At 66.0% G+C, this 56,129-nt stretch carries 54 protein-coding genes (2 of these 54 cut by a window edge); 23 read left to right on the plus strand and 31 right to left on the minus strand.

Annotated elements, in window-relative coordinates; translation table 11 throughout:
- On the plus strand, positions 1-7 hold the 3' end of the coding sequence (locus tag Q2T94_RS03255; protein WP_302262859.1) for an MDR family MFS transporter. 1,454 nt of this gene lie to the left of the window's left edge; the window shows 7 of its 1,461 coding nt (coding positions 1,455-1,461); its start codon lies off the left edge, out of view; the stop codon is at positions 5-7.
- Positions 8-790: 783 nt separating this feature from the next.
- Here Q2T94_RS03255 and purH read toward each other — a convergent pair.
- Together purH and Q2T94_RS03265 are read right to left on the minus strand one after the other, a co-directional pair.
- The gene (gene purH, locus Q2T94_RS03260; RefSeq protein WP_264268344.1) at positions 791-2,458 is read right to left on the minus strand and encodes a bifunctional phosphoribosylaminoimidazolecarboxamide formyltransferase/IMP cyclohydrolase; all 1,668 of its coding nucleotides are present in this window, start codon (positions 2,456-2,458) and stop codon (positions 791-793) included.
- 88 nt (positions 2,459-2,546) lie between these two features.
- A complete protein-coding gene (locus Q2T94_RS03265; protein ID WP_302262860.1) occupies positions 2,547-3,071 on the minus strand; it encodes a COG4315 family predicted lipoprotein in 525 nt (174 codons plus the stop codon).
- Between the two features lie 244 nt (positions 3,072-3,315).
- On the opposite strand from Q2T94_RS03265, the gene Q2T94_RS03270 reads away from it, so the two are divergent.
- Positions 3,316-3,819, plus strand: coding sequence for a sigma-70 family RNA polymerase sigma factor (locus Q2T94_RS03270; RefSeq protein ID WP_302262861.1), 504 nt, complete (start codon positions 3,316-3,318; stop codon positions 3,817-3,819).
- A complete protein-coding gene (locus Q2T94_RS03275) occupies positions 3,816-4,484 on the plus strand; it encodes a zf-HC2 domain-containing protein (RefSeq protein WP_302262862.1) in 669 nt (222 codons plus the stop codon). Before Q2T94_RS03270 ends, Q2T94_RS03275 begins: the two co-directional genes overlap by 4 nt.
- On the opposite strand, the gene Q2T94_RS03280 is transcribed toward Q2T94_RS03275, so the two are convergent.
- Entirely contained in the window at positions 4,481-5,242 is a 762-nt protein-coding gene (locus Q2T94_RS03280; RefSeq protein ID WP_302262863.1) for a DUF4303 domain-containing protein, read from the minus strand. The two genes, Q2T94_RS03275 and Q2T94_RS03280, sit on opposite strands and share 4 nt — an antisense overlap.
- A 263-nt stretch (positions 5,243-5,505) precedes the next feature.
- Between Q2T94_RS03280 and Q2T94_RS03285 the strand changes: the two genes are divergently transcribed.
- Positions 5,506-6,855, plus strand: a complete 1,350-nt coding sequence (locus tag Q2T94_RS03285) for an MFS transporter (protein ID WP_302262864.1) — start codon at positions 5,506-5,508, stop codon at positions 6,853-6,855.
- A 270-nt stretch (positions 6,856-7,125) separates the two neighbouring features.
- Positions 7,126-10,158, plus strand: a complete 3,033-nt coding sequence (locus Q2T94_RS03290) for an alpha-mannosidase (RefSeq protein WP_302262865.1) — start codon at positions 7,126-7,128, stop codon at positions 10,156-10,158.
- 16 nt (positions 10,159-10,174) lie between these two features.
- On the opposite strand, the gene purN is transcribed toward Q2T94_RS03290, so the two are convergent.
- From purN to Q2T94_RS03315, 5 genes are read right to left on the minus strand one after another with little or no spacing between them, the layout of a single operon-like run.
- Positions 10,175-10,744 (minus strand): phosphoribosylglycinamide formyltransferase, encoded by a 570-nt coding sequence (gene purN, locus Q2T94_RS03295; RefSeq protein WP_302262866.1) that lies wholly within the window; start codon positions 10,742-10,744, stop codon positions 10,175-10,177.
- Positions 10,745-10,754: 10 nt separating this feature from the next.
- Positions 10,755-12,494, minus strand: a complete 1,740-nt coding sequence (locus Q2T94_RS03300) for a dipeptide ABC transporter ATP-binding protein (RefSeq protein WP_302262867.1) — start codon at positions 12,492-12,494, stop codon at positions 10,755-10,757.
- A complete protein-coding gene (locus Q2T94_RS03305; RefSeq protein WP_436836812.1) occupies positions 12,491-13,360 on the minus strand; it encodes an ABC transporter permease in 870 nt (289 codons plus the stop codon). Before Q2T94_RS03305 ends, Q2T94_RS03300 begins: the two co-directional genes overlap by 4 nt.
- 20 nt (positions 13,361-13,380) lie before the next feature.
- Complete coding sequence (locus Q2T94_RS03310; protein WP_302262868.1) at positions 13,381-14,331, minus strand: ABC transporter permease; 951 nt, start codon at positions 14,329-14,331, stop codon at positions 13,381-13,383.
- Between the two features lie 17 nt (positions 14,332-14,348).
- Positions 14,349-15,875, minus strand: coding sequence for an ABC transporter substrate-binding protein (locus Q2T94_RS03315; RefSeq protein ID WP_302262869.1), 1,527 nt, complete (start codon positions 15,873-15,875; stop codon positions 14,349-14,351).
- Between the two features lie 144 nt (positions 15,876-16,019).
- On the opposite strand from Q2T94_RS03315, the gene Q2T94_RS03320 reads away from it, so the two are divergent.
- Together Q2T94_RS03320 and Q2T94_RS03325 are read left to right on the plus strand one after the other, a co-directional pair.
- Complete coding sequence (locus Q2T94_RS03320; protein ID WP_302262870.1) at positions 16,020-16,412, plus strand: hypothetical protein; 393 nt, start codon at positions 16,020-16,022, stop codon at positions 16,410-16,412.
- An 11-nt stretch (positions 16,413-16,423) separates the two neighbouring features.
- A complete protein-coding gene (locus Q2T94_RS03325; protein WP_302262871.1) occupies positions 16,424-16,963 on the plus strand; it encodes a DinB family protein in 540 nt (179 codons plus the stop codon).
- On the opposite strand, the gene Q2T94_RS03330 is transcribed toward Q2T94_RS03325, so the two are convergent.
- The 5 genes from Q2T94_RS03330 to Q2T94_RS03350 all read right to left on the minus strand — a co-directional run bounded on the left by Q2T94_RS03330 (position 16,960) and on the right by Q2T94_RS03350 (position 21,569).
- Entirely contained in the window at positions 16,960-18,288 is a 1,329-nt protein-coding gene (locus Q2T94_RS03330) for a cell division protein PerM (RefSeq protein WP_302262872.1), read from the minus strand. The genes Q2T94_RS03325 and Q2T94_RS03330 overlap by 4 nt on opposite strands.
- Positions 18,289-18,352: 64 nt before the next feature.
- Positions 18,353-19,099: a sulfite exporter TauE/SafE family protein gene (locus tag Q2T94_RS03335; RefSeq protein ID WP_302262873.1), complete on the minus strand. Its 747-nt coding sequence runs from the start codon at positions 19,097-19,099 to the stop codon at positions 18,353-18,355.
- 179 nt (positions 19,100-19,278) lie between these two features.
- Entirely contained in the window at positions 19,279-20,094 is an 816-nt protein-coding gene (locus Q2T94_RS03340) for an aldolase/citrate lyase family protein (RefSeq protein WP_302262874.1), read from the minus strand.
- A complete protein-coding gene (hpaH, locus tag Q2T94_RS03345; protein WP_302262875.1) occupies positions 20,079-20,864 on the minus strand; it encodes a 2-oxo-hept-4-ene-1,7-dioate hydratase in 786 nt (261 codons plus the stop codon). The genes Q2T94_RS03340 and hpaH overlap by 16 nt, the downstream gene beginning before the upstream one ends.
- A gap of 204 nt (positions 20,865-21,068) precedes the next feature.
- Positions 21,069-21,569, minus strand: a complete 501-nt coding sequence (locus Q2T94_RS03350) for a DUF6328 family protein (protein ID WP_264268360.1) — start codon at positions 21,567-21,569, stop codon at positions 21,069-21,071.
- A 176-nt stretch (positions 21,570-21,745) separates the two neighbouring features.
- On the opposite strand from Q2T94_RS03350, the gene Q2T94_RS03355 reads away from it, so the two are divergent.
- Positions 21,746-22,951, plus strand: coding sequence for a MalY/PatB family protein (locus tag Q2T94_RS03355; protein ID WP_302262876.1), 1,206 nt, complete (start codon positions 21,746-21,748; stop codon positions 22,949-22,951).
- Positions 22,952-22,967: 16 nt separating this feature from the next.
- On the opposite strand, the gene Q2T94_RS03360 is transcribed toward Q2T94_RS03355, so the two are convergent.
- The 9 genes from Q2T94_RS03360 to Q2T94_RS03400 form a co-directional block, all read right to left on the minus strand.
- The gene (locus Q2T94_RS03360; protein ID WP_264268362.1) at positions 22,968-23,648 is read right to left on the minus strand and encodes a CE1759 family FMN reductase; all 681 of its coding nucleotides are present in this window, start codon (positions 23,646-23,648) and stop codon (positions 22,968-22,970) included.
- A gap of 64 nt (positions 23,649-23,712) precedes the next feature.
- Positions 23,713-23,931: a hypothetical protein gene (locus tag Q2T94_RS03365; protein ID WP_302262877.1), complete on the minus strand. Its 219-nt coding sequence runs from the start codon at positions 23,929-23,931 to the stop codon at positions 23,713-23,715.
- A 224-nt stretch (positions 23,932-24,155) separates the two neighbouring features.
- Complete coding sequence (locus Q2T94_RS03370; protein WP_264268364.1) at positions 24,156-24,443, minus strand: hypothetical protein; 288 nt, start codon at positions 24,441-24,443, stop codon at positions 24,156-24,158.
- 117 nt (positions 24,444-24,560) lie between these two features.
- On the minus strand, positions 24,561-24,734 hold the full coding sequence (locus Q2T94_RS03375; RefSeq protein ID WP_302262878.1) for a hypothetical protein: 174 nt from the start codon (positions 24,732-24,734) through the stop codon (positions 24,561-24,563).
- A gap of 452 nt (positions 24,735-25,186) precedes the next feature.
- Positions 25,187-26,746 (minus strand): molybdopterin-dependent oxidoreductase, encoded by a 1,560-nt coding sequence (locus Q2T94_RS03380; protein ID WP_302262879.1) that lies wholly within the window; start codon positions 26,744-26,746, stop codon positions 25,187-25,189.
- Between the two features lie 122 nt (positions 26,747-26,868).
- On the minus strand, positions 26,869-27,711 hold the full coding sequence (locus Q2T94_RS03385; RefSeq protein ID WP_302262880.1) for an anti-sigma factor: 843 nt from the start codon (positions 27,709-27,711) through the stop codon (positions 26,869-26,871).
- Positions 27,711-28,292 (minus strand): ECF RNA polymerase sigma factor SigK, encoded by a 582-nt coding sequence (gene sigK / locus Q2T94_RS03390; RefSeq protein WP_264268368.1) that lies wholly within the window; start codon positions 28,290-28,292, stop codon positions 27,711-27,713. Before sigK ends, Q2T94_RS03385 begins: the two co-directional genes overlap by 1 nt.
- A 181-nt stretch (positions 28,293-28,473) precedes the next feature.
- A complete protein-coding gene (locus tag Q2T94_RS03395; RefSeq protein ID WP_302262881.1) occupies positions 28,474-29,160 on the minus strand; it encodes a fasciclin domain-containing protein in 687 nt (228 codons plus the stop codon).
- A 241-nt stretch (positions 29,161-29,401) separates the two neighbouring features.
- The gene (locus Q2T94_RS03400; RefSeq protein WP_264268370.1) at positions 29,402-29,539 is read right to left on the minus strand and encodes a hypothetical protein; all 138 of its coding nucleotides are present in this window, start codon (positions 29,537-29,539) and stop codon (positions 29,402-29,404) included.
- 191 nt (positions 29,540-29,730) lie between these two features.
- Here Q2T94_RS03400 and Q2T94_RS03405 point away from each other — a divergent pair, with 191 nt between their 5' ends.
- From Q2T94_RS03405 to Q2T94_RS03415, 3 genes are read left to right on the plus strand one after another with little or no spacing between them, the layout of a single operon-like run.
- The gene (locus tag Q2T94_RS03405) at positions 29,731-30,870 is read left to right on the plus strand and encodes a type III polyketide synthase (RefSeq protein WP_302262882.1); all 1,140 of its coding nucleotides are present in this window, start codon (positions 29,731-29,733) and stop codon (positions 30,868-30,870) included.
- A gap of 11 nt (positions 30,871-30,881) precedes the next feature.
- Positions 30,882-31,592 (plus strand): methyltransferase domain-containing protein, encoded by a 711-nt coding sequence (locus Q2T94_RS03410; RefSeq protein ID WP_302262883.1) that lies wholly within the window; start codon positions 30,882-30,884, stop codon positions 31,590-31,592.
- Positions 31,589-32,734: an FAD-dependent oxidoreductase gene (locus Q2T94_RS03415; protein WP_302262884.1), complete on the plus strand. Its 1,146-nt coding sequence runs from the start codon at positions 31,589-31,591 to the stop codon at positions 32,732-32,734. The genes Q2T94_RS03410 and Q2T94_RS03415 overlap by 4 nt, the downstream gene beginning before the upstream one ends.
- A gap of 69 nt (positions 32,735-32,803) precedes the next feature.
- Here the strand turns inward: Q2T94_RS03415 and Q2T94_RS03420 are convergent, their stop codons facing one another.
- Positions 32,804-34,261: an MFS transporter gene (locus Q2T94_RS03420; RefSeq protein WP_302262885.1), complete on the minus strand. Its 1,458-nt coding sequence runs from the start codon at positions 34,259-34,261 to the stop codon at positions 32,804-32,806.
- Positions 34,258-35,325 (minus strand): MBL fold metallo-hydrolase, encoded by a 1,068-nt coding sequence (locus Q2T94_RS03425; protein ID WP_302262886.1) that lies wholly within the window; start codon positions 35,323-35,325, stop codon positions 34,258-34,260. The genes Q2T94_RS03420 and Q2T94_RS03425 overlap by 4 nt, the downstream gene beginning before the upstream one ends.
- Before the next feature lie 216 nt (positions 35,326-35,541).
- On the opposite strand from Q2T94_RS03425, the gene Q2T94_RS03430 reads away from it, so the two are divergent.
- Positions 35,542-36,027, plus strand: coding sequence for a cupin domain-containing protein (locus tag Q2T94_RS03430; protein ID WP_264268376.1), 486 nt, complete (start codon positions 35,542-35,544; stop codon positions 36,025-36,027).
- A gap of 72 nt (positions 36,028-36,099) precedes the next feature.
- The gene (locus tag Q2T94_RS03435) at positions 36,100-36,867 is read left to right on the plus strand and encodes an alpha/beta hydrolase family protein (protein ID WP_302262887.1); all 768 of its coding nucleotides are present in this window, start codon (positions 36,100-36,102) and stop codon (positions 36,865-36,867) included.
- Here the strand turns inward: Q2T94_RS03435 and Q2T94_RS03440 are convergent.
- Entirely contained in the window at positions 36,789-37,691 is a 903-nt protein-coding gene (locus Q2T94_RS03440; RefSeq protein WP_302262888.1) for a PaaX family transcriptional regulator, read from the minus strand. The genes Q2T94_RS03435 and Q2T94_RS03440 overlap by 79 nt on opposite strands.
- A gap of 230 nt (positions 37,692-37,921) precedes the next feature.
- On the opposite strand from Q2T94_RS03440, the gene Q2T94_RS03445 reads away from it, so the two are divergent.
- The 6 genes from Q2T94_RS03445 to purU all read left to right on the plus strand — a co-directional run bounded on the left by Q2T94_RS03445 (position 37,922) and on the right by purU (position 45,306).
- The gene (locus tag Q2T94_RS03445) at positions 37,922-38,881 is read left to right on the plus strand and encodes a ribonuclease HI (RefSeq protein WP_302262889.1); all 960 of its coding nucleotides are present in this window, start codon (positions 37,922-37,924) and stop codon (positions 38,879-38,881) included.
- A gap of 271 nt (positions 38,882-39,152) precedes the next feature.
- Complete coding sequence (locus tag Q2T94_RS03450) at positions 39,153-40,370, plus strand: sarcosine oxidase subunit beta family protein (protein ID WP_149619475.1); 1,218 nt, start codon at positions 39,153-39,155, stop codon at positions 40,368-40,370.
- Positions 40,371-40,386: 16 nt separating this feature from the next.
- Positions 40,387-40,710 (plus strand): sarcosine oxidase subunit delta, encoded by a 324-nt coding sequence (locus Q2T94_RS03455; protein WP_302262890.1) that lies wholly within the window; start codon positions 40,387-40,389, stop codon positions 40,708-40,710.
- Entirely contained in the window at positions 40,707-43,619 is a 2,913-nt protein-coding gene (locus Q2T94_RS03460) for a sarcosine oxidase subunit alpha family protein (RefSeq protein WP_302262891.1), read from the plus strand. The genes Q2T94_RS03455 and Q2T94_RS03460 overlap by 4 nt, the downstream gene beginning before the upstream one ends.
- Complete coding sequence (locus Q2T94_RS03465; RefSeq protein ID WP_302262892.1) at positions 43,612-44,229, plus strand: sarcosine oxidase subunit gamma; 618 nt, start codon at positions 43,612-43,614, stop codon at positions 44,227-44,229. Before Q2T94_RS03460 ends, Q2T94_RS03465 begins: the two co-directional genes overlap by 8 nt.
- Before the next feature lie 210 nt (positions 44,230-44,439).
- Complete coding sequence (gene purU / locus Q2T94_RS03470; RefSeq protein WP_302262893.1) at positions 44,440-45,306, plus strand: formyltetrahydrofolate deformylase; 867 nt, start codon at positions 44,440-44,442, stop codon at positions 45,304-45,306.
- Positions 45,307-45,466: 160 nt separating this feature from the next.
- Here purU and Q2T94_RS03475 read toward each other — a convergent pair whose 3' ends face one another.
- The gene (locus tag Q2T94_RS03475) at positions 45,467-46,132 is read right to left on the minus strand and encodes a histidine phosphatase family protein (RefSeq protein WP_302262894.1); all 666 of its coding nucleotides are present in this window, start codon (positions 46,130-46,132) and stop codon (positions 45,467-45,469) included.
- A 176-nt stretch (positions 46,133-46,308) separates the two neighbouring features.
- Between Q2T94_RS03475 and Q2T94_RS03480 the strand changes: the two genes are divergently transcribed.
- Together Q2T94_RS03480 and Q2T94_RS03485 are read left to right on the plus strand one after the other, a co-directional pair.
- Entirely contained in the window at positions 46,309-48,450 is a 2,142-nt protein-coding gene (locus Q2T94_RS03480; protein ID WP_436836813.1) for a heavy metal translocating P-type ATPase, read from the plus strand.
- Between the two features lie 80 nt (positions 48,451-48,530).
- Complete coding sequence (locus Q2T94_RS03485) at positions 48,531-49,292, plus strand: MerR family transcriptional regulator (RefSeq protein ID WP_302262895.1); 762 nt, start codon at positions 48,531-48,533, stop codon at positions 49,290-49,292.
- Between the two features lie 29 nt (positions 49,293-49,321).
- Here the strand turns inward: Q2T94_RS03485 and Q2T94_RS03490 are convergent, their stop codons facing one another.
- From Q2T94_RS03490 to Q2T94_RS03505, 4 genes are all read right to left on the minus strand, one after another.
- Positions 49,322-51,004, minus strand: coding sequence for a thiamine pyrophosphate-binding protein (locus Q2T94_RS03490; RefSeq protein ID WP_302262896.1), 1,683 nt, complete (start codon positions 51,002-51,004; stop codon positions 49,322-49,324).
- Positions 51,001-51,993 (minus strand): agmatinase, encoded by a 993-nt coding sequence (speB, locus tag Q2T94_RS03495; protein ID WP_264268486.1) that lies wholly within the window; start codon positions 51,991-51,993, stop codon positions 51,001-51,003. Before speB ends, Q2T94_RS03490 begins: the two co-directional genes overlap by 4 nt.
- A gap of 352 nt (positions 51,994-52,345) precedes the next feature.
- Positions 52,346-52,471, minus strand: coding sequence for a hypothetical protein (locus Q2T94_RS03500; protein ID WP_302262897.1), 126 nt, complete (start codon positions 52,469-52,471; stop codon positions 52,346-52,348).
- Positions 52,472-52,605: 134 nt separating this feature from the next.
- Positions 52,606-53,043, minus strand: a complete 438-nt coding sequence (locus Q2T94_RS03505) for a hypothetical protein (RefSeq protein ID WP_302262898.1) — start codon at positions 53,041-53,043, stop codon at positions 52,606-52,608.
- Positions 53,044-53,378: 335 nt separating this feature from the next.
- Between Q2T94_RS03505 and Q2T94_RS03510 the strand changes: the two genes are divergently transcribed.
- On the plus strand, positions 53,379-55,190 hold the full coding sequence (locus Q2T94_RS03510; RefSeq protein ID WP_302262899.1) for an APC family permease: 1,812 nt from the start codon (positions 53,379-53,381) through the stop codon (positions 55,188-55,190).
- A 79-nt stretch (positions 55,191-55,269) separates the two neighbouring features.
- The gene (locus tag Q2T94_RS03515) at positions 55,270-55,887 is read left to right on the plus strand and encodes a VanZ family protein (protein ID WP_302262900.1); all 618 of its coding nucleotides are present in this window, start codon (positions 55,270-55,272) and stop codon (positions 55,885-55,887) included.
- An 80-nt stretch (positions 55,888-55,967) separates the two neighbouring features.
- Here Q2T94_RS03515 and Q2T94_RS03520 read toward each other — a convergent pair whose 3' ends face one another.
- Positions 55,968-56,129, minus strand: partial view of a cupin domain-containing protein gene (locus Q2T94_RS03520; protein ID WP_264268490.1) — the end only. The gene runs 414 nt beyond the window's last position; 162 of the gene's 576 nt are visible here — the last part of the coding sequence; its start codon lies beyond the right edge, outside the window; it ends in the stop codon at positions 55,968-55,970.

The following is a 56,129-nucleotide window of genomic DNA, read 5'->3' on the forward strand; positions in this document are numbered from 1 at the left end:
GCGATAGCGGCAGCATCGACCAAAGAGGCTGAACTCAGGCCCCGGGCGAACCAATCGTCCGGGGCCTCGGCACACCCTGAATCTTCGTGTCCTCTTTCCCTATCGGCACGGGACGCCGACCGGGGATCTTGAACGGATTACCATGGTGGGCGCATTGGGCCGGGGCATGCCCGGGTGACGGAGTCATGTCCCACAAGGCTTCAGGCTTCCTGGGACCCTAAAGGCGTCCTACAATGCTGAAACGATCCAGATCACCAAGGCAATGGCCACCAGAACTCCCACGATTGTCCATACAAGGCCGCTTCCACGCATGTCCTTCACTTCCATTCTCTTGGTTGGTACCTCTCATCATCGGCTTACGAAACCCGCATATCAAGGTTTTGCACTGTGGTGCGCATGGCGCTCAACCTGATTTCACCGACACAGTGGATCGCTCGTTTTCCTCACCATCGCATGACGCGATCTGCTCTCTTGGCGCGATGCTGCGGGCTGTGCGGATCGGGATAACCTCGACCAGTGACCGAATCCGCCGCGCGGGTTCGGTGATGCATGGCAAGTTCCTGATCGACTGCCAGAACCGATGTGCTCGGACAAGTGAACGTTGAGACCAAGTACCTCCCGGCAAACCAGGCAAACGGTGTGGAGACCAGCTCGGGAAATTGAAGAAGGCATTTGTTCGGGACCATATGTCTTCCGGTTTCCCCGCATCCAAACGACGGCTTAAACGGAAAGCTGCCGCCGGCGTTTGCCCCTGAAGGCGAAACGCCGGCGGCAGCCGGATCACTTGTTCCTAGTGGAAGAAGTGGCGTGCTCCGGTGAAGTACATGGTGATGCCCGCTGCGTTTGCTGCAGCAATGACCTCTTCATCACGGACCGAACCGCCGGGCTGCACCACTGCGCGCACACCGGCGTCCAGCAGGATCTGCAGGCCGTCGGCGAACGGGAAGAACGCATCCGAGGCTGCAACGGCGCCCTTGGCACGCTGTGCCGAGACGCCCTCGGCGCCCGAGGCCCCGCCCGCGGCATCCACGGTGGACTCGACGGTGACGCCCAGGGTGTTGGCGCGCTCGACCGCAAGCTTGCAGGAATCCACGCGGTTGACCTGGCCCATGCCGATGCCCACGGCGGCGCCGTTGTTGGCCAGCAGGATGGCGTTGGACTTCGCGGCACGCACAGCGGTCCAGGCGAAGGCCAAATCGGCCAGGGTGGCCTCGTCGGCAGCCTCGCCGGCCGCAAGGGTCCAGTTCGCCGGGTCGTCGCCGTCGGCGTCGACCTTGTCGGACACCTGGACCAGCACGCCGCCGGAAACCTGGCGGATTTCGGCCGGGTAACGGCCGTAGCCCTCGGGCAGTGCCAGCAAGCGGATGTTCTTCTTCTTGGAGAGGATCTCCACGGCTTCGGGTTCGAAGGCCGGAGCGATGACGACCTCGGTGAAGATGTCCTTGACCGTGTTGGCCATGCCCGCGGTCACGGTGCGGTTTGCGGCAATGACGCCGCCGAAGGCCGAAAGCGGATCGGTGGCGTGCGCCTTGGCGTGCGCGTCGGCGATCGGGTCCGCGGCATCGGCGGAGGCCACTGCGACGCCGCAGGGGTTGGCGTGCTTGATGACCGCAACTGCCGGTGCATCGAAGTCGAAGGCGGCGCGCAGCGCTGCATCGGCGTCGACGTAGTTGTTGTAGCTCATGGCCTTGCCGTGCAGCTGGTCGGCCTGGGCGATGCCCGCCGGGGCGGCCTTGTCCACGTAGAGGGCTGCCTGCTGGTGCGGGTTTTCGCCGTAGCGCAGGACCTCTGAGCGTTCCAGGGCCAGGCCCGAGTACGCGGGCCAGTCGATGACTCCGTCGCCGTCCTCGTCGAGGAACTGTGCCGCGGTCCACGAGGCGACAGCGGTGTCATAGGCGGCGGTGTGTGCAAAGGCCTTGGCGGCCAAGCGCTGGCGGGACTTCAGGTCGAAGCCGCCGGCCGCGGCCGCCGCAATGACGGCGCCGTAGGCGGCGGGGTCCACGACGATGGACACGGCGGCGTGGTTCTTGGCCGCCGAGCGCACCATGGCAGGGCCCCCAATGTCGATCTGCTCCACGACGTCGTCCATGGCGGCGCCGGAGCGCACGGTGTCGACGAATGGGTAGAGGTTCACCACTACCAAGTCGAAGGCCTCGATCTGCATGTCTTCGAGGGTCTTCATGTGCTCCGGGACGCGGCGGTCGGCCAGGATGCCGCCGTGCACGCGCGGGTGCAGGGTCTTGACGCGGCCGTCAAGCATCTCCGGCGAGCCGGTGACTTCCTCGACCTCGGAGACCGGGATCCCCGCGGCCGCAATGCGCTTGGCGGTGGAGCCGGTGGAAACCAGTGCGACGCCTGCCGCATGCAGGCCCGCTGCCAGCTCCTCCAATCCGCTCTTGTCGTAGACGGAAATCAGTGCCCGGCGAATCGGGACGCGATCAAGGACGGTCTGGCTCACAAAAGTCTCCCAGGGTGCGGTTTGAGGGGGGTGCTATGCCCCATCTTATCCCGCACCCAGTTGGGGGACTTCTTGTGTGGCGCGGTGGTTACTTGATCATCTCCCCCGCGGGAGTGACTACGTACCAGACGTCGTTCAGGCCCTGGCCCAATACATCGCCCGGCTTGGTGTCCTTGGCGAAGTAGTACAGCGGCATGCCGTTGAGCGTGAGGTGCTTCTCACCCTCGGGGCTGTCGATGGTCCCGACTTCGCCGGTGACGCCCTCCACCACGGGGGTGTCTCCGCTGGCCACCGCGATCGGCCATGCGACCAGGCAGTCGCCGGTGCACGCGCTGGTGGTGGTGTCCTTCTTGTCCTTGGTGAAGTAGTAGAGGCTCATCCCTTCACCGTCCACGACAATGGTGCCCAGGCTGGATTCGCCGGTCATCAGGTCGGGCGTTGAAGCCGCAGGGCTCGAAGCCGCGGCACTGGTCTCGGCCGGCGCCGTCGTTGCCGCCGTGCCCGGGGCTGCCGGAGAGTCGTCGTCGCCGGAAGCACAGCCGGAAAGCAGCAATGCGGCACCCAGCAGGACCGCAGCTGAAGACGCGAACGCCTTGTGATGAATACGGTTCATGATGCAATTCCTTACACTCGAAGGGCGAAACGGCACCCCGATTCCACGGGGCCAGAGCGCCCCGGGGAACATTCGGGCAGAACCGAGAGGGAACTCTTACCAGCTAAGACGCATCGACCGGGGACAAGGTTCATGCTTTTCAGAACTTTTTTTGCGCATACTTGAATCATGGTTGAACCGTTTGCAGTCCCGATGCGTCTCAGTTGGTGACCCGATGTTTCCGAAACGACTCACTGGAGCCCATGTGCCACTCGATGCGCAAGTGGTGTCGGACATCTACCGCGACCACGGAGACGCCCTGCGACGCTTCGTCCTGCGTGTAGCCAACGACCGGGACGAGGCCGACGACGTCGTGCAGGAAACCGTGCTCAAGGTGTGGAAGACCGCACCGGAGCTGACCGGTTCGCTGCGCAGCTACCTGTTTGCCACCGCCCGCAACGTGATCATCGACAGACACCGCCGGGCCGCGGCGCGGATTTCCGCAACCGCGCTCGGCGCGCAGGATCCGGAAGGCCCGGGCGTGCCTGTGGGCATGGAAGCTGTTTTGGACAGAATTCTCATGGAGGAGGCTTTGCTGCGTTTGACCCTCGAACACCGGCAGGTGGTGATCCACATGCATTATCTGGGCTCCACCGTGGCCCAAACGGCATCGAGCCTGGGGATCCCCCAGGGCACGGTGAAATCACGGGCGTACTACGCCATGCGGGCCCTGCGCGGGATCCTGGCGGAAATGGGAGTGGAACAGTGAACGAGCACATGAACCTGGGTGCCTACGTGCTGGGCGGACTCGACGCCGACGAGACACGGGCCTTCGAGGCGCATCTTGCCGGCTGTGGGCAGTGCCGCCAGGAACTCTCCCTCTTCGCCCCGGTGTCGACGAGGCTTGGCGCTTTGGACGCGCAAGACGCCCGCGCCTTGCTGTTCGGGGACCACGCCATCCCGGAGGAAGGCCCCGGAGCCAGTCTCCTGGACCGGTTGCGGGAGAGGCGGCGAACCCGGCGGATCCTGTTGGGGTCGGCGGCAGCGGCGGCTGTCGCTGCATCAGTTGCCGGAGGCGTCTTCCTGGCACCCGTGCTGCGACCGGCACCGGCCCCGGATGCCACCTACGAGGTGGTCTCGGCAGCGGGACCGCGCGTGGACCTGGGACTCAATGCCAAGGCCTGGGGCACCGAGCTCCAATTCAGGGGAACCGAGTTGCCCACCAGCGGGACGCTGTCCTTGTGGGTGGTGGACGAATCGGGGGAAGTCGACCGTGCCAGCTCCTGGAACGCCACCAAGACGGGCACTGCCCGCGTGAGCGGCGCGGTGCCCACCGAAATGGGGAGAATTTCTGCGATCCAGCTGCGCGACGTGGACTCCAGGATCCTCGCGGAGCTCAAGCTTCCCGGGGATCCTTCGAGCCTGTCGAGCTAATGCGCGAGTTCCGGGAAGTGCTTGGCCAGCTGGGATTCAGTGAGGCACCTGCGCAGGAGCGCATCGCCGTGCTCCTCGTCGGAGAGGTAGACCACCACATCCGAGTTTCGACCCACGGCCAGGGCGGAGCGCAGTGACTCGGTGACGCGGATGAGCATTTCGTAGTACAGGCGGTTGGTCCGTTCCCATCCGTGGTCCTTGGCCACGTCGGTCAACGCCTGGCTCCACAGCGCCGTGGCCGATTCGTCAAAGAGCTCGATGGGGCTCCACTGCCAATCCGAGGGGTTCCACTTTGAGGAATAGTAGCCCTGTTCGGCATCGGAGGTCAGGGCGTCGAATTCCTTGAGCACCGCGTCAATGTCTTCGTCGTCGTCATCCTCGTCCACGTAAACGTCGTCATCCTCGTCGTCATCGTCCGAGTCATCGTCATTGGTGTCGTCGTTGTCATGCAGATGGACGTCCCGGTCGGACCCGTCATCGTCGGCATCGGGGCGTTCTTCGAAGTCTTCGGCTTCGTCCTCGTCCTCGAAGTCCTCGGCATCCGGTTCCTCGACGTTGACGCTGAGGGCACGGGTCAGGGCTTCTTCGGAGTTCAGTGCGAGCACGGGCAAATCGATGTGGTCGGTTTCGTCGGCGCTCACCCCGTCGAGGGCAATGGCATAGAACACTTCGTCCGGGTGACGGTCAATTATTTCCTCCGCCTGGCGAAGAGCCGACACCCGTATCGCCTCTTCGAGAGCGGTCCAATCTACTCCCATATCCAGAGCCTACCCCGGGTTGCCCCGCACCGGAACAGCCCCGGCACAAGGGGCTTCGCCGAATTTTCCCGGGCCGAAAAGATGCCGATCCACGAAACGCCAAGCCACAAAATGTCAAGGGCTATTCTGTGGTTTGCCGATTCAGCGCGTAGCGTTGTTGCTGGCGCCGGAGCACGTTTTCCGCCGGTGCCGCAATTGCCACATTGTTGCCGCGGTTGGACCCGTCCCGCGCCAGACCGCTCCTGTCCGAAAGCCAAGCCCAGATGAACAATTACTTGAAGCTACCCACCGGCGAGTCGGTCGTCCAGAACCTCCCGTGGAAGTGGGGCGTGCAAGGGAAGATCTTCATCATTGGCGGACTCGGGTTCATGTTCGACGCCTGGGATGTCACGCTCAATGGCGCCTTGATCCCCTTGGTCGCCGCGGAGTGGGGCCTGGACAGGACCACCGCGGCGCTGCTGGGCACCGGAAACCTGCTGGGCATGGCCCTGGGCGCCTTCCTCTGGGGAACCATCGCGGACAAGATCGGCCGTAAGAAGGCCTTTACCTGGACACTGTTGATCTTCTCGATCTTCACCGTTGCCGGCGCCCTGGCCCCGAGCTTTGCATGGTTTGTGGCCTTCCGCTTCATCGCCGGGGTGGGACTGGGCGGCTGCATCCCGGTGGACTACGCTCTGGTGGGTGAATTCACGCCCGCCAAGCAACGCGGCCGGGTACTCACGGCCATGGACGGCTGGTGGCCGGTGGGCGCAGCCCTCTCATTCTTCATTTCCGGTTGGGTCCAGGCGACCACCGGAAACTGGCGGCTCATCCTGGCAGTCATGGTGCTCCCTGCATTGATGGTCTTCTGGGTCCGCCGCAGCGTTCCGGAGTCCCCGCTCTATCTGGTCCGCAAGGGCCAGCGGGATGAGGCGGCGAGGGTCATTGACGACCTGGTCGCCCGCACCGGGGTACCCGCACAGTCCTACACCCTTCCGGAACCGGAGGCCGCCCCTCGATTGTCCCCCGGCTCCTGGCTTGAGCAGCTCGTGAAGATCTGGCGTTTCAGCCCACGGATCACCCTGGTTTCGTGGTCGCTGTTCCTAACCATCCTGCTGGTCTACTACCTGGCCCTGACGTGGATGCCGTCGATCCTGGCGGACACGGGCATGGTGCAGTCCACCGCGTTCTTCATGACGTCGGTGATGGCCCTGATGGGCCTGATCGGCGTGGTCATTGCCGCACTGTTGGTGGAGCGGGTCGGCCGCAAGTGGTTGCTGGGCATCACCGGTCCGTTGTCAGCCCTCATCCTGGTCATGGTCGCGGTGACACTCAATGCACCCGCGTTGGCGCTGCTCTGGTTGCTGGTCTTTGGTGTAGTCGTACAGATCGCCATCCCGGTGCTGTACGCCTACGTGTCCGAGCTTTACCCGACCGAGCTGCGCGGGTCGGGCTTCGGCTGGGCATCTTCGTTCAGCCGCCTGGGCGCCGGATTCGGACCGCTGCTCTTCGCCTCATTGTGGCCGGTGGTTGGACTGGGCAATTTGTTCATGGCGGCAGGGGTCCTGGTGCTGGGCGCTGTCATCCTGATGGCATTCTTCGCCCCCGAGACCAAGGGCCGGGCCCTACAGTAGAGTCCGGTCCACTGCCTTGCAGTGGATTCCGAACCACCCCTGTGGCCCCTGGGCCTGCCCAGAGCGCCCGGTATGCTGCCGGAGCTATCGGTTAGTCTGGATTCATAGGTCAACTCCCCGAATTTCCGCGAAGTCTGCGGCATCACAAGATGAGGCCGCAGGACGTCGGAGCCCGCAGTCTCAATTGGGCTGCGAAGCGCCGGCCAATGCCCCACACCGCTTTTTCCGAGCAAGGATTCATCAAGGGCCAAAGCCCGGCGAAAGGCATCCATGCATGATGACATTCCGTTGACCCTTGGACGCGTCAAGCGAGTCCTCGAGGAACGCATCCGCCCGGCCATCCACCCGGTTTTGATCCCGCTTGACGTTGGCTGGTTTCAGCTTCCGGGCGAGCCCATCGCGCCGGCGGACGCCCTGGGCCTGGAGTACACCGATTATCAGGTCGGCACTCCCTGGGGCGCAGCCTGGGGAACCACCTGGTTCCGCCTGCGCGGAACGGTTCCCTCCTCTTGGGCGGGCAAGCGCGTCGAGGCCCTGGTCGACCTTGGCTTCGACCAGACCCTGACGGGTTTCCAGTGCGAGGGGCTGGTCTACCGCGGGAACGGCACCACCGTGAAAGCGATCAATCCGCGCAACCAGTGGATCCCCGTCGCGGATCCCGCCGCGGGCGAAGAGTCCGTCGAGTACTTCATCGAAGCCGCAGCCAACCCGGTGCTGCTTGGCCACCACCCGTTCCAGCCCACCGCCGAAGGCGACATCCGGACCTCGTCCTCGCGGAAGATCTACGCCACCGGTCGCATGGACCTGGCGATCTTCGAGCCGGAGGTCCACGAGCTTGCCCTGGACCTTGAGGTGCTGCTCGAGCTCCAGGCCGAATTGCCCCAGGGTCCGCGCCGGATGCGCATCCTGCAGGCCATGGACAAAGCATTGGATGGGCTCGACCTGCAGCACATCACCGAAACCGCGCCGGATGCCCGCACCGAACTGGTGGAAGTGCTTTCCAGACGCGCCGATGAGAGCGCCCACCACATTTCCGCGGTGGGACACTCCCACATCGATTCGGCCTGGTTGTGGCCGGTGCGCGAGACCATCCGCAAAGTCGCCCGCACTTGCTCCTCCATGGTGGAAATGCTCGGCATGGACAAGGATTTCCTCTACGGCATGTCCAGCGCGCAGCAGTACGCCTGGCTCAAGGAACACCGCCCGGAGGTCTACGACAAGGTCAAGGAGGCAGTGGCATCCGGCCGCTTCCTTCCCCTGGGCGGCATGTGGGTCGAGTCCGACACCGTCATGCCTTCCGGCGAGTCCCTGGTGCGCCAGTTCCACTACGGCCAGAAGTTCTTCCGCGAGGAATTCGGCGTCACCTGCGCCGGCGTGTGGCTGCCGGACTCCTTTGGCTACTCCCCCGCCCTGCCGCAGCTGATGCGCCGTGCCGGCTTCGAGTGGTTCTTCACCCAGAAGATCTCCTGGAACCAGCAGAACACGTTCCCGCACCACAGCTTCCTCTGGGAAGGTATCGATGGCTCGCGCGTGTTCAGCCACTTCCCGCCCATGGACACCTACAACGCGCAGCTTTCGGGCGAAGAGGTGGCCCGTGCCGCGCGCCAGTTCCGCGAGTCCCGCCACGCGACCGGATCGATAGCCCCGGTGGGTTGGGGAGACGGCGGCGGCGGCACCACCCGCGAGATGACCGGCAAGGCACGCCGCCTTGCCGACCTCGAGGGAAGCCCCACCGTGAGGTGGGAGCATCCCGACGCGTTCTTCGCCCGCGCCAAGGCCGAGTTGGAGAACCCTCCGGTGTGGGTGGGCGAGCTCTACCTGGAGCTACACCGTGCAACGCTTACCTCCCAGCACCGGACCAAGCAGGGCAACCGCCGCACCGAACTGCTGCTGGTGGAGGCCGAGCTGTGGTCGGCAACAGCAGCCGTGTCCTCCCGCTTTGCATACCCGTATGCCGAAATCGACGCATTGTGGAAGCAGGTTCTGCTCCACCAGTTCCACGACATCCTGCCGGGCACCTCCATCGCGTGGGTCCACCGCGAGGTCGTGGCCGAGTACGCCACGGTGACCCAGCGCGCCGAAGCCATCATTGCCGCGGCACAGGCAGCGCTGGTGGGCACCGGCGACACCCCGATCACCCTCAACGCGGCTCCGTTCACCCGCTCGGGCGTGCGCACCGGCGCCGGGGCGGCAGTTGCCGATCTGGCGCCCGTCACCGACACCGTGACGGCCACAGAGTCCCCGGAGGGCTTCGTGCTCACCAACGAGCTGGTCACCGTCGCGATTTCGCGCGAGGGACTGATCACCTCCGCGATAGACCACCTCAGCGGCCGCGAGACCATTGCCGCCGGCAAGGACGCGAACCTGATGCAGCTGCACCAGGACTTCCCGAACAAGTGGGACGCCTGGGACGTGGACAAGTACTACCGCAACCAGGTCACCGACCTGCGCGAACTGGATGCGATCACGCTGGCCACCGATGCCGACGGTACTGCGCGCGTGGTCGTTGAGCGCAGTTTTTCCGCCTCGACCCTGCGCCAGGATTTGACCCTGGCACCGGGTTCGCGGGTACTGCAGATCGAGCAGGCCACTGACTGGCACGAGACAGAGAAGTTCCTGAAGGTCGCCTTCCCACTCGACATCCGCGCGGAGCACACCATCGCCGAAACCCAGTTCGGCTACCAAAAGCGCGTCACCCACGTGAACACCAGCTGGGAGGGCGCGAAGTTCGAGACCTCGATGTACCGATTCGTGCTGGCCGAGGAGCCCGGCTTCGGCGCGGCGCTCATCAACGATTCCATCTACGGTTTCGATGTCACCCGGGATTCCACCGAGGCGGGGGTGACGACCAATGTGCGGCTCTCGCTGCTGCGCGCCCCGCGCTTCCCCGATCCGGAAACCGACCAGGGCCTCCAGAGCCACCGCTACGGCCTTGTCATCGGCGCCGACATCGCCTCCGCGACCGAGGCAGGGGCCCTGATGAACAGCGCCGAACGCACGGTCACCGGCGCCCACGGGTTCGATCCGCTGGTCACGGTCGAGGGCACGGGCATCATGCTCTCCAGCGTGAAGCTGGCGGGTGACCGCTCGGGCGATTTGGTCGTGCGCGTCTATGAATCCCTGGGGCGCCGGGCCGCCGGCACCGTGAACGTGCACCGGCCGGTGGAGTGTGCCTCGGTGACCACCCTGCTGGAGGATCCGATCGAAGGTCCCGGCGGGATGGCCGAACACACCGACGGCTCGGTCGCCATCGCACTGACGGCCTTCGAGGTGCGCACCTTGCGCTTCCGGCTCGGCGGCTAGCCCCCGTCCGGCGTGGCTACGCCTTCGCGGCCAGGTCCGCCAGCGTGGCGATGAGCAGGCGGCGCTCGATCACCTTAATGCGCTCGTGCAAGGTTTCCTCGGTGTCGTCGTCCTGGATGGCCACGGCTTCCTGGCGCAGGATGGGTCCGGTGTCCACCCCGGCGTCGGCGATGTGCACGGTGCAGCCGGTGACCTTGACCCCGTAGGCCAGCGCGTCGCGGACCCCGTGGGCGCCCGGGAAGGAGGGCAACAGGGCCGGGTGGGTGTTGATGTAGGTGCCGTCGAAGGCGTTGATGAACTCTTCGCCGACAATCCGCATGAAGCCCGAGGACACCACGTAGTCGGGTTTGTAGGACAGGCATTTTTCGGTCAGTGCGTGGTTCCAGTCGGAGCGCTCGGCGAAGTCCTTGAAGTTCACCACGAAGGTCTCGATGCCGGCAGCGGCCGAGCGCTCGACGCCGAAGGTGCCGTGCTTGTCGGCGCCCACGGCGGCGATTTCCACGTTTTCCAGCGACCCGTCGGCGACGGCGTCGATGACTGACTGGAGGTTGGACCCGGTGCCGGAGACAAGAACTACGATGCGCATGGGTACAAGTTTAGTGGGGCGCCGCCAGTTCCCCTGACAGGTCAAGGGAGCTGGCAATGAGTTGGGCCGTGTAGGGGTGCGCGGGGTTGTTGTAGATCTGCTCGGTGTCCCCTGCTTCGACGATGCGCCCGTCCTTCATCACGATCACCCGCTCGCAGAGGTGGCGCACCACCGAAAGGTCGTGGGAGACCAGCAGCAGCGTCAGCGCGTACTCGTCGACCAGGTCCGCAACCAGGTTCAGCACCTGCGCGCGCACCGAGACATCCAGCGCCGAGACCGGCTCGTCGGCCACCAGTATCCGCGGGCGGTTCACCAGGGCGCGGGCGATGGAAATGCGTTGGCGCTGTCCGCCGGAGAACTGGTGCGGGTAGCGCCCGGCCGATTCGGCCTCCAGGCCCACCAGCCCGAGCATCCGGTGCACCTCGGCCAGGCGCCCGGCCGCGTCAAGTGTCCGCCCCGGCACCAACAGCGGTTCGGCGATGATGTCCGCTACCCGCATCCGCGGGTCCAGCGATCCCAGCGGATCCTGGAAGACGATCTGCAGCGCACTGCGCAGGGAGGCCAGGTCCGCCTCCCGGGCACCGGCGACAGGGGTCCCGGCGACGGTGGCCTGCCCTGAGGTGGGTTGGTCAAGCCCCGCAAGAATGCGCAGCAGCGTGGACTTGCCCGAGCCGGACTCCCCCACGATGCCCACCCGTTCCCCGGCCGCCACGGTGAAGCTGACATCGACCAGGGCATTGACCACGGGGCGCGGGCCGAAGGCCGTGGTGCGGGCACGGTGGTAGGTGCGGCCCAGCCCCGTCGCGGTGATCAGTGCGGGACCGGGCTTTGGGTCGGCGAGGGCCGGGGGCGGGTCCGGAGTCGACGCCGGCGGTGCCTCGCGCAGCGCCGGCGGCACGTAGCTTGCCGCGGTGTCCACGGTGAACAGGCGTCCGCGCGCATCGGTGGCCGACAGGTCGCTCGCCGCCAACAGTGCGCGGGTGTAGGGATGCTCGGGTGCGGAGAAAATCCGGTCAATCTCCCCGGATTCGACCAGGTGCCCCTTGTTGAGCACCAGCACCCGGGTGCATACGTTCGCCACCACGGCCAGGTCGTGGGTGATGAACAGCAGCCCGGTGCCGCGCTCGCGCACCTGGGCGGAGATGAGCTCGAGCACCTGGGACTGCACCGTGACATCCAACGCCGTGGTCGGCTCGTCGGCCAGCAGCAGCTGCGGGTCGTTGGCCAGGGCCATGGCGACCATGACGCGTTGGCGCTGTCCGCCGGAGAGCTGGTGCGGGTAGGCGCCGGCCGCCTGGGAGGGATCCGGGATCTTCACCGAGGCCAAGAGTTCGACGGCGCGCCGGCGGGCGGCGGCGCGGTTCGGCACCGTGCGGTGCTGGAGCATCACCTCGGCGACCTGGGCGCCGATTTTCATCAGCGGGTTCAGCGCAGAAAGCGGCTCCTGGAAGACCATCGAGATCTCATCCCCGCGCAACCCCTGCATCGATCTGTCGTCCGCGGTGAGCAGGTTGGGTGCGAACCCGTGCAGGTGCGCGGCACCGGAAACGGTGAGCTCCTCCGGCAGCAGGCCCAGCAGCGCCGTGGCGGTCAGCGACTTGCCGGACCCGGACTCGCCGATTAGCCCGATGCGCTCGCCGGCGACCATGGAGAAAGACAGCGAGGAGACCAGTGCCCGGCTGCCGGCGGAAACGGACAGGTCGGTGACCTCCAGCAGGTTCCCGGTTTCCGGTTCGAGGTGCCCGCTCACGCCTTGCCCCGTCCCAGTTTGGGATCCAGGGCATCGCGCAGCCCGTCCCCGAGCAGGTTGAAGCCCATCACCGCCACCGCAATCGCCGCCCCCGGCCACAGCGCCATCAGCGGGAACGTGCCCCAGTATTGCTGGGACTCCTGCAGCATCCTGCCCCAGGAGGGAACCGGCGGGGGCGTGCCAAGGCCCAGGAAGGACAGCGCGGCTTCCGCCAGCACGGCCAGGGCGAAGGTCACCGAGCACTGGATCAGCAACATCCCGGTGATGTTGGGCAGCACGTGGCGCCTGGCGATGCGCAGGGGACGCTGCGCGGCGGCGCGGGCGGCGAGCACGTATTCGGCGTTCATCACCTGCAGCGTCCCGGCCCGGGCCACCCGGGCGAAGCCGGGCACGGAGGCCAGGCCGATCGCCGCCATCGCCGAGACGGTGGAGGCGCCGTAGATCGCGGCGAACATGATGGCCAACAGCAGGGCGGGAAAGGCCAGCAGGATGTCGGAGGCGCGCATGGTGATTTCCTCCACGGCCCCGCGTCGCATGCCTGCCCAGATGCCCAGCGGGGTGCCGATGAGCACCGCGATACCCACCGAGACCAGTCCAACCAGCAGCGTGATGCGCGCGCCCATCAGGATCCGCGAGAGCAGGTCACGGCCCAGGTTGTCGGTGCCCAGCCAGTGTTCGGCGCTTGGCCCCTGCAGCCGCACCGGCGGGTTGGCCTGCAGCGGGTCAAAGGGAGTGAAAACCAGCGAGAGCAGTGCGGTGGCGGCGATCAGCACCACGATCCCCCCGCCGATGAGCAGCGCGGGGACGGGACGGGGCCGCACGGGTCCCGGCTTCATGGTCTCGGGCGACACGGGTGCTGGCAGCATGGGTTCGGGCTCCGGGGTTCTCATCGGACGGCGGCGCGGATGCGCGGGTCAAGGACGGTGTAGAGCACGTCCACCAGCAGGTTGACGACCAGCGTGATGGCCACCAGCACCATCACCACCGACTGGACCGTCAAAAGGTCGCGGTTGCCCACCGCGGAGAGCAGCATCGAGCCCAGGCCCGGGATCACGAAGACCCGTTCGATGACCACCGCTCCGATGATCAGCGCGGAGAACTGGACGCCGGTGACGGTGAGCACCGGGATCGCTGCATTGCGCAGCCCGTGCCGCCCCAGCGCGCGCAGCGGGGACAGGCCCTTGGCCCGCGCGGTGCGCAGGTAGTCCTCGTGCATCACCTCGAGCACCGCGGATCTTACGTAGCGCACCAGGATCGCGGACTGCACCCCGGCCAGCGCCATGACCGGCAGCACCAGCCGGGACAGGAACCCGGCGAAGTCGGTGCCAGGTGCCACCCACCCGTTGGCGGGAAGCCAGCCCAGGCGCAGTGCGAAGAAGGAGACCAGCACGATGCCCAGCAGGAAGCCGGGGATCGCGATGCCCAGCTGGCTGAGCGCGGAGATCAGCGCGCCGGAAGGCTTCGAATGCCGCACTGCGGCAATGGTGCCGGCGGGGATCGCGATGGCCAGCGCGAGCGCCATGGCGGCGGCGACCAGGATCAGGGAGACCTGCACCTTGTCGGCCACCAGCGGGGAGATGTCGGCCCGGGTCACGTAGGACACCCCGAAGTCCCAGCGCCAGAGCCCGGAGAACCAGTCCCAGTACTGCACGGGCAGCGGCCTGTCGGTCCCGAATTGGCGGGCAAGGGAGGCGACAATTTCCGGGGAGGCGTTTTGTCCGGCGGCGATGACCGCCGGGTCCCCGGGCAGCACGCGCATCAGGGCGAAGACCAGTATCGTGGCGGCCAGCAGCGACAGCAGGAAGCGGGCCAGGTTCCCCGCAATGCGCACCAGCATTCCTCGACCGCCCCCGCCTAGGACCAGGCGATGGTGGAGAGGTTCAGCGCCTCGGTGACCGAGTTGGCGCCCAGGCCGGTGATCCCCGCATTGGCCACCGACACGTTGGGGAAGATGAACAGCGTGTCCACCGCCGCGTCGTCCACGATGGTGCGCACCACGTTCTGCATCCCAGCCACGTAGTTCGACTCGTCTGCCGCATCCGCGGCGGCGGCCTCGTCCTTGATCTTCGAGTTGTCATAGCCGATGTAGTAGTCGGGGTTGTTGAACATGGTCAGCACGTCGCGGGCCTCCACGGCCAGCACCACCGACATCTGGTAGTCGTGGCGGTTGAACACCGTATCCAACCAGACGGCGGGGAATTCGGCGCTGCGGATCCGCGCGTCGATCCCCACGTCGCGCAGCTGGGACTGGACGATTTCCGAGACGGCAGTGGCGTAGGGACGGGTGGGCACCGTGAAATCGATCTTCAGGTTCTCGGCGCCGGCCTCCTTCAACAGGGCACGGGCCTTGTCCGGGTCGAAGGGATAGCGGTTGTTGAGGTCCTCGTAGTACGGGTCGGTGGGCGGCACCGGCCCGCCGACCAGGGTGCCCAGGCCGTTCCAGGCGGTGTCGCGCACCGACTTGCGGTCGATGGCGTAAAGCACCGCTTGGCGCACCCGCTTGTCGTCAAAGGGCTTGGCCTTGTTGTTCATCGACAGGATGATCTCGCCGTTGGAGGTGCCCTCGATGACCTGGTAGGCGGAATTGGCCTGGAAGGAGGACAGCAGCTCGGGGGCCTGCATGTTGTAGATGATGTCGACGTCGCCGGAGGACAGCGCGTTGGTGGTGGCAATCGCATCGGCGAAGTAGCGCAGGGTGACATGTCCGATGGCCGGGGCCGGACCCCGGTAATCGGGGCGGGCCGACATCGTGATCGATTCCCCGCGCGCCCAGGACTCGAGCTGGTACGGGCCGGTGCCCACCGGGGTGTTTGCCAGGTCCTCGACTCCGGAGGGGTCGAACATGGCGCCCACCAGCGTGGTCATCGAATACAGCCAGGCTTGCGAGGGACGGGCAAGGTTCACCGTGACCGAGGTCGGGGAATTGACCACGACTGTGTCCACCACGTCCATCTTGGACTTCAGCCCGTTGAGCCAGGCGTCGGATTTGACGCGCTCGATGGAGAACTTCACGTCGGAGGCGTCGAAGGCGGCGCCATTGGAGAACGTGGCGCCTTCCACCAGGGTGAAGGTGTAGGACTTGTTGTCGGCACTGGTTTCCCAGCCGATGGCAAGTTGCGGGATGATGGCGCCGGTCTGGTCAACGCCCACCAGCCCCTCGTACACGTTGGACATCATGGCCTGCGGGATCGCGGCCCCGGCGGTGGTGGTGAAGTCCAGGTTCACCGGTTCGCCGGTTAGTGCGACCACCAGCCTGTCTGGATCGGCCGGCGCCCCGCCGGTGGATCCCGCGTTGCAGGCAGAGAGCAGGAGCATCGTGCCAAGCATGGCGGCGAGCATTGCGACGGTCTTTCTGCGTCGGCTCGATTGCGTTGCCTGCATCGTTGAATCAATCCTTCGGTACCTGGGCGTGGGCCTGCCGCGGTGCGGAAAAAGCACCCGTGACTAACCATTATCGTACGCAAGTGCACCAGACGGCGACCTAATCCATGTAACGAACGCGGCTTCGGGGCTAGTGTGGGTTTCATGGCTGGCAACACCCCACAGGATGCACCGGATGCCGCGCGCCCGCTGCGCGGCTGGGTTGCTGCCACATTGATTGCCATGGCTTGCACACTGGCGGGTTGGTACCTGCCGTTGCCGTTCAGGCTCGCGGGCCTGCCGTTCGCCGTGGCCGGATTTGTCTTGGGCCTGCTGACCAGCCTGAAGGCCTTTGGCAATCCCGCGGCGGGCGCGCTCAGGCTGGCGGTGCCGGTGGCGACGGTGGCCTGTGGGCTGATTGCCCTGCTGCTGGCCGGGCAACTGGTGTTCCTCGGGCCCTCGCTGCAGTATCAGCAGTGCCGGACCGACGCTCTGACCCTGCGCTCCGAGGCCGCCTGCACGCAGGATTTCAGGAACGAGTTGGACCCGGCGAGATGAGGAGTTTCCCCATGGACGAGCAACCCACCCCCGACACCAAGGACTGGACCGTCGTGCTGAGCGAAGTGTGCGACGAATGCGGGATCGATGTGCGGGCACTGCACCCCGGGCAGGTCGCGGCGCTGTTGCGCGACTCCGTCCCGCGTTTCACAGCCGCCCTGGCTGCACCGGATGCGACGGTGCGCAAGGACCCGGGCGTGTGGAGCACGCACGAGTATTGCGCGCACGTGGGCGAGATGCTCCAGGTGATGAACGGCCGGTTGGCCATGATGCTGGAAACCGACTCCCCGACGTTTCCGGACTGGGACCAGGACGCGGCGGCGGTGCGCGGTGCCTACGCGCAGATCCCAGCGGCCGAGGTGGCCCGGGGATTGGAGGAGGCCGCGTCCCTCTTTGCCGCCGCGCTGGATTCGCTGTCCGACGCGCAGCTGACGCGAATGGGGACCCGGTCCAATGGGGCGGTGTTCACCACTGCCACGTTGGCCCAATATGCCTGGCACGACACGGCCCACCACCTGCACCACGACCTGGGCGTCGCGCGGCCGCTCTAGCCGTCGAGCACCGGATCGTGCTCGAGCAGCGGGGACACCAGGTACCCGACGGCGGTGCCCAGGGCCACCTGGGCGGCCAGCAGCACGGCCGTGAGCAGGATGTCCGGCCCCATCTCGGTGAAGCGCCCGATGCCCAGCGACCCGCCGGCCAGCCACGAGCCGACCAGGGACAGGGCGCCGGCAAAGGTGCCGACGAAAAGGCCCAGGGCCACGGTGGACAGGCCCAGGGATAACCAGCGGGAACGGATCCGCAACGACACCCAGTCGTCTAGGTGGTTCTCGCCCACGCGCAGGAAATACCAGCCCGCCATGAACCCGGCGAACACCGGAAGCGCCATGAACGCCCAGGCGTAGTCAAGGTCCCCGGAGGGAAGTGCGGCCAGCACCGGCACCGCGGGCAGCGGGCCCACGGTGGTTTCCAGGGTGGACAGCGTGCTTCCCACGCCCAGGGTGATCCCGCCGCCGGTGATCCACGCCAGGGTCCACAGTGCAAGGTTGGGCATGATCCCCAGCTGGCCCAGCGTCAGCACGGCCGAGCCAATGGGACCGGGCCGCAACTGTTGGTAGACGTTCGAGACATCCACCCAGTGCACTGCCAGGTTGACGGCCAGCAGCAGGGAGGCCAGGGCAAAGGCGAGCAGGTAGGCCAGGGTTCCGCCGCAGAGCACCGCCCACACGTAGGATCCCGCCCAGCGCGAATGCTGGGATGCCTTGGAGATCCAGGCCGCGGCGTCGAAGCCGATCAACCGGCCCCAGGAACCTGCCTCGCGGCGGGCGCCGATGATGACCCCGGCCCCGGCAGGGACCAGCGGAATGAGCGTGGCCGCCAGGAGCGAGACGGTGGCCTCTTCGTTGTTGACCAGGAAACCGGTGAACAGGCCGCAGAGCAGGTAGACGCCCAGCGCCCCGAGGATGCCCTGCCACAACGAGTCGGTGTAGGAAGCCCGGGCAATGCGGCGCCCTGCCCGCCAGCACAGGCCAAACGGGATGAGCGTGAGACCCAGCGGAATGAAGTTCAGCACGCCGGACCCCTGGGTGGGGTCGGCACCGGTGCCCACCTGCAGGAGGTGCAGCGGGACGGCATGGATCAGCAACCAGATCTGCCCGCCCATCTGCAGCACCGACTCGATGTCGCGCTTGGCAAAACCGCCGCTGAACCACACGGCGAACCACGGGATGACCACCAAGAAGGCCGAAAACAGGGCGGCCTGCATGAACTCGAAGGCTCCCTGCAGGAATAGCGGCATGGGCCAGCCGGTGCTCAGCCGCTGGCGCGCCGCGTTCAATGCCGCCGCGGCGTGCGGTTGCTTTTTCTTCTCACTCATCGCTTCCAATCGTGCCACCGATGTGCCGCCGCTGCCCTGATTGACGCGATTGGGCGGCCTTGGGCTACAGGGCGCGCAGACCGCTGACCAAGGCGGTGATGGCTCCAAAGAAGGCGAAACACAACACGAAGAAACGCGCATGCCTGTCCGAGACCACGCGCTGGACCTGCTCGCCGATGAGCACGCCCGCCCAGATGAACACGGCGACCCCGAACCAGGCCCACAGCGGCAGCGGGGGAAGTTGGTCGGGCGTGGTGATGAACTTCATGCCGATGGTGACCAGCCCTGTCACCACGAAGAAGGGCTGGAGGGTGGCGGCGAAGGGACGTTGCGGCCAGCGGGCCAGCACCGCGTAGGCACTCACCGCAGGTCCCCCGACCCCTGCCAGCGAGTTGGTGAGTCCGGAGAGGAACCCGGCGCTGCCCTTGGGGACCTGGCCGGAAACCGTGACATTGGCTCGCACCAGGATCAGGGAGAGCAACAGTGCCGCCAACACCACGGCACCGACCACGATCGACAGCGGGGCCGCCGGCAGCCCTCCGGCGAGCAAGGCGCCGGCCACCGAGCCGAAGACGCTGAAGGAGCACAGCCAGCGGAACATCGACCAGTCGATGTCCTTCCATACCCGCGGCATGATGAGCGCCGAGGAGAGCACCCCGCAGATGTTCACCAGGAACACCCCCTGGTGTGCGCCCAGGGCAATGACCAGGAACGGGGAAACAAGCATCGCGAAACCGAGCCCCGCCACGCGCTGCGCGATGGCACCGACGACAACCATGCCAAGCACGAGAAAAATAAGGGAAAGGTCCATTCAAGCGAGCCTATCGCCTATTGGGCCGAGGTCATTCCAAGGTCGACAGGCGGCGGTGTGCCGGGCGATCCCGCACTGGCACCGCCGACTGCCGCCGGCACCGCGGCGGAGACACAAAAGCGCGGCTTCCGAAAGGAAGGATTCCTCCGGAAGCCGCGTGCTGCCCGTGGGCTCGGAACTCAGTAGCTGGCGGGAGCCCCGGCCTGGCGTTCGGCGCCGGAGACGAACTTGGCTGCCAGCGCCTCGCTGCCGCGGGCCAACAGTGCCACGTCGGCACCGACGCCCACGTAGTGCGCGCCGAGCTCGATGTAGCGCTTGGCGGGCGCTTCGGCGAAAGCATTGACACCGACGTACTTGCCTGCCGCTTTGCCTGCGGCGATGGCCGTCTCCACGGCGGCGACGACGTCCGGGTGGTCCTGCTGCCCGATCACGCCCATCGAGGCGGCCAGGTCGGAGGGGCCGATGAAGATGCCGTCCACGCCGTCGGTGGCCACGATCTCCTCGACGTTGGCCACCGCCTCGGCCGATTCGATCTGCACCATCAGCGTCAGGGACTCGCTCGCGCGCGTCAGGTAGTCGGGGATGCGATTCCAGCGGGCCGAACGCGCCAACGCCGAACCTACCCCGCGCACGCCCATGGGCGGGTAGTGGCAGGCGGCCACTGCTGCGCGGGCGTCGTCGGCGTTGTTGACCATGGGGATGATCAGCGACTGCACGCCCAGGTCCAGGTACTGCTTGATGAGAACGGTGTCGTTGACCGGCGGGCGAACCACCGGCACGACAGGGTATCCACGCACCGCCTGCAGCTGTCCCAAGATGGACTCAAGACCGTTGGGCGAGTGCTCGGCGTCGATGAAGATCCAGTCGAAGCCGGCACCGGCGCAGATCTCCGCCACCAGCGGGGAGCCGGAGCATACCCAAATGCCCGCCAGCGCGTGGTCGGCCTGGCGCAGTGCGTCCTTGAGGGACTGGTCGGGTTCTACAAGAAATGGCATGTCACGGTTCCCATTCGTCCGTAGTCGGCAAAGACGGTGTCGCCCTTGTCCACCCACATGGGGCGGGTGAAGGAACCGGCCAGGATGATCTCCCCCGCGTTGAGCTTGTCGCCGTGGGCGGCGATCTTGTTCGCCAACCAATAGACGCCGGCGGCCGGATGGTTCAACACGCCGGCGGCGACGCCGGTCTCCTCGACGACCTGGTTCTTGAACAGGATGCCCGAGACCCAGCGCAGGTCGATGTCCGAGGGCTTCATCGGGTTCCCGCCGATGACCATGGTGCCCATGGCCGCGTTGTCGGAGATGGTGTCGACAATGGTGCGGCCCTCCATCTCAATGCGCGAATCCAGGATTTCCAGCGCGGGAATGACGTATTCGGTCGCGTTGAGCACATCGAAAATGTTGGCGTTGGGTCCCTCGACGTCCTTGTTGAGCTTGAACGCCAGTTCCATTTCGACGCGCGGGTGGGTGTACTTGTCCCACTCGATGGTGCAGCCCGAGTCAAGCACCATGTCATCGAAGATGATGCCGTAGTCCGGCTCGGTGATGCCCGTGGCCATTTGCATGGCGCGGGAGGTCAGTCCGATCTTGCGGCCCGCAAGGATGCGGCCGTTGGCCTCGGAGCGCTGGCGCCAGAGGTTCTGGACCCGGTAGGAGTCCTCCACCGTCATTTCGGGGAAGCGGGCGGTCAGGCGCTTGACCGGCACGCGGCCGTGGCCCGCCTGCACGAGTTCATCGGCTATCCGGGTGATGGTCTCATCGTTGAGCATGCTGGCCTGGGCCCCTTCTGAAGTTCTGGATGCACGTCCCGTGGTCACCCGACCACATCTTGTGGTCACAGGCTCACACCTTGAACATGGTAGCCAATACGTCACCGGGGTCACATTCAGGCGTCCTTTGTGTCCGTGCCGCCCTGAAGTGCCCAAGGCATTCCTGCGCCTGGCGAGCCGAGGCCGAACCGCCCATGCCGTGCGCTACTCGATGCCGGGGGCCGGCGGGAGCGGGATCGACGACGTTGGCTTGATGATCCGTGGCAGGACCACCAACAGGAAAACCACCGCAAGCATGACGAGTCCGCCAATGAGGGCACCCAATGCCCAGCCATACAGGACCTGGACCACGAACCACACGCACCCGGCCACCAGGACCCCCACGCCGATGACCACCAACTTCGAAATGACGTGGCCCATGTGCACGGTGGTGATCTTGACGCGTTGGCCAAAGAGGTGCCGGTGCACGGCAACCGGCGTAACCAGCAGGACGATCAGCAGCGCGGAGAACACCAGCAGGACCAAATAGAATCTCCTGTCCGCCTGCTCCAGCGACGTGAACCCCGCTTGGAAGGGCAAGACCACCAGGAATGCGGCAAGGATTTGCGCACCGGTCTGCATGACGCGCAGCTCCTGCATGAGCTCGTTCCAGTTCCGGTCCAGCCGCTCCTCGACACTCTCATTGCGCTCATTGCGCCCGTCCATTGCGCTCCCTTCCGGCAACCACCCACAGACCGAGGCTTGGGGGAACCCAAGGAATTCGGGTCGGATCCTGCTGACATCCTGCTTCACTAGCCAACCTACCGAAGAACAAGCGACTTGGGCAGAAGAAATAAAAAACGGCAGGGTCTTTCGTTCCCGAAGGAGTCTAAGCTGGCTAAATGAGTGCCCACCCCTTCGACCTTTTGACCGTCGACCAATTGCGTCGGACCGGATCGCTGAAGTGGTCCGAATACCGCGGATCGCTTGGTGCATGGGTGGCCGAAATGGATTTCGGGACGGCCCCGGGCGTCATCGCGGCGGCACAGGAAACGTTGGTCAACGGCCTGATCGGCTACGCACCGACCCAATTGGTCCACGACATGCAGCAGGCCACGGCCGGATGGCTGGAGAACAGGTTCGAGTGGAAGATCGACCCCGACCAGGTGCGGCCCATGAGCTCCGTGATGACGGCGCTTGACGCCGCCATCATGCATTTTTCCCCGAGGCACCGTCCAGACGCTCCCCTGGTCCTTTTGACCCCCGCGTACATGCCCTTCATCTCCACCGCGGAGCGTTTTGGGCGGGATTCCATCGAAGTGGCCATGGTTCCCACGCAAAGCGGATGGGAGATCGACTGGAACGCCCTGAAGCAGGCATTGGCAGGCGGCGCCCTGCTGGTCCTGGTGAATCCGCACAACCCGATCGGCAAGGTCTATTCGCGCGAGGAGCTGCTCGCGATCTCCGAGCTGGTCGAAGCCTCCGGATCGAGGGTCTTCGTGGACGAGGTCCATTCGCCACTTGTTTTTGACGGCGCCTCCCACGTTCCCTATGCCACCGTTTCGCCCGCGGCCGCGGCGCACTCCGTCACGTCGGTTGCAGCCACGAAGGCCTTCAACCTCCCGGGGCTCAAGTGTGCCCAGCTGGTCCTGACCAACGACGCCGACCGAATCGCCTGGGAGCGGGTGGGCGGGGTAGCCGAACACGGCGCAGCCAATGTGGGGCTGGCGGCGACAACGGCTGCCTACCGCACCGGCACGGGCTGGCTCGACGGGGTCATCGGATACCTTGATGAGTCGCGAATGCTGCTCTTGGACATCATCCAGGAACACCTGCCCCAGGTCCGCTACCTTCCCCCGCAGGGGACCTACCTCGCGTGGCTGGATGTTTCCCGGCTCGCCCTGGACCCGGGGCCCGCCCAGTTCTTCCTCAAGGAAGCCCAGGTCGCTTTGATCAACGGCACTGCCTGCGGCAGCGGCGGCAAGGGCTTCGTACGGCTGAACTTTGCCACCCCGCGGCCGGTGCTGGGCGGAATGATCCACCGCATGGGGGCCGCGGTCGACGGCTGCGACAACAAGGACGTCACCGACCCGGAGTTTGCCCAGTGACCTCGGGCGGCTCCAACTAGCCCTTCTGGATGTTGGCCAGCAGCTGCTCGAACGGCAGCGAGGTCATGTTGTCCCGCGGATTTGCGGTTTCGCTCACGCGTGGTGCGATGGAACGGGTGTCGCCCAGGTCCTGGGTCCGCGCTGCGGTCCCGTTGGGTCCGGCAATGGCCTGGGCCAGCTCGGTCCCGGCGCGGCGCTCGCGTTCGGCCAGCGCACCGTGGCCCTGGTCCGCTCCCCAGTCCTCGGGTGAGGCAAAGATGGCCGTGGGCATGATCCGCGCCCGCAGGTAGGCGAAGATCGGACGCATTGCGTAGTCGACCACCAGGTTGTGCCGTGCACTTCCACCCGTGGCGGCCAGGATCATGGGCTTGTCATCGAGCGAGGTGGGATCCAGTACATCGATGAACGACTTGAAGAGCCCGGAGACCGATGCGGTGAAGACCGGAGAGACAGCGATCAGTCCGGCGGCGTTTCGTACCGCTTCGATGGCCTCGGCCAGGCGCGGCGGTGCGTAGCCGGTGAGCAGGTTGTTGGTGATGTCAGCGGCGTAGTCGCGCAGCTCAAGCACCGTCAGGTCGGCCTGGATGCCCATCGCCGCAAGTTCCTTGACGGCGGATTCGCCGAGCTGGCGTCCCAGCAGGCCGGAGGTTGACGGTGTGCCCAGTCCGCCGGAGATGACTACGATGTTTTGGCTCATGATGTGTGTGGCTCCCTCTCGTGAAATACATGTCTTTGCATGTAAAACCACGAGGGTCGTGAATTCATTCCCGGCCGGCCTCTTCTTTTTTGGGAACGTTTTCGTCGGTCGCCGCCGTCGGCATGCAGATACCGCCAAGGCAACGTCCGCGGATGGCCCCAACCAGGCAGTAGGCGGCAATTGCGCCTGCGCCGAATGCAGCGATCGGTGCGTCGGACCGGAGCGAAATACCCATGACTGCAAGCACCACGGCGACGGTCATCCAGATCACGCGATACAGCATGAAGCCTCCCTGGTTCATCTCGGTGGCAACGGCCGAAATGCCGGGTTCACCATGACTTCAACGGTACCGCGGGAATAGGCGCCATGCAGAAGACGAAGGAAACACCTTTGGCCGGAACGCACTGCCGAACCAACGAATATCGCCTTGCCGGCCGGACACACGAAGGCCACCGTCTGCCCTGGGGGCGGCGAGACGATGGCCCTCGTGATTTCACCCGTTTTGCGTTAGGCAGCCGGGTGTTTGTGCTCGGTATCGCCTAGTCCGAAGGCTTCGGGGCCGCGAACCATGCGGAAGGCTCCAAGAAGCGCGACCAAGACACCGATGATGAAACCAATCCACAGCGGACTGATCACGGTACCCAGCGTGATGCCGCCGGCGACGATGAATACCAAGAAGAGCAGGGCCGCGAGTCCGCCGCCGATCAACAATCCGTTGGCGTGGTGCGTCCCGGGAACCCTCAGCCTTGACTGGGGTTCCTCGCGTGGTGCCGGAATGTGTGCATCCTGTGTCATGACATTTCACTCCTGTCATCTTCTCTGGAACAGGCCACCATGTTGTTGTGAAGTGTGCACCGTCCAAGCCGTTTGCCGGCTTGTCGAGGCACATGTTCTTGGCTTGGTCGCCCGTGGCTAGCCTGCGTCGTAGCGTTCCCTGTCCTCTAGCGACATCGGCCTCTGCGCGTCGTTGCCCGAGCCATCGGGCAGTTCGTCCGCGGATCGTTTCGCGGCGCCCTTGGTCGTGGATGATCCGGTGACTTTTCCGTCGGATTCTTGCGCCGGCGTGGCGTTGGTTTCCTCGTTCATCGTGTGCTCCTCAGTCCTCGAAACTGGAACATGGATGTTTCTCTTGGAGTATGCGGTAGCCGAGCGGACCACCGGTCAATGTCGGCACGATACCCCCAACGGAAGTTTGGGGTTCATCGACAACGTCGTGCACGTCGGCTGTTTCCACTGATCGCGATGCGAAGGCGAAGGCGAAGGCGAAGGCGACGGTGTCATGCACCGTGAACAGAGCCGTCTGGCCTCTGCCAGATATCACCTACGGCGTTTCCGCCGCCGGCACCGATTCCTTGCCGTATCCATGCGTTCACCCGCATCCCATTGCCCATCGGTTCGGCTGGTTCCAGCAAACCGACTTACCTTGAGAATACGCCGGGTATCTATGGATTTCCAGCCTTTCAAGTGGTATCGGGAGCCGACCCGAACCGGCCAAGGTTTGGACGGCTCCGTGCACACCAGACCAGGCGACCGCGGGGCTATTCAACCGAGAACTGGACCCGCTGCCAGCCACTGGCGCCGTCAGGGACCGGGTCGGCCTTTTCGCTGGTTTGCATTTCCCCTTGCCCGTCGAAAGCCCTAACGCTGACCGTGTGGTTTCCCGATGAACCCCCGTCCCATTCGTAGCGCCATTGCCGCCAGGTGTCCACGGAAGCCTCGGCGCCCAATTCCGTGTCCATCCAGTCGCCATCATCGATCTGCACTTGTACCTTCGAGATTCCCCGGGTCTGCGCCCAGGCGGTTCCTCCCATGACAACCGTTCCCGCCGGAACGCTTGCGAAGGACCGCGGCACATCCACCCGGGAGGAAAGCTTGATGGGACCGTGATCCGACCAGCCTCGCGTGGTCCAGTATGCGACCTTGTCTTCGAAGCGAGTGACTTCCAGGTCGACAATCCATTTCGTGGCGGAGACGTAGCCGTAGAGACCGGGCACCACCATGCGGACCGGGAATCCGTGCTCCAGCGGCAAGGGCTCGCCGTTCATGCCGATGGCCAGCAGGGCCATGCGGTCGTCGGTGAGAACCTCGAGCGGCGTGGAGGCACTGAACCCGTCGATCGATGTCGAGAGGACCATGTCCGCGCCGTCCTTGGGCACCGCACGCTCCAGGAGCCGGCGCAACGGATACCCCAACCACTTGGCGTTGCCCACCAGCTGGCCGCCGACCGGGTTCGATACGCAGGTCAGCGTCAGATAGCTTTCCACGAGGTCCTCGGCCAGAAGCTCCTCGAAGCTCATGGTGAATTCCTTTTCCACCATGCCGTGGACCCGCAGCGACCATTCAGTCGGGTTGATGCGCGGCACGGTAAGAGCGGTGTCGATCCGATAGAAGTCCTTGTTCGGCGTGATGAACTTCGGCATGCCTGACAATTCGACCTGCGCGTTGGCCGGTGGCGCCTGTGCCAGCACCTTGGCCGCGGGTAGCCCGAGGGCCGAACGGGCGGAATCGGCTACGTTGCGTGCGGTGGCCAGGGATTTTCCGACGCCCGTGGCGATTGCCGCGCCAACCAGGGAAAGTGCAGTGCCCAGCAGGAAGTTCCTGCGCGAGGCCCCGGGTGCCGGTACCTCTTCGGGTGTCGAAGGCCGGGCCTTCCCGGCGAGCGCCGAGAGCCACCGCAGGGTGGCCAGGCCCGCGACCGCACCCAAGATGATGGGAGTCAGGTCCACGAGTCCGGTGGCCGGCCTGGAAAGCACGGCTCCGCCGATTGCCACGGCGAGGACCACGATGCTACCGGCCGCCAGGGCAAAGCTGCGCCTGGCGATCATTCCGACCAATACCGCGGCTACGGCGGCAATCACCCCCATGGAGATGAAAAGTGCCAGTTTGTCATTGGTGCCGAACGTGGCAATGGCGAAATCCTTGAGCCATGGCGGTGTCAGGTCGATGAACACCGATCCCATCGCCACCAGGGGTGCCGATGATGTGGCGAAGAAGGCCGACACAAATTGAGCCACGGAAAAAAGCACGGCAGCCGACGCGAAGCCCGCGAGCCCGAAGGTGCCCAGGTCCCGCAGCCTCGTTGCTGTTAACTTGTTCATGAGTTCACCCACCCGTACGTTGTGATGCTTCCTCCCCGCGACTGCGGGGAACAACTAACCACTACGTATTCGGAACGGTACCACCGGCGGATTGGAAGGCGGCCGCGTAATCTTTCAGGCGCCTAGAGTTCCTGGACGAGGATCGGTTCGGTCGTTGGCGCCGGGGAGCCGGAAGCCGGTTCCACGGTGATGCCGAAGTGTGTCACGCCCTCCATCGCCCCGGAAACCATGACCATGCCATCGGCCTTGGTACCGTCGACCATTCCGGCAGGTACCGCACCGGTGCCGGAGATGAGCCACAGTTCGTACCCCTTGTCGCTGGGCAGGGCGGGCAATCCGGCGGTGGTCACCGCCATCATGCCCTCGGAGGCCGAGTAGGCCAAGGTAACCGTGGCACCGTCGTCCAGTTGCTGGCTCTTGGACTGGACATCGGCGGCGGTCAGGATGCGGGTCAGTTCGTTTTGCTGCGTGCTGAGGGCAGCCAGCTGTTCCTCCAGCTTTTGCTGCTCCGCATTTTGGTTGACGACCACGCCGCTGAGCACGCCGGATGCCACCAGCAGCACTCCGGCCGCCAAGGCGAACATCCGTTGGTTGCCCTTGGCAGTTGGGGGCGTGCGCTGCGGGGCCGGCTCCGGCGACCGCTCCGATGCGCGGTCCTTCCTTGCTGCCTCTGCGGCGGGACCCGAAGCTTCCGGGGCTCCGTGGCCAGGAATTTCTCGCTCGGCGTCGACCGGCGGCAACTGCGGGGTGTTCCGGATGGCGGACATGACATTGGCCTTGAGCCTGGCCGGGGGTGCGACGGGTTCGGCCGACTGGCCAAGAAGTGCCGCCGTTTCCTGCAGTGCATCCAATTCGTCACGGACCTCCGGGGAGGATTCTGCATGACGGATCAGTTCGTCGCGTTCATCGTCGCCCAATGCGTTCAGGGCGAAGCTGCCGGTCAGCTCGTTCTTGTGCTTGTCCATTACGCCACTCCCATCAGGTCTCGAAGTTTGTTCATTCCGTCGCGTATTCGTGTTTTCGCGGTTCCCACCGGGATCTTGAGCAATTCGGCCACCTCGATGTGCGTGTAGCCCCCAAAATAGGCCAGTTGAATGGCATCGCGCTGCGTCTCGCTGAGCCGTTCCAGGGCCTGGATGACTCGTCGGCTTTCATCGTGCTGGATGGCCGTTTCCTCAACGTCATCGTAGCTCGCCTGGAATTCCTTGATGCCTTGGCGCAGGTCGCGGTCCTTGCTCGCTTGGCTGGCCCGAACCCGGTCGACGGCCCGGCGGTGCGCCAGGGTCAGCAGCCAGGTGATCGCCTTTCCGCGGGCCGAGTCGTAGCGTGAGGCCTGCTGCCAGGCTTCGACAAATACCTCTTGCGTGACTTCCTCGCTTTGAGCCTGGTCCTTCAGGATGCGTCGGACCAGACCGAAGACCTGGGGCGAGAGACGGTCATAGAGTTCTTCAAAAGCGCTCTCATTGCCTGCCGCAATCCGGAGCATCAGTTCTTCGGTGGTCGGGGCCCAAGTCTGTTCCGTGCCACCTGGTAGATGTGAACTCATGCGATAAAGCGTCTCATGCATTCCAAACCCGTCCTTCATCCTTTCTGGTGCGGCGGCCGAAAAATATTTTTTCGGCCTGCCGGAACCACGGGTCGACGCCTATCGACCGCAGGGGGCCGGTGAGTGATGGAAGGGACCATCAGACACCAACCCCCTGGTGGGTTGCCCTGCCGTGCCGCGGCTACTTCTTGGCCGGGGGCATCAGCACGGTGTCGACGAGATAGACGGTTGCGTTGGCGGTCTGGACGCCGCCGCAAACCACCGTGGCGCCGTTGACCATGAGCTCGTCACCGCTGCCGGTGACCTCCAGGTCCCCGCCCTGGACAGTCGTGTGGCTGCCGGGGATGTCGCTCGGTGCGATCTGGCCGGGGATCACGTGGTAGGTCAGGATGCTGCTCAGGGTGTCTGCGTCCGCGACGGCTGCGTTGAGGTCCTTTTCCGGGATGGCTGCGAAGGCCTCGTCTACCGGGGCGAAGACAGTGAACTCGGCACCGTTGAGGGTGTCAACCAAATCGACCTTGGGGTTGAGCTTGCCTGACACCGCTGCGGTAAGGGTCTTGAGCAGCGGGTTGTTGGAGGCGGCCACTGCGACCGGGTCCTTGGCCATGCCGGCAACCGAGCCTTCTCCGCTGGGCACTGCCTCGGCATAGGCCGCGCAACCCGAGCCCACGAGGTTTGCTGCCGGGTCCATCGCCGCTTCGCTGGCCATTGCCGAGCTGCTCGGTGCCGCCGACGAACTGGACGGGGCGGCCGAAGAGGCAGGTGCAGCGGTTTCGCCGCCGGTGCCCGCCGAGCAAGCGGTCAGGCCAACGGTGGCAACTGCAATCAGTCCGAGTGCTGAGGCAAACTTGCTGTTCATGCGCTTCATGTCATGCTCCTTGCTTGGCGTCGACCCTTGGTCTCCGCGCCTTCCCGACCACTGTTGGTTCGGGCTGTCATGGAGCATTCGGTGCCGTACGGCAAACGGATTGGAATCATGTCAAAAAAGTTTTTTCCCCCCCGCGCCACTACCCGCAGCGGGCTCCCATCTGCAGGTGGACATGGAAGAAGCGGAGAAGATGTCTGTTCTTCTCCGCTTCCGGTAAAACTATCTCCAATCATCAAGTTGCTCAGTGTTTCTTGATGTGGGTGACTTGCTCGGTCTCTGTCGCAGGTGCGTTCTTCGAGCGCTTCTCCGCGCGTCGCGCCTTGATCGACTTGCCGGCAGGCTTCTTGTGTTCATGTCTATGTGGTGATTTGTCTGGCATCAATTACCTCTCACCCTGGGGCGGGATCACTTACGACCGCGACTGGTCTCCCCACACACAGACGATACTCCTGAGCGCGCAAGGATGCCAGCACTTTTTGGGGGTCCCGTTTTCCCTGGCTTTCCCCGGGCGCCACCCCTGCCGCGACGTGCCCCTTTACCCCAACGGCATCGGGCCATAGGCTCGGTTTCATGCCGGTGATGATGAGAACCATCCAAACAGCAGTTCCGCCAACCATCCTGTACCAGGACAAGGTACGGGACGTTTTTGCCGCCCAACCCGGCCTGACCCGATTGGGCCAGCGCCTGATCAATACGTCCTTTGACTCCGCCCAGATTTCGACCCGCCATACTGCGGTCACCGAATTCACCACCGAGACGGTGGCCGAGAACCCCCTCTTCTTCGACGCGGAGTCGGGGCTGCTGCTGCGACCCAGCACCAAGGAACGCAACGAGGTCTTTGCCGCCACGGCCCCCGGACTCTACATCGAATCTGCACAAAAGGCCCTGGATGCCTGCCCCGATCTTGCACCCGGCGACATCACCCACGTCATCACGGTCTCCTGCACCGGCTTCTACAACCCCGGGCCCGACTACCAATTGGTCAGGGCACTGGGCCTGAGTCCGGCAACCCAGCGATACCACCTGGGATTCATGGGATGCTACGCCGCCTTCCCGGCCCTGCGCGCCGCCAAGAGCTTTTGCGAGGCCGACTCCAACGCCGTGGTCCTGGTGGTCTGCGCAGAGCTGTGTTCCATCCACGTGCGCAGCTCGAACGACCCCGACACCATCATGGGCTCCGCGCTCTTTGCCGACGGGGCCGCTGCCGCCATCGTCACCGCCCGCCAGCACTCCGGGTCCGGCCTGCGGTTGGACCACTTCGAGACGGTGCTGACCCCGGTGGGCGAGGAGGCCATGGCCTGGAACATCGGGGACGAGGGCTTTGAAATGGTCTTGGGAACCTATGTCCCGCACATCATCGACGACCACATCGTTGGCGCCTTGGAACCGCTGCTGGCCCGGGACCCGACGCTGGGCGATGCCTATGCCGACATCCCGCACTGGGGTATCCACCCCGGCGGACGCGCCATCCTTGACCGCGTGCAGAAGCGCCTGCAGTTGGGCGACGACCAATTGGTGCCGGCGCGGCGGATCCTCAACGACTACGGGAACATGTCCAGTTCCACGGTGCTGTTCGTGCTCAAGGACATCATGGACGAGAACATTTCCCGGGCATCGTCATCCGGCGAGCGCGTGTGCTCCATGGCCTTTGGCCCCGGTCTCACCGTCGAGACGTCCCTGATGACCCTGGTTTCGGGGAGGCAGGGCTAGGCGCCCCGGACATGCAACGGGACATTGCCGCATTCGAGGAAATGGACAGCCCTGATGCCGATCCGCTGATGCTGGAGCGGACCTACGCGCAGTTCCCGCTGGTGAACCGATGCGTGTCAGGGTGGCGGAGCGTGTACCTGGGGCTCGTTCGACCGGCGCTTCCGCGCAACCGCACCGCCACCATCCTGGACATCGGCTGCGGCGGCGGCGACATTGCACTGGCGCTCCTGCGCTGGGCACGGGCCGACGGGCTGAGCCTCAAGGTGACGGGCATCGACCCGGACCCGCGCGCCCACGATTTTGCCTCCCGGGCGGCTGCCGCTGCCGGCTTCGGCCCCGAGGAGCTCGAATTCCGGCGGGCGGCCAGCGCGGAACTGGTGGCCGAGGGACAGGTGTTCGACGTGGTCATCTCCAACCACGTCCTGCACCACCTGGATCCGCCGGCGCTGTCAGGCGTTCTGGCCGACAGCCAGGTGCTTGCCCGCTCGCTGGCGATCCACAGCGACATCCGGCGCCGGCGCAGCGCCCTGCTGCTTTTCGGGCTGGCCACCCTGCCCCTGGCGGGCACCTCGTTCATCCGGCGCGACGGCCTCACCTCAATCCGGCGCAGTTTCACCCGCGACGAACTCGCCCGGGTGCTGCCGCGCGGATGGCACGCGCACGCAGCCGGGATGTACCGGAACCTGGCCATCTGGCACGGGGAACCACCGGCCGGCCGATGATCGACGTCCTGATAGTCGGGGCCGGCCCCAGCGGGATGGCGCTGGCGATCCTGCTGCGCCAGGGCGGACACAGCGTGCGCGTGCTCGAGTCCCGGACCGGGGTCGGGGAACACTCGCGGGCCATCGGGATCCACCCGCCGGGACTCGCGGTCCTGGATGGGCTCGGGGTGGGACCGGCTGCCGTGGAGGCCGGGGTGCGGATCACCCGCGGGGTCGGCATCTCCCGCGGACGGGTCGTGGCGGAACTGGGGTTCGGCTCCATCCCGGCCGGTCACCGCTTCGTGTTGTCGTTGCCGCAAAACCGGACGGTCGGGCTGTTGCGCGACCGTCTGCGGGAGCTGGATCCCTCGGCGCTGCTGGCCGGGCACGAATTCACCTCGTACACCGCGCACCCGGGGTTCCACGTTGTCGAGGCCGCGGCCGCCGGCGGACCCACCCGGTTCGAATGCCGCTTCCTCATCGGCGCCGACGGCACGCGGTCGGCCGTGCGGCGGGCGGCGCTGGTCCCGTTCCGCGGCAGGGACCTGCCCGATCGCTACCTCATGGGCGACTACCCGGACGGCACCGATTTCGGCCCGGTGGCGGCCCTGTTTCTGCACGAGCACGGGATCACCGAGTCGTTCCCCCTCCCGGGGAACCGGAGGCGCTGGGTTTCCCGGCTCCGGGATGAGCGGTCCCCCTCGCTGCCCGAACTCATTGCGCGGCGGACCGGGCACCGGGTGCAGGCCGGCGAAAAATCCATGCTCAGCGAATTCGGGACAGCGAATTTCGCGGTGGGATCCATGAACCACGGGAACCTGGTCCTGATCGGGGATGCTGCCCACGAGGTCAGCCCCATCGGGGGCCAGGGCATGACGCTGGGCCTGCTCGATGCCGCAGCCCTGGCCCCCATCCTGGGGGCGGCGCTGGGCGGGCAGCAGCCCCGGGACCGGCTCGAGGAGCAACTCGCCGGCTTTTCCCGCCGGCGTCTTGCCTCCGCCCGGCGGGCCGGGCGGCAGGCGCACGTGAACATGGCGCTGGGGCGCCCGCTGTGGGGCCCCGCCGTGGGGTCGCGCGATGCGCTGGCCCGTGTGCTCTTCGAGTCGGAGCGGTTTTCGGCCGCCGTTGCCGCCACGTTCACCATGACCGGCAAGGGCGGCTGAAAACGCGCGGGGCGTGGGGGAAGAACGATTCTTCCCCCCGCGCCCCGCGGTTGCTTGGTGCCTTTGCGGTTATCCGTTGAAGGCGAACCTGGTCTGCAGGCGTTCGGCGGTGCGGTCCGGGTTCAGCAGCAGGACGCAGATGACACCCACGACGACCAGGTAGATCCCGATCATGGAGAATGACGAGTTCATGCCCTGGGCCAGCAACGAGGCCATTTCCGCGCTGTCGCGCACGCCCTTGGGACCGGGAATGTATCCGGCGCGGTCCATGAGCGATCCGACCATGGCCGGGGCTATGACGCCGCCGACCGAGGCCAGCCCGGTCAGCGTGGCCATGATGGCCGCGCGCTGCTTGGAGGCGACACAGAACGCGATGGCGGTGGGGGCCAGCGGGTAGATCATCGCCAATCCGGCGCCAAGAGTCAGCGCCGTCACCGCTGCGTAGCCGTGCAGGTGCGGCAGCACGGTGAAGCAGATGCCCGAGACCAGCAGCGAAGCGCCGAACAGGGCGCCCATGGCCCAGCGCACCGTGACGCCGCGGCGCATCAGGTACCGCGAGGTGTATCCCAGCACCAGCAGCGCCAGGGCGCCGATGACCCACGGGAAGGTCGAAACCAGGCCGATCATCTCGGGCGAGAGGGCAACCACCGAGCCGAGGTACTTCGGCGACCAGGTGGTCAGGAAGCCCTGGGCCCAGAAGCAGCCGGCACCGGCCAGGACGGCAGCAATGAACATTCTCGAGCCCAGCACCCGGCGGATGGGCACCAGCTTGAGGAGGTCGGCACGTTCGGTGATGCTTGCGCCCGGCTTTCCGACGGCCGGCTGCTCCCGGGGCACCGCGGCCTCCGGGACCTTCGCCGGTTCCGCCTCGGTGGCGGCCTTCTTCCCGGTGATGTGGCTGTAGGGTCCGTCCCGCCCCACGAGGAACCAGACAACGCTCCAGAGCAGGCCCACTATGCCCAGGAACCCGAAGGCCCAACGCCAGCCGAGTGCCGGGTGCGCGATGATGCCGGCCAGGATGGGGGCCGCGATGATGGGTCCGAGCGTGGAGCCAATGGCAATGATGCTGGAGGGGAAGCCGCGCTCCTTGGCCGGGAACCAGCCGTGGACGTGCTGCAGGGAAATGGGGGTTGCCGGGCCCTCGGCCCCGCCGAGCAGGATGCGGGTGACCAGGAGGACCGCCGCGCCGCCGCCGAACAGCATCGGGAACTGCAGCACGGCCCAGCTGATGCCCATGGTCAGCAGGATCCAGCGGGTGGAGACCTTGCCGGCCAGGAAGCCCACGGCCACCGCGGCGATGGCGAAGAGGAAGAAGAATGCGCTGCCGATGAGTCCGAACTGGCCCGCGGTGAGGCCCAGTTCCTTGATGGCCGAGTCGGCGACGAGGCCCAGCACCGCCTTGTCGGCGAAGTTGATGATTTGGAAGACAACCAGCAAGGACGTGACAATCCATGCCCGGCGATTCATTTTCCCGTATTTGACGGCCGCACGAAGGGTGTGCGGCTGGACGTGCTCCGAGGTGCTCATGCGCCTGCTCCGATGATTTCCAGTCCTGCGGTTTCAACACTATTGGTTCCGGGATCCCGGGGGAAGAAGACGTCGTTGTCTTCGGCAATGTGCACGGTGCCGGCGAAGTCCCGGCGGACCGCCTCGCCCATGGCCGCCAGGTCGGCGGTGCCCGGGGTGTTGGGCACGATGTGGTGGAGCACCAGGGCCTTGACACCGGCCGCGGCGGCGACCTTGCCGACCTCGGCGAAGGGGGTGTGCGATTCGCGCAGGTGGACCTCGATCCCCTCGCGGGTGGGACCGTCGGGGAAGGTCGCCAGGATGGAGGGCAGGTCGATGACCTCGTGCAGCAGCAGGTCCGCGCCGCGGGCGAGCCTGATGCAGTTTTCCGAGTAGGCGGTGTCCCCGGAGATGACCACCGAGCCGTGGCGCGAGTCGATGCGGAAGCCGAAGGCCGGGAAGCACAGGCGGTGGTCGACCAGGATCGCGGAGATGACCACCAGCTCGTCGCGGTATACCTCGAACGGTTCCATGACCGGGTGCCGATTGGCCACCGGATCTGCGCCCGCCGTTGCGGGAATCTCGATGTCGTGTCCGCGCACCCATTCGTGCGGCTCGCCGCGGCCCTCGTCGGCCATGCGGATGGCGATGTCCGAAGCGAAGACAGTGTCGAGCAATGCGTCAACGATCTGCGTGGTTGAGGTCATTTCGCGATTGCCCACGCGGGCGTCGATGTCCCGCGCATGCTCTTCATCGAGGGCCGGGATGCGGGCTGGCTTTCCGGGGCCGAAGACCTCGATAGGTGCCGCGAAGGACTCCCCCGGCACCTGCCAGCCGGTGACCAGGAAGGAACCCAGGTCGTAGATGTGGTCGGAGTGGTGGTGGGTGAGGAAGATGCCGCGCAACTGGCCCCATTCGCAATGCGAGCGGTAGTTGCGGATGCTGCCCATGCCGCAGTCGAAGACGTAGGTGGCATCGTCGACCCGGACCGCGGTGCTGGTGCCGGCCCGGGAACTTGAGACGATCGGTCCACCTCCCGTCCCCAAGGTGTGCACACTCATGCCGCTGAAATTTTTTGTACTCACGCTGGCGCCTCGCTTCATTGGGAAGGGCTGTCGGTTCATGGCCCGGTCTGTGGTTGGTTCAAGTACGCCGCGGCAATTTGACCTTGCAGCGGTGCACGCCCCCAAGCGTGATCCACATCATATGCACTAGAACTGGCGATCGCAATACCTATTGCATATGCTCATGGTTTTCTGCCATGCTGGGTCGACCAAGGAAACATGCGACAAGGAGCTGCAATGGAAATCCAACAGGGCCAGGAAATCGTTCTCGGCGATCTGCCCAAGGGCATCACCCTCGCCAGCGAGGCCATGGGCAACAAGACCTGGAACGTGCTGGGGCACACCTATCTATCCAAGGTGGAAAGCTCTTCGTCCTTCGCCTGGCTGTCCCTTGACCCGGCCGGCACCGGCGTTCCCCCGCACGTGCACCCCACGCAGGACGAGCACATCTACATCATGGAGGGCGTGTACACGCTCTACCTCGACGGCGAGTGGACCACCGCGGGCCCGGGCGACACCGTGCGCATGCCCATGGGGCTGCCGCATGCCTATTACAACAAGCACGAAACCCCCGGCAAGTCCCTCTTCTGGGTCAGCCCGGCGGGCCAGCTCTCCACCCTCTTCGACGAGCTGCACAATCTCACCGATCCCGAGGAAGTCGTCCGCCTCTCGGCCCTGCGCGACGTCAACTTCCTGCCGCCGGGAGCCGTTCCGGGCGCCTAGGCGTCCGCTACAGTCGAGGGCAGTGCGGAACCCGCACTGCCCTCCCATCGTTTGCGCCAAGGAGTACATGACATGACCAGCACGCCCCCGCTATCCGGGATCCTGTCCTACGGCCCCGACGAGGCCCAGCACCTTGTGCTTTCACGGCCCGAGCCCGGAACCCGGCCACTCGGCATCGCAGTCCTCATCCACGGGGGTTATTGGCGCTCACATCTCTTCGCCTCGCTGATGGACCCACTGGCCGCTTCGCTGCGGGCCGAAGGCTGGATCACGGCCAACGTGGAATACCGCCGCGGCTCCACCGGCCGGTGGCCGGCCCCGCTGGAGGACACCACGGAAGCGCTGGAACGCATCGCCGTGTTGAAGCAGGCCGAGGGCATCGGCGGCCCGTTGCTCACGGTCGGCCATTCGGTGGGCGGGCAACTGGCGCTGCTCACGGCCCGACTCGCGGATGGGGTTGTGGCCCTGGCACCGGTCACCGATGCGGAACGGACCTATTTGGAGAACCTGGGAGACAACGCGGCGGCCGAATACTTCGGGGCCACCCCGGACCAGGCCCCCGAGATCTACCGCTCCGCCTCGCCGGTGCACCAGCCGCTTGGCACCACGCCAACGGTGATCCTGCATGGGGCAAATGACGACCGCGTGCCGATCGCACATTCGAACGCGTTCATGGCCGCCGCGGGGTCACAGGGTTCCCTGGTGGAGCTACGCGAATTCAGGACCCTTGGCCACCTCGAAGCCATTGACCCGCTGGCCGTTCACTGGGCCGGGGCGCTGTCCTGGATGGCCGAGGCATCGGGCCCCACGCCCCGAGCAGCCAAGAGCGAATATGCGTAGGACTTCGCGATAGGGGCCAGCAGTGCATCGATGGCCCAGAACGTGTGTTTGGCAGCGGGCGCCTTCCAACCCTCGGGAAGGAATTCCAAGGGCAGGTTGGGGTCCCGGTAGGGGAAGCGCCGCCACAGCGTCAGCAAGGGTACGTAGAAGGCAAAGGCCTCCCTGGCCAAGCCGGCGGCGGGATCGCCGCCGGTGCCGGCTTCGAGCCGCGCAGACCATTCCTCCTTGGCCGCTCCGTAAAGCCCAAGGAAATCGCGGTACTGCTCGTCCAGCTCCTGCAGGTCCCACCATTGGGGCACCTTCGCCTTGATGTCCTGCTGGCTCAGGTAGTCTGCGCTGAAGTATTCGACGTATCGGTCAAGTCCCCGGTCCTTCAGCCGCCGCATTGCCTGCGGCAGGACGTTGCTTGGTGCGATGGCAACTCCCGCGCCCACCGCGCCGAAGCCGAGGCTGTTCAGTTCGGTCCGCAGCTCATAGCGGCGGTTGCGTTCGGCTTCCGGCACGGAAAAGATGACCAACGACCAGGGGTCGTTGGGGTGCGAGCGTTCCGGGGCGTAAATCCGCTGGTCGCCCTCGTCGAAGGCATCGAGAACGTCCGCCGAGAGGCGGTAGCTGGCCGTGTTGCCGTCCCGGCGGCTCACGAGCACGCCGTTGCGCTTGAGCCTGGATACCGTCGAGCGCACAGCGGGCGGCTCGATACCCAGGGCGCCGAGCATGTCGACCAACACGGCCACCGGAAAGGTGCCCCCCGTCGATCGGCCATAGAGCCCATAGAGGGTGACGATCAGCTGCTGGTGCTGCAGCTTCGACTGCCGTGTTTCCATGCCGGTGCGAACCCGCTTCTCGTAAAGTACCTCGTTGCCATACCCATCCTAGACACACCGCGGGACAGCGCCCGGCCACGCGGGGACGGCCAAGGGATTTCACCGTCCCGACAGGCGGCTTTCGGGACGATCACCGGTTCCCTATCCCCACGGACGGGTATTTTAGGTAGCTTTGGGGAATCGGGTATTCGCACGCGAAACCAGCCCAGCGCCGAATCGAGGAGGAGACCATGCAGGCACCACGCCCCACGCCTCCATCCGCGCGGTTCATTCCCGCGGTCCAGTCGGTCACCGAGCGCTCAGGGGTCACCGTTGAGGTCCGGCACCACAACCAGATCCTTTTTTGGGCAGTGGTTCGCACCACCGCGTTCCAGGTTGTCGGGCAACGGTGCGGAGTCTTGCCCGTCCATGAATCAGGGCAGCGGCTCGGCGTATTGGTAACGCATCTCGACAAGGCCATTCGCGCGGTGCGCCGCAATGCGTCCGAACCCGTGTATTGTGACAACGCGTTGCTGAACGGACATATTCGACTCCCCGAGGCATTGGCGCAGCTGGGGTTCATGGTTTCGGAGCAGTTCCGTCCACTGGCCGGAGCGAAGGCGGCCACGGCCCTGCTTCAGGAACGCATCGAGGACTACTACTCCGAGCTGACGATCACCACCGACGCCTCACGCAGTTGGCACAGCCCGTTGACGGGCCATGGCTGGATCCTGGATTACGGCCGCGGTACGCCACCCATGATCAACGCCTTCGCCGCCACGGGTAAGGAAATCCTGCAGGGCGAACTCAATTCCATCCATTACGCCCTGCTGGATGCCAGCAGGTACCGTGACGACTTGTTCGCCGGATCGGTTCGCTTTCGCATCCGTTCGGATTCGCTCATGGCCATTGACCTGCTCCACAATCCCCAAAGCCACGCCCGCACGAAGTCCACTGAGGCGAGGACGATCGTGCACAAAATCCATGAGCTGCTCTCGCGTTCCAAGGTCAGCTATGACTGGGTCAAGGCGCATTCGGGTGATCCCATGAACGAACTTGCCGACAGATTGGCGCTGGTGGCCAGGCGATGTTCTGCGGCGAACATTTCCTCCGTTGAGCGGCAACGCCTGCTGTTGCAGATCGCCGACGAAGGGGTCGACCTTGGCAAGGTGATGCCCTTGCGCACCGGGAGGTTCTTCCAGGTCCAATAGCCGGGCCTCACCCGATTGTTTAGCGCCAGCGCAGGCGGGTGTCGGAATCGCTGCTCTTGCAGGTATAGCTCTTCCCGGTCTTCTTGCCAATTCCCTTGGTGCCTTTGTCGTCCTGTGCACAGTATGCCCCGGGTGATACCTGCTTGGGATTGGGCGCCGTGGTCGAGGGCTTCTTCGCTGGTGCCGCATTGGTCCCAGGCGCGACGGTTGGCACCTTGGCAAGCGGCTTGAGCGGGGTCACTAAACCTCGCCCCGATTGGAGCATAAGACCATGGCCGATATCCTCCCCGAGCACCCAGAATTCCTCTGGCGCAATCCGGAACCCAAGTCCTCCTACGACGCCGTCATCGTCGGCGGCGGCGGGCACGGCCTGGCCACCGCCTACTACCTGGCCAAGAACCACGGCATGACAAACATCGCCGTCCTGGAACGCGGCTGGCTGGCCGGCGGCAACATGGCCCGCAACACCACCATCATTCGCTCCAACTACCTCTGGGACGAATCCGCCGGCATCTACGAGAAGTCCCTCAAGCTCTGGGAGCAGCTGCCCGAGGAACTCGAATACGACTTCCTCTTCTCCCAGCGCGGGGTCATGAACCTCGCCCACACCCTGGGCGACGTGCGCGAGTCCATGCGCCGGGTCGGGGCCAATCAGCTCAACGGCGTGGACGCCGAATGGATCACCCCCGAGCAGGTCAAGGAACTGTGCCCGATCATCAACATCGGGGACGACATCCGCTACCCGGTCATGGGCGCGACCTACCAGCCGCGTGCGGGCATCGCCAAGCACGACCACGTCGCCTGGGCCTTCGCCCGCAAGTGCGACGAAATGGGCGTGGACATCATCCAGAACTGCGAAGTCACCGGCTTCATCAAGGACGGCAACCGGGTCACCGGCGTCAAGACCTCCCGCGGCACCATCAACGCCGGCAAGGTCGCCCTCTGCGGCGCCGGGCACTCCTCGGTGTTGGCCGAACAGGCCGGCTTCGAACTGCCCATCCAGTCCCACCCGTTGCAGGCGCTGGTCTCCGAACTGCACGAACCGGTCCACCCGACGGTCGTCATGTCCAACCACGTGCACGTCTACGTCTCCCAGGCCCACAAGGGCGAACTGGTCATGGGCGCGGGCATCGACTCCTACAACGGCTACGGCCAGCGCGGCGCCTTCCACGTGATCGAGGAGCAGATGGCAGCCGCCGTCGAGCTCTTCCCGATCTTCGGACGGGCCCACGTGCTGCGCACCTGGGGCGGCATCGTGGACACCACCATGGACGCCTCCCCGATCGTCTCCAAGACCCCGATCGACCAGCTCTACGTGAACTGCGGCTGGGGCACCGGAGGATTCAAGGGCACCCCGGGCGCCGGCTATACCTTCGCCCACACCATCGCCAACGACGAGGCGCACGAGCTCAACGCGGGCTTCTCCATCGAGCGCTTCGAGACCGGCCACCTCATCGACGAACACGGCGCCGCAGCCGTGGCCCACTAGAAGGGACCCACACAAAATGATGCTCATCGAATGCCCCTGGTGCGGGCCCCGCAACGAGACCGAATACGGCTACGGCGGCGAGGCCCACGTGGCCTACCCGTCGGACCCCTCGGCGCTGAACGACAACGAATGGGCCAAGTTCCTGTTCTACCGCAAAAACCCCAAGGGGCTCTTCGCCGAACGCTGGGTCCACTCCGCCGGCTGCCGCCGCTGGTTCAACGCGGTGCGCGACACCGTGACCTATGAATTCAAGGCCGTCTACAAGCCAGGCGAGCCGCAACCCATCAAGACCACCAACGCCCCGGCCACCAACACCGCAGCACAGGGAGGAACCAAGTGAGCACCACCTCTTCGCACCGACTCGGCGCGGACGCAACCGCCTCCGCCCGCATCGACCGCACCCGCGAGCTTTCCTTCACCGTGGACGGCAAGGCCTTCACCGGCTTTGCCGGGGACACCGTGGCCTCGGCCATGCTCGGGGCCGGAATCCGCGCCTGCGGCGACTCCCTCTACCTCAAGCGCCCGCGCGGCATCGTCTCGGCCGGCGTCGAGGAATCCAACGCGCTGGTCAAGATCGGCGCCCGCTGGGCCGGACACGTGAACGAATCCATGCTCCCGGCCACCACCGTGGAACTCACCGACGGCATGGACGTCACGCTGCTTCAGGGCCTGGGCCAGCTTGACCCGCGCACCGACGAGGCCATCTACGACCGCAAGCACGTGCACACCGACGTGCTCATCGTCGGGGCCGGCCCCGCCGGACTGGCGGCTGCGCGCGAAGCCGCGAAGTCCGGCGCCCGGGTCATCCTGATCGACGAGCAGCCCGAGGCCGGCGGTTCGCTACTTTCGGCCTCCACCGAGACCATCGACGGCAAGGGCGCCGCGCAGTGGATCGCCGAGACCCGCGCCGCCCTGGATTCGGCCGAGGAGTTCACCTACCTCTCGCGCAGCACCGCGTTTGGCAGCTACGACGCCAACTACTTCGTGGCCGTCCAGCGCCGCACCGACCATCTGGCCGGCGAGCTGGGCGCGGGGGTGTCCCGCGAGCGCATCTGGCACATCCGGGCCAAGCAGGTCGTGCTGGCCACCGGCGCCCACGAACGCCCGCTGGTGTTCGAGAACAACGACCGCCCGGGGATCATGCTGGCCGCCGCGGCCCGCTCCTACCTCAACCGCTACGGCGTGCAGGTCGGCAACAACATCGTCGTGGCAACGACCAACGACTCGGCCTATGCGTTGGTCGAGGACCTGCTGGCCGCCGGCACCGCGGTCTCAGCGGTCATCGACGCCCGCACCGAGCCCTCGATCCGCGCCACCGAGGTCTCTGCCCGCGGCATCCGGGTCATCGTCGGCTCCGTGGTTGCCGACACCTCGGCAGGTCCCGACGGCTCGCTGTCCTCGGTCACCATCAGCGGCATCGATGCCGCCGGCGCACTGGTCGGGGACACCGAGACCATCAACGCCGAGGTCCTGGCCGTCTCCGGCGGCTGGAACCCCGTGGTGCACCTGCACTCCCAGCGCGAACGCCGCCTGGGCTGGAGCGAGGCGCTCTCCGCCTTCGTCCCCGCCCACCCGGTGGCCAACCAGCAGACCGCCGGTGCCATGAACGGGCGCCTCGAGCTGGCCTCCGCGCTGGCCGAGGGCGCCCGCGCCGGGGCCGACGCGGCAACCGCCGCGGGGTTCAGCACCTCGGCCTCGGTGCCCAGCGCACCGGTGGAGACCCCGGGCGAGTCGCGCGCCCTGTGGCTGGTTCCCTCGCTGGCCGGCGAGGGCGCCGACTACAAGAGCCACTTCGTGGACTTCCAGCGCGACCAGACCGTGGCCGACGTGCTGCGTTCGGTCGGCGCGGGCATGCGCTCGGTGGAGCACGTGAAGCGCTACACCTCCATCTCCACCGCGAACGACCAGGGCAAGACGTCCGGGGTGAACGCCATCGGCGTAATCGCCGCGGCCTTGGGCACCAACGACGTGGCGGGCATCGGCACCACCGCCTTCCGCGCCCCCTACACCCCGGTGGCCTTCGCGGCCCTGGCCGGGCGCGAGCGCGGGGAGCTCTTCGACCCGGCCCGCCTGACTTCCATCCACCCGTGGCACGTGGCCCGCGGCGCACTCTTCGAGGACGTCGGGCAGTGGAAGCGCCCCTGGTACTACCCGCTGGAAGGCGAGGACATGGATACCGCGGTCTACCGCGAGTCCAAGGCCGTGCGCGACTCGGTGGGCTTCATGGACGCGTCCACGCTGGGCAAGATCGAGATCCGCGGCAAGGACGCCGGCGAGTTCCTGAACCGCATGTACACCAACGCCTTCAAGAAGCTCAAGCCGGGGCTGGCCCGCTACGGCCTGATGTGCAAGGCCGACGGCATGATCTTCGACGACGGGGTGACCCTGCGCCTGGACGAGGACCGTTTCTTCATGACCACCACCACCGGCGGCGCCGCCGGCGTGCTGGACTGGCTGGAGGAATGGCTGCAGACCGAATGGCCGGAACTTGACGTCAAGTGCACCTCGGTCACCGAGCAGTACTCGACCGTCGCTGTCGTGGGGCCCAAGTCCCGCGCGGTGCTGGCCAAGGTCGCCCCCGAACTGGATCTGGACAACGAGTCCTTCCCGTTCATGGCCTTCAAGGAGACAGTGCTGGCCTCGGGCATCGAGGCGCGCATCTGCCGCATCTCCTTCTCCGGCGAACTGGCCTACGAGATCAACGTGCCGTCCTGGTATGGGCTGAAGGTCTGGGAAGACGTGGCGGAGGCCGGGGAGGAATTCAACATCACCCCCTACGGCACCGAGACCATGCACGTGCTGCGCGCCGAGAAGGGCTTCATCATCGTCGGCCAGGACACCGACGGCACGGTGACCCCGCAGGACGCCTCGATGGAGTGGGTGGTCTCCAAGGTCAAGGACTTCGTGGGCAAGCGTTCCTTCGACCGCGTGGACAACCGTCGCGAGGACCGCAAGCAGCTGGTCACCGTGCTGCCGGCGGACAAGAGCCTCCGGTTGCCCGAAGGCACCCAGCTGGTGAACAAGGGCACCGAACTGACCCAGTCGGTATCGCCGGTGCCGATGCAGGGGTTCGTCACCTCCAGCTACCTCTCCCCGGCACTGGGCCGCAGCTTCGGCATGGCCATGATCTCCAACGGCCGGGCGCGCATCGGCGAGGAGCTGTCGGCCTTCGTCGACGGCAAGCTCGTGGATGTCGTCGTGGGCGAAACCGTACTTTTTGATTCCGAAGGGAGCCGTCGAGATGGCTGAGCAGGTTTTGACTGATATTTCCGTATTGCGCACCAGTCCGTTGGCGCACCTGGCATCCGCGCTCGAGCAGGGCTCGGTGCAGGGTGAACGCGGCGTGTCGCTGCGCGAGATCGCGTTCACCACCCAGCTCGGGGTGCGCGCCGAGCCGGGAACCGAAGCCCACGCCGCCCTGGCCGCGGCAACCGGCGTCGGCCTGCCGGATTCGGTGGGACAGGTCGCCGGGACCGCCGACGGGACAGCCGTGCTCTGGAGCGGCCCGGACGAGTTCCTGCTGGTTGCACCGGAGGGCACCGAGTTGCTCGGCGACCTGGTCCAGGCGCTGGGACAGGCCCCGGGCCAGGTGGTTGACCTCTCGGCCAACCGCACCGTCATCGAGCTCTCGGGACCCAGTGCCCGAGAAGTGCTGGAGAAGGGCTGCCCGGCGGACCTGCACCCGCGCAGTTTCGGCGTGGGAACCGCGATCACCACGGTGCTCGGCCCGGTTCCGGTGCTGCTGTGGAAGAGTGCCGAGGACACCTTCCGGTTGCTGCCGCGGGCGTCCTTTGCCGACTACACGGCGCGCTGGCTGCTCGATGCCATGACGGAATTCGCTTCCCCACCCGTCGACTAGGCGGTCAGCACGAGCCGTGGCCACGGCGGGCGGGCGATCCCCCTTTCGACCGGGGGGTCGCCCGCCCGCGTTCGTGGGCGCAACATCGCGGCGGCGAATCGGGATTGTGGCCAGAGGCACCTAAAATAGCCAGCGGAACACCAGCAGTAAAGAAAAACAGACCACCCTTCGCGAGGCCCCGGCGGCCGCGCATGTATCGGAGTGCCGAACGTGGATACACCAACTGAAGTCGAACACATCCTCACCGTCGCCTGCGCGGAGCGCCCCGGCATCGTCCATGCGGTGACCGGGTTCCTGCTTGCCCAGGGCCGCGACATCGTCGAGCTCAAGCATTTCGGGGACCGCCGTGCCGGGCAGTTCTTCATGCGCGTGGATTTTGCCGGGGCCGACGCCCCGGGCCTGACCGAGTCCATGCGCGCCGGCTTCGCCTCCCTGGCCGACGAATACGGCATCACCTGGACGCTGGCGCCCAAGGGCACCAAGAAGCGCGTGCTGATCATGGTCTCCAAGTTCGACCACTGTCTCAACGACCTGCTGCACCGGGCCCGCCTGGGCGAGCTGCCGATCGACGTTGTCGCCGTGGTCTCCAACCACACTGACCACCAGGGCCTGGCCGAATGGCACAAGGTGCCCTTCTTCCATGTGCCGGTCACCCCGGACACCAAGCCGGCCGCCGAGGCGAAGCTGCTCGAGCTCATTGACGAGTTCGACGTGGAACTCGTGGTGCTGGCGCGCTACATGCAGGTGCTCAGTGACGAGCTCAGCCGCAAGCTCACCGGCAAGACCATCAACATCCATCACTCGTTCCTGCCGTCCTTCAAGGGCGCCAAGCCGTACCACCAGGCCTGGGACCGTGGCGTGAAGACCGTGGGCGCCACCGCCCACTACGTCAACGCCGAGCTCGACGAGGGACCGATCATTTCCCAGCAGGTCCAGGACGTCGACCACACCTACTCCCCCGCGGATCTGGTGGCCGCCGGTCGCGACACCGAATGCAAGGCGCTGTCCAACGCGGTGAAGTGGCACGCCGAGGGACGCGTGTTCCTCTACGGCAACCGCACCGTGGTGCTGCGCTAACAAACGCACGACCATGCGTTCCGACCTTCGGGCCGGCGGGATCCTTCGGGTTCCCGCCGGCCCGAAGCGTTTTGGGCATAAAACCAACTACTTCACCGGGTCGAGGGATGTCTTGCGGGCATGGCGGTGCCCGCGAAATGTTGTTCCCTTGCCTACCGGATCACTCCCGCGCCAGGACCTCGGCGGCCGCGCCATCGGTGGACGCATCCTCCAGCCCGGATCCGCCCAGGGCCTGTTCCTGCCAGCTTTCTGCCCGCCAGCTGCCCGGAGTTCCCTCCACCACAACCACGCCGGTATTCGAAACAGCGTTAAGGGCGGTGAATCCCTTGGGGAGGTTCCCGCATCGGGCTCCGACCCACGCTCGGATCATGGCGCCGTGGGTGACGAGCACCGCGGTATCGATACCCGTGGACACCACTTCGGCGACAACGTCGTCGAAACGTCCCAGCACCGCCTGCCCGTCCTCCCCGGTCCCGGCGATTATGGCGTCAGTGGCCCCATCGGCCCACCCGAAGGCCACGGACAGGTATGCCTCAATGGAGGCCTCGTCGTTGGCCATCTCCAACGTCCCGGCCGGAATTTCCCGAAGCCCGGCACGGATACCTACCTCGAGTCCGAGCGCGGCAGCGAGCGGGGCCGCCGTCTGTTGGGTGCGAAGGAGCGTGGAGGCATAGATCGCCTCGATGGTGGTGGCAGTCAACGCCGCCGGCAGCGCCCGGGCCTGTTCACGACCGAGGTCAGTCAGGCTCGCCCCCGGCTCGCCGGTGTCGAGGTGGTGTCCGACGTTCGATGTGGTCTGGCCGTGCCGAATGAGGATTAGTCGCATGTCCACCATCTTCCCTGCGGCCACGACGGTCCGACGAATTGGTATCCAGGCTTCCTGCCTCGGCGCCCATGCAGGCCATGGAGGATCGCGACACGAGCCCAGGCACGGAAACGATCTCCGGATGAGCTTGCCGTCGAGCCGTTGACATATACCCCCTAGGGGTATACGTTGGCGCCATGAACGAACACCAGCACAGCACGGCAGCCCCGCCGGACCCGGAAAACCGCCAGTTTGGCAATGGACCGCATTCGGCACATCCGGAACACGACCACGCAAGCATGGTCCACCCTGAACATGCCGGCGCCGGGCATGGCGACCACTCGGGCCACGGCGGGCACGGAGACCATGTGGCGGTCTTCAGGAAGCTCTTTTGGGTCATGCTGGCCATCTCGATACCGGTTCTGGCCTTCAACGCCATGTTCACCATGCTCATTGGCGTCACCTTGCCCCGGACCGCGTGGATCCCGTGGGTCTCCCCGGTCCTGGGCACGGTGATGTACCTCTGGGGCGGACGGCCGTTCCTCTCCGGGGCCAGGGACGAGCTGGCGGCCCGCAAACCTGGAATGATGCTGCTGATCTCCTTGGGCATCACGGTCGCCTTCCTGTCCTCTTGGGGTGCGAGCCTCGGCCTTCTGGACCACGGACTGGACTTCTGGTGGGAACTCGCCTTGCTGATCGTCATCATGCTGCTGGGCCACTGGATCGAGATGCGGTCCCTGGCCCAGACCACCTCGGCCCTGGATTCACTGGCCGCGCTGTTGCCCGACACCGCCGAACGCATCGTCGGCGGTGAAGTCCAACAGGTAGCCCCCGGCTCCCTGGAACTGGGCGATGTCGTCATCGTGCGCCCCGGCGGACGCATCCCGGCCGACGGGGAAATCACCGACGGAACCGCCGAGATGGACGAGTCGATGATCACCGGCGAGTCCCGCACGGTGTCCCGCGGCCCCGGTCAACACGTGGTGGCCGGTACCGTCTCCACCGACACCGCCGTCCGCGTGAAGGTCACGGCGATCGGGGCCGACACGGCCTTGGCGGGCATCCAGCGTCTGGTCACCGAGGCACAGGCCTCCAGTTCGCGCGCCCAGCGCATCGCCGACACTGCCGCCGGCTGGCTGTTCTGGTTCGCTTTGGGCGCCGCCCTCGTCACCGCCACAGTCTGGTCGCTGCTCGGGGACCCGGACGCGGCGGTCATCCGGACCGTCACGGTGCTGGTCATTGCCTGCCCCCACGCCCTGGGACTGGCGATCCCGCTCGTGGTTTCCATCGCCACCGAACGCGCCGCCAAGGGCGGGGTGCTCATCAAGGACCGGCTCGCCCTGGAGGGCATGCGCCAGGTAACCTCGGTGCTCTTCGACAAGACCGGCACCCTGACCGTCGGCGAACCCGTTCTCACCGAAATCGCCGCGGTTCCCGGCCACTCCGAGGACCAGGTCCTGGCCCTCGCTGCGGCCGCCGAATCCGACAGCGAGCACCCGCTGGCCCAGGCGATCATGCGGGCCGCGGGCGAACGCTCACTGTCTCTCTCCCCCGCCACCGGCTTCCGCTCCTCTCCGGCCGAGGGTGTCCGGGCTTCCGTCGACGGGGCCGAGATCGGGGTCGGCGGCCCGCACCTTTTGGCCACCCATGCCCTTGAACCGCTGCCGGCCAGCGAGAGCTGGAAGGCGCGCGGGGCAACCATCCTGCACGTGATCGCCGACGGGGCAGTCATCGGGGCACTGGCCCTGGCGGATGAGATCCGTCCCGAATCCCGCACCGCCGTTGAGGCACTTCACGCCCGGGGCATCAAAGTCGTCATGATCACCGGGGACGCCGCGGCGGTGGCTGAATCCGTGGGTCGGGAGCTGGGCATCGACAGGGTCTTTGCGGGGGTGCGCCCGGAGCACAAGGCCGCCAAGGTCGCCGGGCTGCAGGCGGAGGGGCAGAAGGTCGCCATGGTCGGGGACGGAGTCAACGACGCCCCCGCGCTGGCGCAAGCGGATGTCGGCATCGCCATCGGGGCCGGCACCGATGTGGCCATTGCCTCGGCCGGGGTCATCCTGGCCAGTGACGACCCGCGCTCGGTGCTCTCCGTCCTGGATCTCTCCCACGCCAGCTACCGCAAGATGAAGCAGAACCTGTGGTGGGCGGCCGGCTACAACCTGGTATCCGTTCCCCTGGCCGCCGGAGCGCTGGCCGGCATCGGCTTCGTCCTGCCGATGTCCGTCGGTGCGGTGCTGATGTCGGTTTCCACCGTCGTGGTGGCGTTGAATGCGCAGCTGCTGCGCCGCCTGGATCTGCGCCCCGGCGCCGGGCTCGATCGAGACCGCAGGAAGTAGCCGGCACTGCCCCTGCGACCCGCGCAGTAGGCGCCCCTCCTCTTGACATTGACGTTGCGTCAAGATTTACCGTTGATTCCATGGAACGGTCGATACAACAGGTCGCCAGGCTCGCCGGCACCACCAGCCGCACGCTGCGCCACTACGACGACATCGGCCTGCTGCCGCCCAGCCGCATCGGACACAACGGCTACCGGTACTACGACGAGGCGGCACTGATCCGTCTGCAGCGCGTACTGCTGCTGCGTGAGCTGGGACTCGGCCTGCCGCAGATCCACCAGGTCATCGAGGCCGAGGCGGACGAGGCCGCGGCGCTGGAAACGCACCTGGCCCTCCTGCGCGCCGAACAAGACCGCCTCGCACGACGGATCGCAGCGGTGCAGCACACCATCGATTCACTGCAAGGAAGAGGGAAGCTCATGGCAAAAAACATGTTCGACGGATTTGACCATACGGTGCACCGGGACGAGGTGGAGCAGCGCTGGGGCAAGGAAGCCTATGCCCGCTCCGACGCCTGGTGGCGCGGGTTGGGCAAGGACGGACAGGAGGACTGGAAGCTCCGGATGAAGGACCTGGGCAACGACTGGATCGCCGCGGCCCGGGATGCCGGAACCACCCCGGACTCCCCGCAGGCCCAGGACCTGGCCCGGCGCCACGTCCAGTGGCTCACCGGCATCCCGGGAACCCCGGCGGCGGAGCCGGGCGGCGACACCAAGGGGTACGTCATGGGCCTGGCGGAGATGTATGTGGCCGACGAGCGCTTCGCCGCGAACTACGGCGGCTTCGAGGGCGCTTCCTTCGTGCGCGATGCCCTGACGATCCACCTCAGGGCGATGCCGTAGCAGCAAAGAGTGTGCAGGCATCCCGCCTTCTACAGGTGCGTTGGCGCGAACATCTTCAGCAGCGTCTGCACCACCACCACGTTGGGGCCGTCGGCGGCAAAGGACTCCTCGAGCGCCTCGCGCACGTTTTCCGGGTCCACCAGACGGGCCGGGATCCCGAAGGATTCGGCCAACGCCACGAAGTCCGGGCGGGCCAGCTCGGTGGCGGTGGCCTTCCCGAAGGCCCCTTCCATGTATTCGCGCAGGATCCCGTAGCCTCCGTCGTCGACGATCAGCCAGGTCACGGGAGCCTGGTGCTGCTTGGCGGTGGCCAGTTCGGCAATGGAGTACATGGCCGAGCCGTCGCCGGAGACCGCCAGCACGCGCGCCTGCGCCGGGGTCTTGCCCGCGACCTGCAGCCCCAGCGCCCCGCCGATGGCCGAGGGGAAGCCGAAGCCCAGGCCGCCTGCACCCTGGGCGGAATGGAACTCCCCGGCCTTGGAGTCCCAACAGCTCCATCCCCAGTAGGCGGAAATGGTCATGTCCCAGAACGTTTGCATGTCATCGGGCACCGCGGCCCGGATGTCGGCCATGAAGGTGCGCTCCTTGGACAGGTCCTGGGCGTCTAGCCGTGCGAAGACCTTGGCCAGGGTGTCGGCAACGACCGTTTCGGGGCCCTTCCCGTGCCAGTTGGCCTCGGTCCCGCCCTCGAGCATGCCCAATGCCTCGCCCAGGTACTCGAGCGCCGCCTTGGCGTCGGCCCGGATGCCCAGGGCCGGGCGGTTGGATTCGAGCACGCGCGGCTCGGCGTCGATCTGGATCAGGTGCCCGCGCGGCTCCAGGGTGAAGTAGTTGCTGGTGACCTCGCCCAGGGCGGAGCCCACCACGATCAGCACGTCGGCGTCCTCCAGGACCTCGGTGACGTGCCGGTCCTCGACCCAGGACTGCAGGGACAGCGGATGGTTCCAGGGGAAGGCGCCGTTGCCGCCGGGAGAGCACACGACCGGGGCGCCCAGGGACTGGGCCACGGCAAGCAGCGCGTCCTTGGCCCCGGCGCGGCGGACCCCGCCGCCGGCCACGATCACCGGGCGACTGGCCTTGGCCAGCCAGCGGACCGCTTCGTCGATGAGCTCGACGCGCGGCGGGTGCTCGTAAGCCTCGGCCAGCGCGTCGATGACCGGCGGTACCAAAACCGGGGCCAGCAAGACGTCCTGCGGGACCTCAACCCAGACCGGGCCCTGCGGCACGGTGATCGCATCGGCCCAGGCGTCCTGGATGGCCGAGGGGATGCCCGAGGCGTGGTGGACGGTGCGCTGGGACTTGGTGACGTTCGCCGCGGAGGCCTTCTGGTCATCGAGCTGGTGCAGCATGCCCTTGCGGCGCGCGCCGAGCCCGTCCAGCGGAATCTGGCTGGCCACCACCACCATGGGCACAGAAGTGGCGTAGGCCTCCTGCAGACCGGCCAGGGATGTCAGCGCGCCGGGCCCGGTGGACAGGAAGAGCACCCCGACCTCGCCGGTGGCCCGGGCATAGCCGTCGGCGGCAAAGGCGGAGTTGTTTTCCACGCGGGAGGAGACGAAGTGCAGCTTCGAGCGCGAGAGCGCATCGAAAAGGCCCAGTGCATGCTGGCCGGGGATGCCGAAGACCGTGTGGGCACCGAGCGCCTCGAGGGTCTCGATGACCAGGTCCCCGCCGTTGCGCGTACCCACTTCGGCGATGTCGTCCGGGCTCATGCCTGGGCCGCTTTTTTGTCGTTGGCGCGCTTGTCTGCGATCAGCGAGACCAGGTCGTAGGCCACGTGCGACGCGGCGACGCCCGTCATCTCGGCATGGTCGTAGGCGGGGGCGACCTCGACGATGTCGGCTCCGACGATGTTCATGCCGCGCAGCCCCCGGATGATCTCCAGCAGCTCGCGGCTGGTGATGCCGCCGGCCTCGGGCGTTCCGGTTCCCGGGGCATGCGCCGGATCCAGCACGTCGATGTCCACGGAGATGTAGAGCGGGCGGTCGCCGATCCGGTCGCGCAGCTTGTGCACGATCTCGTTCACGCCCTGGTAGTAGACATCCGAACTGGTGACGATGCCGAAGCCGAAGCGCTTGTCGTCCTCAAGGTCCTTCTTGCCGTAGAGCGGGCCGCGGGTGCCCACGTGGGAGATGGCCTCGGTGTCGAGGATGCCTTCCTCCACCGCGCGGCGGAAGGGGGTGCCGTGGGTGTACTCGGCACCGAAATAGGTGTCCCAGGTGTCAAGGTGCGCATCGAAGTGCAGCATTGCCACCGGCGCGCCCGCGCGTTCGGCGGCGGCGCGCAAGAGAGGCAGCGCGATGGTGTGGTCCCCGCCGAGGGTCACCAGGGTGGAGCCGTCGGCAGTGAGGTCCAAGGCGTTTTGCTGGATGGTCTCGATGGCCTCGTTGATGTTGAAGGGATTTACCGCCATGTCCCCGGCGTCGGCCACCTGGGTCAGCGCGAAGGGCGAGACATCCAGGGCCGGGTTGTAGGGACGCAGCAGGCGGGAGGACTCGCGGATGTGCGTGGACCCGAAACGTGCACCTGGCCGATAGGAAACTCCTGCGTCGAACGGAACACCCACGACCTTGATGTCGGCGGCCGGCACCTGGTCGATGCGCGGGAGCCGGGCATAGGTGCCCAGTCCGGCAAAACGCGGAATCCTTGAGGCGTCGATGGGCCCGATGTTTCCGTTTTCTTCAATGCGGAGTTCTTCCACGTTCTTCTCCCTCAGGGTTTCCGGCACCGAGCGCCGAACATGCCTTGTTGCTCAATATGAAACAACCGTTGCCCTGTATGCTATTTGTGGTGTGGGCAACAGTCAAGGCACCCGCCTCGGCCCGGGGATCAGATGGGCGAGCATGGCTCGCGGTGCCGCCACGTTCCCCGCATGGGCCCTGCCCCGTCAACACCCAGCACGGCCCTGACATGGCTCCGTCCACCCTGGGTGAATCGTTCAATATGGACACACCCGGCAGCCGCTTGTTACTTCCGGTGCGTACTCAGCACCGAATCGGCAACTTCCAGCACAGCGCAATGGGGTGTGGATCAGTTCATCGAACTTGGCCGGATTAGGCGGGGGGACGCGGCTTGGCCCGCTCGCGCATCAAGAACACATACAGAAGTGCCAGGATGGTCGAAACGATCAGCACCACAGCGAGCATGAAAGCTCGGGGCGCCTCGGTGGAGTTCACCATGGCGCCGGAGACTCCGTCGATCTCGGCGAGCGCCGAGCGTGATCAAGGTCGACGGCGGGGGCTTTTCATCGGGCATGCCTAGAAGCACTTTCAGTGATGGAAAGCCGTGCTTTTCCATCACTGAAAGCCACCGGTCAAACGTCCTGCCTGGGACGCTCCCGCTTCGCAAACGACGAGAACAAGGCGCGGTCCGCCGCATACATGCAAATGGATATGCCCACAGACAACGCCAGTGCCTTGACGATCACTTCCTGCGGATTCGCGGGCAGCAACACCAGCTGGACGGGACCCACGAGGAAAATCAACAACACCATCCACAAAAGATAGGAAAGCGACATCGGTGGCTCCAGGGCCTCGGAATGGAATTGCCGACGCAAGATCGTGGCGACGCTGATAAAAATGATGATCATGGCCAGGGCAATCGCGCCGGGAATGACAAACGTTCTGGAGGTCCGGAGCAGTGTCAATGTGACCCCCGCAGTTCCGCCCAGGATCATCGCCAGCCACCACGGTGCCCAGAGCCGCTTGGGTCGCCAAGGAACCAAGGATGTGTCTTCGGGCAGGGTACTCACAAACAAAGTCCTTAAAGCAGGCGGGTGCAACGCAGGAAACGACTTCCCTGATGTATGCCGCTACAAAATGGTTGCTTTTCGGCGGCTGAATGTCAAAGCGGCGTACTGTCGCGCACGTCACCAAACTAGTTGTCACCAGCTATGTCCAGGCTCGTTGGGCAAGAGTAGCGTTCCTTCTCGTGAAGAAAACCTCTGCGTCAGCCGGACTGGTTTCGCCCGTGCGAACCAAGACCCGTCCAAAACGCTTTTCAAGGTGGCTCCGTGACACCGAAATAGGTCAGGACCACGCGGAACCCGCCGGATCCACGCCAACCGGACACCGATGGTGGCAGGTTATGTGCCTCTCCGGCCTGGACTACTTTTCAACGCTTGGCTACCAACCCGCCATTGCCGCACTGGCGGCCGGCGCCTTGGCCCCGTTGGCGACGCTCTTGCTCGTGGCAGTCACCCTGGGTGCGGCGTTGCCGGTCTATCGGCGCGTGGCCAACGAATCCCCGCACGGGCAGGGTTCGATCTCCATGCTCGAGCGTCTGCTGCCCCATTGGAAGGGCAAACTGTTCGTCCTGGTGCTGTTGGGCTTTGCGGCCACGGACTTCATGATCACCATTACGCTGTCCTCGGCCGATGCCACGGCGCACATCATCGAAAACCCCTTCACCCCCGATGCATTCCACGGGCAGCAAGTCATTATTACGCTGGTCCTCATCCTGCTGCTGGGGGCACTGTTCCTGCGCGGCTTCCACGAGGTCATCTGGCTGGCCGTTGGCCTGGTCGCCGTCTACTTGCTGCTCAACCTCGTCGTCATTGCCGTCGCAGTGGCGTCGCTGGTTCGCGACCCCGCCCCCGTAGACCATTGGTGGCTGAACCTGACGGCCTCGCATTCGGAACCCTGGATGATGGTTGCCATTGCCCTGCTCGTCTTCCCCAAGTTGGCCCTGGGTCTGTCCGGCTTCGAAACCGGCGTGGCCGTGATGCCCCAGATCCGGAAGGCACCCGGGGACACCGAGGCCAGTCCACTCGGACGCATCGCCGGAGCCAAGAAGCTCCTGCTGACGGCGGCACTGACCATGAGCGTGTTCCTGGTTTCCTCCTCGATCGTCACCACCCTGCTGATACCCGCCCCGGAATTCCAGCCCGGCGGCCAGGCCAATGGCCGCGCGTTGTCGTTCCTGGCCCACTCGATGCTCGGCGAGGGCTTCGGCAGCGTCTACGACCTGTCCACCATCCTGATCCTGTGGTTTGCCGGTGCCTCGGCCCTGGCGGGGATGTTGAACCTCATTCCCCGCTACCTGCCCCGCTTTGGCATGGCCCCGGAGTGGGCACGGGCCGTCCGCCCCCTGGTGTTGGTACTCATCGGCATTGCCGTGGTCATCACCATCTTGTTCGAGGCAAGTGTCGACGCCCAGGGCGCCGCCTACGCCACCGGCGTGCTGGTGCTCATGGCCTCGGCCGCGGTGGCGGTCACCATCTCGGCCAGGCGCAAGGGCCAGCGGTGGCGGGCCATTGGCTTCGGGATCATTTCGGCCATATTCATCTACACCACCGGCGCCAATGTCGTCGAGCGGCCCGACGGCATCCGGATTGCCGGGTTCTTCATCGCCGGGATCATCGTCGTCTCCATGGTTTCGCGTTTCCGGCGCTCCACGGAACTGCGGGCCACGTCGGTGACCCTCGATGAGGAGGCCCTGAAGATCATCGAGACCTCCAGCCGGGATTCGATGGTGCGGATCATCGCCCACGAGCCGGTCCGCCTCTCGGCCGCCCGCTACCGGCACAAGCTTGCCCACGCAAGGATGGCCAGCCATCTGCCCGAGGATGCGCCGGTGGTCTTCATCGAGATCAGGGTCTCGGACTTCTCGGACTTCGCCCAGGACATCGTGGTTACCGGGACCACCCGGCACGGATACAAGATCCTGCAGGCCGAGGCGCCTTCCGTGCCCACCGCCATTGCCGCGATCTGCCTGGAAATCCGCGACCAAACCGGCGTGATGCCGCACATCTACTTCCGCTGGACCGAAGGCAACCCGGTGCACAACCTATTGCGCTTCCTGTTCCTTGGCCAGGGCGAGATCGCACCGCTGACGCGCGAAGTGCTGCGCGAGGCCGAGCCGGCCATCGGCAAGCGCCCCTGGGTGCACGTGGGCTAAGGCACCTGGCATTCGGCACCGCGGGCTTGCCCCCGCGGCCTAGGATTGCAGGGTCCCTGTCGCTTGTCGTGGAGTCTGTGTGTCTGCCGTGGAAAAGAATCCGTCCCGAGAGGGCGGGCGCAAATTGCTGGTCGCGCTGTTCGTTGCCTATCTCAGCCTGCTCGCCTGGATCGTGCTGTGGAAGCTCGAAGTCCCGTACCTCGGCGGGGGCGTGCTTCGCCAGCTCAAGCTGGTCCCGTTCGCTCCCGGTTCAGGGTTCGGGGCGAGCGCACCTTTCGAAGTTGTCGCGAACATCCTGCTCTTCGTGCCCTTCGGCCTCTACCTTGGCCTGCTCGCACCGTCGCGGCAGTGGTGGAAGGCCGCGGGCGCGGTCGCCGGGGCGAGCGCGGCGCTGGAGGTCATCCAGTACGTCCTGGCCCTTGGGAGCTCGGATGCCACCGACCTTGTCGTCAACACCGCCGGTGGACTGGCCGGGATCGGCCTGCTCGACCTGGCACGGCACCGGCTTCAGGCGAGGACGACCGCGGTCATGACACGGATCTGCACGATCGGGACCGTGTTCGCCCTGCTTTTGACCGGGGTCTTCGTGGCTTCTCCCCTGCGCTACGCGCCGCCGCGGGACGCCGCGGCCCTCTCCATGCACTCAGTACCCGCACAGCTGGCAGGGAACACGGCGAAGGACAATGTCCCCGGCTAAGCCCGAACACAAGCGGCCAGCGGACAGTGGCGGCTGGAGGTCTTTTCCGCGGGTTTCGTCCACGGGTTGGGCAACGGGTCCTAACGCGACGCGGCGGGGACCAGCGTCCAGGTGACGATGGCTTCCTCGCCCGTCGGGTTCTTCCAGCTGTGCGGCTCGCGCCCCGGGAAGGTCACGGTGTCCCCCGCGTCGAGGTCAAGGCGCTCGTTGGCGAAAATCAGCACAAAGCGCCCGGAGAGGAC

Source organism: Paeniglutamicibacter sulfureus (assembly GCF_030512175.1).
GTDB lineage: Bacteria > Actinomycetota > Actinomycetes > Actinomycetales > Micrococcaceae > Paeniglutamicibacter > Paeniglutamicibacter sulfureus.

Coding starts and splice junctions, on each gene's coding strand:
- Q2T94_RS03265 (WP_302262860.1), bottom strand. CDS start 3,071: ATGAACCGTATTCATCACAAGGCGTTCGCGTCTTCAGCTGCGGTCCTG.
- Q2T94_RS03280 (WP_302262863.1), bottom strand. CDS start 5,242: ATGGGAGTAGATTGGACCGCTCTCGAAGAGGCGATACGGGTGTCGGCT.
- Q2T94_RS03285 (WP_302262864.1), top strand. CDS start 5,506: ATGAACAATTACTTGAAGCTACCCACCGGCGAGTCGGTCGTCCAGAAC.
- Q2T94_RS03290 (WP_302262865.1), top strand. CDS start 7,126: ATGCATGATGACATTCCGTTGACCCTTGGACGCGTCAAGCGAGTCCTC.
- purN (WP_302262866.1), bottom strand. CDS start 10,744: ATGCGCATCGTAGTTCTTGTCTCCGGCACCGGGTCCAACCTCCAGTCA.
- Q2T94_RS03305 (WP_436836812.1), bottom strand. CDS start 13,360: ATGCTGCCAGCACCCGTGTCGCCCGAGACCATGAAGCCGGGACCCGTG.
- Q2T94_RS03310 (WP_302262868.1), bottom strand. CDS start 14,331: ATGCTGGTGCGCATTGCGGGGAACCTGGCCCGCTTCCTGCTGTCGCTG.
- Q2T94_RS03315 (WP_302262869.1), bottom strand. CDS start 15,875: ATGCAGGCAACGCAATCGAGCCGACGCAGAAAGACCGTCGCAATGCTC.
- Q2T94_RS03320 (WP_302262870.1), top strand. CDS start 16,020: ATGGCTGGCAACACCCCACAGGATGCACCGGATGCCGCGCGCCCGCTG.
- Q2T94_RS03325 (WP_302262871.1), top strand. CDS start 16,424: ATGGACGAGCAACCCACCCCCGACACCAAGGACTGGACCGTCGTGCTG.
- Q2T94_RS03330 (WP_302262872.1), bottom strand. CDS start 18,288: ATGAGTGAGAAGAAAAAGCAACCGCACGCCGCGGCGGCATTGAACGCG.
- Q2T94_RS03335 (WP_302262873.1), bottom strand. CDS start 19,099: ATGGACCTTTCCCTTATTTTTCTCGTGCTTGGCATGGTTGTCGTCGGT.
- Q2T94_RS03340 (WP_302262874.1), bottom strand. CDS start 20,094: ATGCCATTTCTTGTAGAACCCGACCAGTCCCTCAAGGACGCACTGCGC.
- hpaH (WP_302262875.1), bottom strand. CDS start 20,864: ATGCTCAACGATGAGACCATCACCCGGATAGCCGATGAACTCGTGCAG.
- Q2T94_RS03350 (WP_264268360.1), bottom strand. CDS start 21,569: ATGGACGGGCGCAATGAGCGCAATGAGAGTGTCGAGGAGCGGCTGGAC.
- Q2T94_RS03355 (WP_302262876.1), top strand. CDS start 21,746: ATGAGTGCCCACCCCTTCGACCTTTTGACCGTCGACCAATTGCGTCGG.
- Q2T94_RS03360 (WP_264268362.1), bottom strand. CDS start 23,648: ATGAGCCAAAACATCGTAGTCATCTCCGGCGGACTGGGCACACCGTCA.
- Q2T94_RS03365 (WP_302262877.1), bottom strand. CDS start 23,931: ATGCTGTATCGCGTGATCTGGATGACCGTCGCCGTGGTGCTTGCAGTC.
- Q2T94_RS03370 (WP_264268364.1), bottom strand. CDS start 24,443: ATGACACAGGATGCACACATTCCGGCACCACGCGAGGAACCCCAGTCA.
- Q2T94_RS03375 (WP_302262878.1), bottom strand. CDS start 24,734: ATGAACGAGGAAACCAACGCCACGCCGGCGCAAGAATCCGACGGAAAA.
- Q2T94_RS03380 (WP_302262879.1), bottom strand. CDS start 26,746: ATGAACAAGTTAACAGCAACGAGGCTGCGGGACCTGGGCACCTTCGGG.
- Q2T94_RS03385 (WP_302262880.1), bottom strand. CDS start 27,711: ATGGACAAGCACAAGAACGAGCTGACCGGCAGCTTCGCCCTGAACGCA.
- sigK (WP_264268368.1), bottom strand. CDS start 28,292: ATGAGTTCACATCTACCAGGTGGCACGGAACAGACTTGGGCCCCGACC.
- Q2T94_RS03395 (WP_302262881.1), bottom strand. CDS start 29,160: ATGAAGCGCATGAACAGCAAGTTTGCCTCAGCACTCGGACTGATTGCA.
- Q2T94_RS03400 (WP_264268370.1), bottom strand. CDS start 29,539: ATGCCAGACAAATCACCACATAGACATGAACACAAGAAGCCTGCCGGC.
- Q2T94_RS03405 (WP_302262882.1), top strand. CDS start 29,731: ATGCCGGTGATGATGAGAACCATCCAAACAGCAGTTCCGCCAACCATC.
- Q2T94_RS03410 (WP_302262883.1), top strand. CDS start 30,882: ATGCAACGGGACATTGCCGCATTCGAGGAAATGGACAGCCCTGATGCC.
- Q2T94_RS03415 (WP_302262884.1), top strand. CDS start 31,589: ATGATCGACGTCCTGATAGTCGGGGCCGGCCCCAGCGGGATGGCGCTG.
- Q2T94_RS03420 (WP_302262885.1), bottom strand. CDS start 34,261: ATGAGCACCTCGGAGCACGTCCAGCCGCACACCCTTCGTGCGGCCGTC.
- Q2T94_RS03430 (WP_264268376.1), top strand. CDS start 35,542: ATGGAAATCCAACAGGGCCAGGAAATCGTTCTCGGCGATCTGCCCAAG.
- Q2T94_RS03435 (WP_302262887.1), top strand. CDS start 36,100: ATGACCAGCACGCCCCCGCTATCCGGGATCCTGTCCTACGGCCCCGAC.
- Q2T94_RS03440 (WP_302262888.1), bottom strand. CDS start 37,691: ATGGAAACACGGCAGTCGAAGCTGCAGCACCAGCAGCTGATCGTCACC.
- Q2T94_RS03445 (WP_302262889.1), top strand. CDS start 37,922: ATGCAGGCACCACGCCCCACGCCTCCATCCGCGCGGTTCATTCCCGCG.
- Q2T94_RS03450 (WP_149619475.1), top strand. CDS start 39,153: ATGGCCGATATCCTCCCCGAGCACCCAGAATTCCTCTGGCGCAATCCG.
- Q2T94_RS03455 (WP_302262890.1), top strand. CDS start 40,387: ATGATGCTCATCGAATGCCCCTGGTGCGGGCCCCGCAACGAGACCGAA.
- Q2T94_RS03465 (WP_302262892.1), top strand. CDS start 43,612: ATGGCTGAGCAGGTTTTGACTGATATTTCCGTATTGCGCACCAGTCCG.
- Q2T94_RS03475 (WP_302262894.1), bottom strand. CDS start 46,132: ATGCGACTAATCCTCATTCGGCACGGCCAGACCACATCGAACGTCGGA.
- Q2T94_RS03480 (WP_436836813.1), top strand. CDS start 46,309: ATGAACGAACACCAGCACAGCACGGCAGCCCCGCCGGACCCGGAAAAC.
- Q2T94_RS03485 (WP_302262895.1), top strand. CDS start 48,531: ATGGAACGGTCGATACAACAGGTCGCCAGGCTCGCCGGCACCACCAGC.
- Q2T94_RS03490 (WP_302262896.1), bottom strand. CDS start 51,004: ATGAGCCCGGACGACATCGCCGAAGTGGGTACGCGCAACGGCGGGGAC.
- Q2T94_RS03500 (WP_302262897.1), bottom strand. CDS start 52,471: ATGGTGAACTCCACCGAGGCGCCCCGAGCTTTCATGCTCGCTGTGGTG.
- Q2T94_RS03510 (WP_302262899.1), top strand. CDS start 53,379: ATGTGCCTCTCCGGCCTGGACTACTTTTCAACGCTTGGCTACCAACCC.